The sequence below is a fragment of the Streptomyces sp. CLV115 genome, from assembly GCF_038448545.1.
GTDB lineage: Bacteria > Actinomycetota > Actinomycetes > Streptomycetales > Streptomycetaceae > Streptomyces > Streptomyces sanglieri.
Map to the genome: position 1 here is coordinate 56,513 of NZ_JBCEWQ010000013.1, position 52,642 is coordinate 109,154.

At 70.8% G+C, this 52,642-nt stretch carries 50 protein-coding genes and 1 pseudogene (1 of these 51 only partly in view); 42 read left to right on the plus strand and 9 right to left on the minus strand.

Annotation, left to right across the window (positions count from 1 at the left end):
- Window positions 1-296: the final stretch of a bifunctional hydroxymethylpyrimidine kinase/phosphomethylpyrimidine kinase gene (thiD, locus tag AADR41_RS07500; RefSeq protein WP_342280574.1), read on the plus strand. It extends 511 nt beyond the left edge of the window; the window shows 296 of its 807 coding nt (coding positions 512-807); its start codon lies off the left edge, out of view; it ends in the stop codon at window positions 294-296.
- Window positions 297-379: 83 nt separating this feature from the next.
- Here thiD and rpmB read toward each other — a convergent pair whose 3' ends face one another.
- Entirely contained in the window at window positions 380-565 is a 186-nt protein-coding gene (gene rpmB / locus AADR41_RS07505; RefSeq protein ID WP_030928661.1) for a 50S ribosomal protein L28, read from the minus strand.
- Between the two features lie 261 nt (window positions 566-826).
- Between rpmB and AADR41_RS07510 the strand changes: the two genes are divergently transcribed.
- The 9 genes from AADR41_RS07510 (at window position 827) to mutM (ending at window position 10,017) form a co-directional block, all read left to right on the plus strand.
- Complete coding sequence (locus AADR41_RS07510) at window positions 827-2,446, plus strand: DAK2 domain-containing protein (RefSeq protein WP_342280575.1); 1,620 nt, start codon at window positions 827-829, stop codon at window positions 2,444-2,446.
- A 150-nt stretch (window positions 2,447-2,596) separates the two neighbouring features.
- Window positions 2,597-4,810: an ATP-dependent DNA helicase RecG gene (gene recG, locus AADR41_RS07515; protein WP_342280576.1), complete on the plus strand. Its 2,214-nt coding sequence runs from the start codon at window positions 2,597-2,599 to the stop codon at window positions 4,808-4,810.
- A 116-nt stretch (window positions 4,811-4,926) separates the two neighbouring features.
- On the plus strand, window positions 4,927-5,511 hold the full coding sequence (gene rsmD, locus AADR41_RS07520) for a 16S rRNA (guanine(966)-N(2))-methyltransferase RsmD (RefSeq protein ID WP_342280577.1): 585 nt from the start codon (window positions 4,927-4,929) through the stop codon (window positions 5,509-5,511).
- A 26-nt stretch (window positions 5,512-5,537) separates the two neighbouring features.
- On the plus strand, window positions 5,538-6,017 hold the full coding sequence (gene coaD / locus AADR41_RS07525) for a pantetheine-phosphate adenylyltransferase (RefSeq protein ID WP_342280614.1): 480 nt from the start codon (window positions 5,538-5,540) through the stop codon (window positions 6,015-6,017).
- Between the two features lie 98 nt (window positions 6,018-6,115).
- A complete protein-coding gene (locus AADR41_RS07530) occupies window positions 6,116-7,198 on the plus strand; it encodes a cell division initiation protein (protein WP_342280578.1) in 1,083 nt (360 codons plus the stop codon).
- A 171-nt stretch (window positions 7,199-7,369) separates the two neighbouring features.
- Complete coding sequence (locus AADR41_RS07535; protein ID WP_342280579.1) at window positions 7,370-8,044, plus strand: YceD family protein; 675 nt, start codon at window positions 7,370-7,372, stop codon at window positions 8,042-8,044.
- A 2-nt stretch (window positions 8,045-8,046) separates the two neighbouring features.
- Window positions 8,047-8,220, plus strand: a complete 174-nt coding sequence (rpmF, locus tag AADR41_RS07540) for a 50S ribosomal protein L32 (protein ID WP_003965982.1) — start codon at window positions 8,047-8,049, stop codon at window positions 8,218-8,220.
- 19 nt (window positions 8,221-8,239) lie between these two features.
- Window positions 8,240-9,064, plus strand: a complete 825-nt coding sequence (gene rnc / locus AADR41_RS07545; protein WP_342280580.1) for a ribonuclease III — start codon at window positions 8,240-8,242, stop codon at window positions 9,062-9,064.
- A 92-nt stretch (window positions 9,065-9,156) separates the two neighbouring features.
- The gene (gene mutM / locus AADR41_RS07550) at window positions 9,157-10,017 is read left to right on the plus strand and encodes a bifunctional DNA-formamidopyrimidine glycosylase/DNA-(apurinic or apyrimidinic site) lyase (RefSeq protein ID WP_342280581.1); all 861 of its coding nucleotides are present in this window, start codon (window positions 9,157-9,159) and stop codon (window positions 10,015-10,017) included.
- On the opposite strand, the gene AADR41_RS07555 is transcribed toward mutM, so the two are convergent.
- From AADR41_RS07555 to AADR41_RS07565, 3 genes are all read right to left on the minus strand, one after another.
- Window positions 10,014-10,406 (minus strand): winged helix-turn-helix transcriptional regulator, encoded by a 393-nt coding sequence (locus AADR41_RS07555; protein WP_342280582.1) that lies wholly within the window; start codon window positions 10,404-10,406, stop codon window positions 10,014-10,016. The two genes, mutM and AADR41_RS07555, sit on opposite strands and share 4 nt — an antisense overlap.
- A 700-nt stretch (window positions 10,407-11,106) precedes the next feature.
- Window positions 11,107-11,670 (minus strand): GNAT family N-acetyltransferase, encoded by a 564-nt coding sequence (locus AADR41_RS07560; protein WP_342280583.1) that lies wholly within the window; start codon window positions 11,668-11,670, stop codon window positions 11,107-11,109.
- On the minus strand, window positions 11,667-12,440 hold the full coding sequence (locus tag AADR41_RS07565) for a GntR family transcriptional regulator (RefSeq protein WP_342280584.1): 774 nt from the start codon (window positions 12,438-12,440) through the stop codon (window positions 11,667-11,669). Before AADR41_RS07565 ends, AADR41_RS07560 begins: the two co-directional genes overlap by 4 nt.
- A 399-nt stretch (window positions 12,441-12,839) precedes the next feature.
- Between AADR41_RS07565 and AADR41_RS07570 the strand changes: the two genes are divergently transcribed.
- The 5 genes from AADR41_RS07570 to AADR41_RS07590 are packed head-to-tail and all read left to right on the plus strand — an operon-like array spanning window position 12,840 to window position 16,033.
- Window positions 12,840-12,965, plus strand: a complete 126-nt coding sequence (locus tag AADR41_RS07570) for a hypothetical protein (protein WP_342280585.1) — start codon at window positions 12,840-12,842, stop codon at window positions 12,963-12,965.
- On the plus strand, window positions 12,962-13,174 hold the full coding sequence (locus AADR41_RS07575) for a hypothetical protein (RefSeq protein ID WP_342280586.1): 213 nt from the start codon (window positions 12,962-12,964) through the stop codon (window positions 13,172-13,174). Before AADR41_RS07570 ends, AADR41_RS07575 begins: the two co-directional genes overlap by 4 nt.
- A gap of 26 nt (window positions 13,175-13,200) precedes the next feature.
- Window positions 13,201-14,604, plus strand: coding sequence for a replication initiator protein RepSA (gene repSA, locus AADR41_RS07580; protein WP_342280587.1), 1,404 nt, complete (start codon window positions 13,201-13,203; stop codon window positions 14,602-14,604).
- Window positions 14,601-14,798, plus strand: coding sequence for a helix-turn-helix transcriptional regulator (locus AADR41_RS07585; protein ID WP_342280588.1), 198 nt, complete (start codon window positions 14,601-14,603; stop codon window positions 14,796-14,798). The genes repSA and AADR41_RS07585 overlap by 4 nt, the downstream gene beginning before the upstream one ends.
- The gene (locus AADR41_RS07590; protein WP_342280589.1) at window positions 14,798-16,033 is read left to right on the plus strand and encodes a tyrosine-type recombinase/integrase; all 1,236 of its coding nucleotides are present in this window, start codon (window positions 14,798-14,800) and stop codon (window positions 16,031-16,033) included. The genes AADR41_RS07585 and AADR41_RS07590 overlap by 1 nt, the downstream gene beginning before the upstream one ends.
- Before the next feature lie 20 nt (window positions 16,034-16,053).
- On the opposite strand, the gene AADR41_RS07595 is transcribed toward AADR41_RS07590, so the two are convergent.
- Window positions 16,054-16,977 carry a CAP domain-containing protein gene (locus AADR41_RS07595; protein WP_342280590.1) on the minus strand — a complete coding sequence of 308 codons (924 nt, stop codon included), beginning with the start codon at window positions 16,975-16,977 and terminating at the stop codon, window positions 16,054-16,056.
- A 145-nt stretch (window positions 16,978-17,122) separates the two neighbouring features.
- Here AADR41_RS07595 and AADR41_RS07600 point away from each other — a divergent pair, with 145 nt between their 5' ends.
- From AADR41_RS07600 to AADR41_RS07615, 4 genes are all read left to right on the plus strand, one after another.
- Window positions 17,123-17,404 (plus strand): acylphosphatase, encoded by a 282-nt coding sequence (locus tag AADR41_RS07600; RefSeq protein WP_342280591.1) that lies wholly within the window; start codon window positions 17,123-17,125, stop codon window positions 17,402-17,404.
- A 440-nt stretch (window positions 17,405-17,844) separates the two neighbouring features.
- Complete coding sequence (locus AADR41_RS07605) at window positions 17,845-18,057, plus strand: hypothetical protein (RefSeq protein WP_018551753.1); 213 nt, start codon at window positions 17,845-17,847, stop codon at window positions 18,055-18,057.
- Between the two features lie 385 nt (window positions 18,058-18,442).
- Window positions 18,443-22,354, plus strand: coding sequence for an AAA family ATPase (locus AADR41_RS07610; RefSeq protein WP_342280592.1), 3,912 nt, complete (start codon window positions 18,443-18,445; stop codon window positions 22,352-22,354).
- Window positions 22,355-22,473: 119 nt separating this feature from the next.
- Window positions 22,474-23,892 carry a sugar porter family MFS transporter gene (locus AADR41_RS07615; RefSeq protein ID WP_342280593.1) on the plus strand — a complete coding sequence of 473 codons (1,419 nt, stop codon included), beginning with the start codon at window positions 22,474-22,476 and terminating at the stop codon, window positions 23,890-23,892.
- A 22-nt stretch (window positions 23,893-23,914) separates the two neighbouring features.
- Here the strand turns inward: AADR41_RS07615 and AADR41_RS07620 are convergent, their stop codons facing one another.
- Both AADR41_RS07620 and AADR41_RS07625 read right to left on the minus strand, forming a co-directional pair.
- Window positions 23,915-24,880 (minus strand): LLM class flavin-dependent oxidoreductase, encoded by a 966-nt coding sequence (locus AADR41_RS07620; protein ID WP_342280594.1) that lies wholly within the window; start codon window positions 24,878-24,880, stop codon window positions 23,915-23,917.
- A gap of 57 nt (window positions 24,881-24,937) precedes the next feature.
- Window positions 24,938-26,353, minus strand: a complete 1,416-nt coding sequence (locus AADR41_RS07625) for a purine-cytosine permease family protein (RefSeq protein WP_342280595.1) — start codon at window positions 26,351-26,353, stop codon at window positions 24,938-24,940.
- 109 nt (window positions 26,354-26,462) lie between these two features.
- Between AADR41_RS07625 and ftsY the strand changes: the two genes are divergently transcribed.
- Entirely contained in the window at window positions 26,463-27,668 is a 1,206-nt protein-coding gene (gene ftsY, locus AADR41_RS07630; RefSeq protein ID WP_342280596.1) for a signal recognition particle-docking protein FtsY, read from the plus strand.
- 119 nt (window positions 27,669-27,787) lie between these two features.
- Here ftsY and AADR41_RS07635 read toward each other — a convergent pair whose 3' ends face one another.
- Complete coding sequence (locus tag AADR41_RS07635) at window positions 27,788-28,447, minus strand: bifunctional DNA primase/polymerase (protein ID WP_342280597.1); 660 nt, start codon at window positions 28,445-28,447, stop codon at window positions 27,788-27,790.
- 424 nt (window positions 28,448-28,871) lie between these two features.
- Between AADR41_RS07635 and nsdA the strand changes: the two genes are divergently transcribed.
- The 6 genes from nsdA (at window position 28,872) to ftsH (ending at window position 38,731) form a co-directional block, all read left to right on the plus strand.
- On the plus strand, window positions 28,872-30,344 hold the full coding sequence (gene nsdA, locus AADR41_RS07640) for a transcriptional repressor NsdA (RefSeq protein ID WP_342280598.1): 1,473 nt from the start codon (window positions 28,872-28,874) through the stop codon (window positions 30,342-30,344).
- A gap of 368 nt (window positions 30,345-30,712) precedes the next feature.
- Window positions 30,713-32,065: an ammonium transporter gene (locus AADR41_RS07645; RefSeq protein WP_342280599.1), complete on the plus strand. Its 1,353-nt coding sequence runs from the start codon at window positions 30,713-30,715 to the stop codon at window positions 32,063-32,065.
- Window positions 32,062-32,400 carry a P-II family nitrogen regulator gene (locus tag AADR41_RS07650; protein ID WP_266924282.1) on the plus strand — a complete coding sequence of 113 codons (339 nt, stop codon included), beginning with the start codon at window positions 32,062-32,064 and terminating at the stop codon, window positions 32,398-32,400. The genes AADR41_RS07645 and AADR41_RS07650 overlap by 4 nt, the downstream gene beginning before the upstream one ends.
- Window positions 32,401-32,544: 144 nt before the next feature.
- On the plus strand, window positions 32,545-34,998 hold the full coding sequence (locus tag AADR41_RS07655) for a [protein-PII] uridylyltransferase (protein WP_342280600.1): 2,454 nt from the start codon (window positions 32,545-32,547) through the stop codon (window positions 34,996-34,998).
- A 127-nt stretch (window positions 34,999-35,125) separates the two neighbouring features.
- The gene (gene ffh / locus AADR41_RS07660) at window positions 35,126-36,673 is read left to right on the plus strand and encodes a signal recognition particle protein (RefSeq protein ID WP_342280601.1); all 1,548 of its coding nucleotides are present in this window, start codon (window positions 35,126-35,128) and stop codon (window positions 36,671-36,673) included.
- Window positions 36,674-36,826: 153 nt separating this feature from the next.
- Window positions 36,827-38,731: an ATP-dependent zinc metalloprotease FtsH gene (gene ftsH, locus AADR41_RS07665; RefSeq protein WP_342280602.1), complete on the plus strand. Its 1,905-nt coding sequence runs from the start codon at window positions 36,827-36,829 to the stop codon at window positions 38,729-38,731.
- Window positions 38,732-38,747: 16 nt separating this feature from the next.
- Here ftsH and AADR41_RS07670 read toward each other — a convergent pair whose 3' ends face one another.
- Window positions 38,748-39,608, minus strand: coding sequence for a class I SAM-dependent methyltransferase (locus tag AADR41_RS07670; RefSeq protein ID WP_342280603.1), 861 nt, complete (start codon window positions 39,606-39,608; stop codon window positions 38,748-38,750).
- 237 nt (window positions 39,609-39,845) lie between these two features.
- Here AADR41_RS07670 and proS point away from each other — a divergent pair, with 237 nt between their 5' ends.
- From proS to AADR41_RS07750, 16 genes and pseudogenes are all read left to right on the plus strand, one after another.
- Window positions 39,846-41,261, plus strand: coding sequence for a proline--tRNA ligase (gene proS, locus AADR41_RS07675; protein WP_342280604.1), 1,416 nt, complete (start codon window positions 39,846-39,848; stop codon window positions 41,259-41,261).
- Between the two features lie 229 nt (window positions 41,262-41,490).
- On the plus strand, window positions 41,491-42,084 hold the full coding sequence (locus tag AADR41_RS07680; RefSeq protein ID WP_124716133.1) for a hypothetical protein: 594 nt from the start codon (window positions 41,491-41,493) through the stop codon (window positions 42,082-42,084).
- Window positions 42,085-42,241: 157 nt separating this feature from the next.
- Window positions 42,242-42,685, plus strand: a complete 444-nt coding sequence (rpsP, locus tag AADR41_RS07685; protein WP_072487234.1) for a 30S ribosomal protein S16 — start codon at window positions 42,242-42,244, stop codon at window positions 42,683-42,685.
- Window positions 42,686-42,687: 2 nt separating this feature from the next.
- On the plus strand, window positions 42,688-42,927 hold the full coding sequence (locus tag AADR41_RS07690) for an RNA-binding protein (RefSeq protein ID WP_005311361.1): 240 nt from the start codon (window positions 42,688-42,690) through the stop codon (window positions 42,925-42,927).
- A gap of 79 nt (window positions 42,928-43,006) precedes the next feature.
- Window positions 43,007-43,603 (plus strand): ribosome maturation factor RimM, encoded by a 597-nt coding sequence (gene rimM, locus AADR41_RS07695; RefSeq protein ID WP_342280605.1) that lies wholly within the window; start codon window positions 43,007-43,009, stop codon window positions 43,601-43,603.
- Window positions 43,603-44,424, plus strand: coding sequence for a tRNA (guanosine(37)-N1)-methyltransferase TrmD (gene trmD / locus AADR41_RS07700; RefSeq protein WP_342280606.1), 822 nt, complete (start codon window positions 43,603-43,605; stop codon window positions 44,422-44,424). The genes rimM and trmD overlap by 1 nt, the downstream gene beginning before the upstream one ends.
- 128 nt (window positions 44,425-44,552) lie before the next feature.
- The gene (rplS, locus tag AADR41_RS07705; protein WP_124716129.1) at window positions 44,553-44,903 is read left to right on the plus strand and encodes a 50S ribosomal protein L19; all 351 of its coding nucleotides are present in this window, start codon (window positions 44,553-44,555) and stop codon (window positions 44,901-44,903) included.
- 45 nt (window positions 44,904-44,948) lie between these two features.
- Window positions 44,949-45,719, plus strand: a complete 771-nt coding sequence (lepB, locus tag AADR41_RS07710) for a signal peptidase I (RefSeq protein WP_342280607.1) — start codon at window positions 44,949-44,951, stop codon at window positions 45,717-45,719.
- Window positions 45,712-46,769: pseudogene (gene lepB, locus AADR41_RS07715) on the plus strand (signal peptidase I). The gene lepB (AADR41_RS07710) and the pseudogene lepB (AADR41_RS07715) overlap by 8 nt, the downstream one beginning before the upstream one ends.
- Entirely contained in the window at window positions 46,669-47,565 is an 897-nt protein-coding gene (gene lepB, locus AADR41_RS07720) for a signal peptidase I (protein ID WP_342280615.1), read from the plus strand. The pseudogene lepB (AADR41_RS07715) and the gene lepB (AADR41_RS07720) overlap by 101 nt, the downstream one beginning before the upstream one ends.
- Window positions 47,566-47,791: 226 nt before the next feature.
- On the plus strand, window positions 47,792-48,745 hold the full coding sequence (lepB, locus tag AADR41_RS07725; RefSeq protein WP_342280608.1) for a signal peptidase I: 954 nt from the start codon (window positions 47,792-47,794) through the stop codon (window positions 48,743-48,745).
- A gap of 51 nt (window positions 48,746-48,796) precedes the next feature.
- Window positions 48,797-49,546, plus strand: a complete 750-nt coding sequence (lepB, locus tag AADR41_RS07730; protein ID WP_342280609.1) for a signal peptidase I — start codon at window positions 48,797-48,799, stop codon at window positions 49,544-49,546.
- On the plus strand, window positions 49,536-50,024 hold the full coding sequence (locus AADR41_RS07735; protein ID WP_342280610.1) for an NUDIX hydrolase: 489 nt from the start codon (window positions 49,536-49,538) through the stop codon (window positions 50,022-50,024). Before lepB (AADR41_RS07730) ends, AADR41_RS07735 begins: the two co-directional genes overlap by 11 nt.
- 64 nt (window positions 50,025-50,088) lie before the next feature.
- The gene (locus AADR41_RS07740; protein ID WP_003965949.1) at window positions 50,089-50,397 is read left to right on the plus strand and encodes a DUF2469 domain-containing protein; all 309 of its coding nucleotides are present in this window, start codon (window positions 50,089-50,091) and stop codon (window positions 50,395-50,397) included.
- Between the two features lie 216 nt (window positions 50,398-50,613).
- Window positions 50,614-50,973: a YraN family protein gene (locus AADR41_RS07745; RefSeq protein WP_342280611.1), complete on the plus strand. Its 360-nt coding sequence runs from the start codon at window positions 50,614-50,616 to the stop codon at window positions 50,971-50,973.
- Entirely contained in the window at window positions 50,973-52,598 is a 1,626-nt protein-coding gene (locus AADR41_RS07750; RefSeq protein WP_342280612.1) for a YifB family Mg chelatase-like AAA ATPase, read from the plus strand. Before AADR41_RS07745 ends, AADR41_RS07750 begins: the two co-directional genes overlap by 1 nt.
- Window positions 52,599-52,642 lie beyond the last annotated feature (44 nt).

The following is a 52,642-nucleotide window of genomic DNA, read 5'->3' on the forward strand; positions in this document are numbered from 1 at the left end:
TCGGGCCGCGCTGGGCCGTCATCAAGGGCGGTCATCTGCCGGGCGACCCCGTCGACCTGCTGACCGACGGCACCGATGAGCACTGGCTGCCCGCCCCCAGGCACGACAACCGCCACACCCACGGCACCGGTTGCACCCTCGCCTCGGCCATCGCCTGCCAACTGGCCCTGGGACAGGAAGTGCCCACAGCGGTACGGCACGCGAAGGCGTACGTCACCGGGGCGATCATGGCGGGCTTCCCGCTGGGTGCCGGGATCGGCCCGGTCGACCACGGCTGGCGGACCCGCAACGGATGAGGGGTCCGAGCACAGCAAAAAGCCGGTCCACCGAGGTGGACCGGCTTTTTGGGCAACCGGAAGGCTGCGCTACGACGGGAACGTCAGCGCGCGACCTTGCCGGCCTTGATGCACGAGGTGCAGACGTTGAGCCGCTTCGGCGTCCGACCGACCACGGCACGCACGCGCTGGATGTTGGGATTCCAGCGACGGGACGTACGGCGGTGCGAGTGCGAAATGTTGTTGCCGAAGCCCGGCCCCTTGCCGCAGACGTCGCAGTTGGCAGCCACGGGTCACTCCAAAGACTTCAGATGCACTTACAGTGAAATCCGGCGCGCCGGAATCATTTGAATGAAGTGGCGGTGCCGGAGGGATGGCCCGACTTTCATCGGGCAACCGAAGCAGCATACAACGGCCGCGTCGGTAGAACGAAACTACCATGGGTTTCACCGACCCCCTCCCGCCCCCTGTTCCCGCCGGGCCCGGTGCGCGGGGGGACTACTCTGCGATGCAGCCGGCCGCCCACGGCCGAATCCGAGGAGGACCGACAGGTGCCGCAGACCGCCGACGACATGGACGCCGTCGCGGTGCGTACCTGGTGCTCACTGGCCCTGGAGGCGCTGGGCCGGGAGCGCGAGGCGATCGACGCGATCAACGTGTACCCCGTCGCCGACGGGGACACCGGGACGAACCTCTATCTCACCGTGGAGTCCGCGGCCCAGGCCGTCGAAGCGGTCTTCGCCGGCCACGAGACCGGCGGGACGGTGCCCGCGACGGCCGACGCCGTACACGCCATGGCGCACGGCGCCCTGATCGGGGCCCGCGGGAACTCCGGCACGATCCTGGCCCAACTGCTGCGCGGAATGGCCGCAGTGCTGGCCGACGGCCATGACGCGGACCGGTTGCGCGAGGCGCTCGCCGTCGCCGCCGCCGCGGCCCGGCAGGCCGTGGCCCACCCCGTCGAGGGCACCGTGCTCACGGTGGCCACCGCCGCCGCCGAGGCCGCCGCCCGCGCCGGGGACGGCGCCGGGACCGCGACGGTCGCACGGGCGGCGTACGACGGGGCGCGCACGGCCCTGGACGCGACCCCCGGACAGCTCGCGGTCCTGGGCAGGGCAGGCGTCGTGGACGCCGGCGGGCGGGGGCTGGTGACCGTGCTCGGGGCGCTCGTCGAGGCGATCTGCGGACGGGCGCCCGAACGCCGCCAGGTCGCGGTGCCCGTCCTTCCGGAGCCGGACGACTGCGTGGAGTCCGACCCGGAGGGCGGACCGGCCTTCGAGGTCATCTACCTGCTGGAGGCCACGGACGACGCGGTGGACCGGCTGCGGACCCGGCTCGACCGGCTCGGCGACTCGCTCGTGGTGGTGGGCGGCGACGGGCTGTGGAACGTCCATGTGCACGTGGACGACGCGGGCGCGGCCGTGGAGGCCGGGGTCGAGGCGGGGCGGCCGTACCGGATCCGGATCACCCACTTCGGCGCGGACCGGGTGCACCCGCAGACCGAGCCCGTGCAGCGCGCGGTGGTCGTGGTGGTCCCCGGCGACGGGCTCCGCGACCTGTGCAAGGAGGCCGGGGCCACGACGGTCCTGGCCCGCCCCGGGGAACCGCCCGCCAGCGGCGAACTGGCCGACGCGATCCACCGGGCGCACGCCCGCGAGGTGGTCCTGCTGCCCAACGACGCGGAACTGCGCCACACCGCCGCGGCGGCCGCCGAACAGGCCCGCGCCCGGGGTGTCCGGGTCGCCCTGATCCCCACCAGGGCGGCCGTCCAGGGCATCGCGGCCCTCGCCGTCCACGAACCCGACCGCAGCTTCGACGAGGACGTGGTGGCGATGACCGCCGCCGCCGGCGCCACCCGCTACGCGGAACTCGCCGTCGCCGAACGGCAGTCCTGGACCATGGCGGGCATCTGCCAGGCCGGCGACGTCCTGGGCCTGATCGACGGCGATGTCGCGGTCATCGGCGGGGACGTGGCGCGGACCGCCCGCGACGTGCTCGACCGGATGCTGGCGGCGGGCGGCGAACTGGTCACCCTGGTCCTGGGCGAGGACACCCCCGACAGCCTCGCGGACACGCTGGAGGAGCACGTGCGCGAGGGCTATCTCGCGGTGGACACCGTGGTGTACCGGGGCGGCCACCAGCGCGCTCCGCTGCTCATCGGGGTGGAGTAGCGGAGCACGCCCCACCCGGGGCCCCGGGCGGGGCCGGTCCTCCCGCCCACGTCCGGACCCGCCCGGTGGCCGGTCTGCCGCGCCGGACGCACGCGACAGCAGCGCGCCCGGACGGTGCCCGCCGGACATCTGTCAGTGGTGTGGTGTGCAATGGATCGCGTGTCTGCGTTCGATGAACCCCTCAAGAAGCTGCTCGGCGGAGCCACCGCGAAGGTGATGGCCGAACACCTGGACCTGCACACGGTCGGTGACCTGCTGCACCACTACCCGCGGCGGTACGAGGAGCGCGGCCGGCTCACGGCGCTGGCCGACCTCCCGCTGGACGAGCACGTGACGGTGGTCGCCCAGGTCGCCGACGCCCGCGTCCTGATGTTCAACAACGGCCGCGGCAAGCGCCTGGAAGTGACCCTCACCGACGGCCACGGCCGGCTCCAGCTGGTCTTCTTCGGCCACGGCGTGCACAAGCCGCACAAGGAACTGCTGCCCGGCCGCCGGGCGATGTTCGCGGGCAAGGTCTCCGTCTTCAACCGGAAGATGCAGCTCGCCCACCCCACGTACCAGCTCCTGGACGCCGAGTCCGTCGACGGGGCCGAGGCCACGGAGGCAGTGGACGCCTTCGCCGGGCGGCTGCTGCCGATCTACCCGGCCTGCAAGCAGCTCGACTCCTGGCGGATCGCCAAGGCCGTCGACACGGTGCTGCCCAGCGCACAGGAGGTCGTCGACCCGCTGCCGCCGGCCCTGCGCGAGGGGCGCGGCTTCACCCCGCTCCCGGAGGCGCTGCTGAAGGTCCACCGGCCGCAGACCAAGGCGGACATCGCGGAGGCCCGGGACCGGCTGAAGTGGGACGAGGCCTTCGTCCTCCAGGTCGCGCTGGCCCGCCGCAGGTACGCCGACACCCAGCTCCCGGCAGTGGCCCGCAGACCCACGCCCGGCGGACTGCTCGACGCCTTCGACGCCAAACTGCCCTTCACCCTCACCGAGGGCCAGCAGAAGGTCTCCCGGGAGATCTTCGACGACCTCGCGACCGAGCACCCGATGCACCGGCTGCTGCAGGGCGAAGTCGGTTCCGGCAAGACCATGGTCGCGCTGCGCGCCATGCTCGGGGTCGTCGACGCGGGCGGACAGGCCGCCATGCTCGCGCCCACCGAGGTGCTCGCCCAGCAGCACCACCGCTCGATCACCGAAATGATGGGCGAGCTGGCCGAGGGCGGCATGCTCGGCGGCTCCGAGCAGGGCACCAAGGTGGTGCTGCTCACCGGTTCGATGGGCGTCGCGGCCCGCCGCCAGGCGCTCCTCGACCTCGTCACCGGCGAGGCCGGCATCGTGATCGGCACCCATGCCCTGATCGAGGACAAGGTGCAGTTCCACGACCTGGGCCTGGTCGTCGTCGACGAACAGCACCGATTCGGGGTCGAGCAGCGCGACGCCCTCCGCTCGAAGGGCAAACAGCCGCCCCACCTGCTGGTCATGACGGCCACCCCCATTCCCCGTACGGTCGCCATGACCGTCTTCGGCGACCTGGAGACCTCCGTACTGGACCAGCTCCCGGCCGGCCGCTCGCCCATCGCCAGCCATGTCGTGCCCGCCAAGGACAAGCCCCACTTCCTCAGCCGCGCCTGGGAGCGGGTCCGGGAAGAAGTGGAGAACGGACACCAGGCGTACGTGGTCTGCCCCCGCATCGGCGACGACGAAGACGATGCGGCGGGGAAGAAGGCCAAGAAGAAGGCACCCGAGGAAGACGGCGACAAGCGCCCGCCGCTCGCCGTGCTGGAGATCGCCGAACAGCTCACCAAGGGCCCCCTGGCCGGTCTGCGCATCGAAGTGCTGCACGGCAGGATGAACCCCGACGACAAGGACGACGTGATGCGCCGCTTCGCCGCGGGCGACGTCGACGTGCTGGTCGCCACCACCGTCATCGAGGTCGGGGTCAACGTCCCCAACGCCACCGCCATGGTGATCATGGACGCCGACCGCTTCGGCGTCTCCCAGCTCCACCAGCTGCGCGGCCGGGTCGGCCGGGGCTCCGCCCCCGGGCTCTGCCTGCTGGTCAGCGAGGCCCACGAGGCCGGTCCCGCCCGCGCCCGTCTCTCCGCGGTCGCCGCCACCCTGGACGGCTTCGAGCTCTCCCGGATCGACCTGGAGCAGCGCCGCGAGGGCGATGTCCTCGGCCAGGCCCAGTCCGGGGTCCGGTCCTCGCTGCGGATGCTCACGGTCATCGACGACGAGGAGGTCATCGCCGCCGCGCGCGAGGAGGCAGTCGCGATCGTCGCCGCCGACCCGGAGCTCGCACGACTGCCGCAGCTGCGGACCGCGCTGGACGCGCTGCTCGACAAGGAGCGCGAGCAGTACCTCGACAAGGGCTGACCGGGAGGGCGGGGGGACACCGGGTGCGGGGGCCCGATCGGCCACCACGCCATATCGTGGGTGGCACGTCGCCGCGGCACCCCGCGGGCCGCCCACGAACCGAGGACCAGACACCCATGACCCGCGTGATCGCCGGCTCGGCCGGCGGACGCCGCCTGGCCGTTCCGCCCGGCACCGGCACCCGCCCCACCTCCGACCGTGCGCGCGAGGGCCTCTTCTCCACCTGGGAAGCGCTACTCGGCAGCCTGGAGGACATCCGTATCGCCGATCTGTACGCGGGCTCCGGGGCCGTCGGCCTGGAGGCGCTCTCCCGGGGCGCGGCGCACGCCCTGCTCGTCGAGGCCGACCCCAGGGCCGTCCGCACCGTCCGGGACAACGTCCGCACCCTCGGCCTGCCCGGCGCCGAGGTCCGTACCGGCAAAGCCGAACAGATCGTGACGGGACCGGCACCGGAAGACCCCTACGACGTGGTGTTCCTGGACCCGCCGTACGCCGTCACCGACGACGATCTTGGCGAGATACTGCTCACACTCCGTGCTCAGGGCTGGCTCACAGCCGATGCTCTCGTCACCGTGGAACGCAGCACCAGAGGCGGAGAATTCGGCTGGCCCGAGGGATTCGAGCCGTTGCGGGCCCGTCGCTACGGCGAAGGGACGCTTTGGTACGGTCGCGCCGCCTCTACGTGCGAAGACGCACGATGACCGGACCGGAGAGCGAGGGAATCAAGTTGCGCCGCGCCGTCTGTCCGGGGTCATTCGACCCCATCACCAATGGACACCTCGACATCATTGGCCGCGCCTCGAAGCTGTACGACGTCGTACACGTCGCGGTGATGATCAACCAGTCCAAGAAGGGCCTGTTCACGGTCGACGAGCGGATCGACCTGATCCGCCAGGTCACCACGGACTTCGGCAACGTCCAGGTGGAGTCCTTCCACGGCCTCCTGGTCGACTTCTGCAAGCAGCGCGACATCCCGGCGATCGTGAAGGGCCTGCGGGCCGTCAGCGACTTCGACTACGAGCTCCAGATGGCCCAGATGAACAACGGCCTCTCCGGCGTCGAGACCCTCTTCGTGCCGACCAATCCCACCTACAGCTTCCTGTCGTCCTCCCTGGTCAAGGAGGTCGCGACCTGGGGCGGAGACGTCTCCCACCTGCTTCCCCCGCTGGTCCACGAGGCCCTCACCGAGCGTCTCGCCCAGCAGTGAGCTGCTGACGGTCCGTCACCAGGTGTCGGACGGGCGCCGACTGGCCGTACAGTCGTCCCGTCCGTCTCCAATCGGCTGTAGAGAGTGGCGAGCACACGGTGGACGTGCAGAAGAAGCTCGACGAGATCGTCGAAACGGTCGGGAACGCCCGGTCGATGCCCATGTCGGCTTCGTGCGTGGTCAACCGCGCCGAACTGCTCGCGATGCTCGAAGAGGTGCGCGAGGCCCTGCCGGGCTCGCTCGCCCACGCCCAGGAGCTCATCGGCGGCCAGGAGCAGCTGGCCGAGCAGGCCCGCCAGGAGGCCGAGCGGATCATCGGCGCCGCCCGCGCCGAACGCACCTCGCTGATCTCCGACACCGAGATCGCCAGGCAGTCCCGCAGCGAGGCCGACCGCATTCTCGACGAGGCCCGCCGGGAGGCCGCCGAGGTGCGCGGCGACGCCGACGAGTACGTCGACAGCAAGCTCGCCAACTTCGAGGTCGTCCTCACCAAGACCATCGGCTCCGTCGACCGCGGCCGCGAGAAGCTCCTCGGCCGCGGCCGGCCCTTCGACGAGCAGGGCTACGAGGACCCGGACTTCGCCGAGGCCCCCGAGCGCAGCACCGACCCGGCCACGCTCCAGCGCCGGGCGGACGAGTACGTGGACACCAAGCTCGGCGCCTTCGAGGCGGTGCTCGCCAAGACCCTGGAGGCGGTCGGCCGCGGCCGGCAGAAGCTGCACGGCCGGGTCGCCACCGACGAGCTCGGCGCGCACGTGGCCGCCCAGGACGCGGCGGGCAACCAGACGCACATGAGCGACGAGGACCACTGGGCCGGCCTCGCCGAGATCGCCACCCCGGAGCCGCAGCCGGCGCAGCCGCAGACCCAGCCGCACTTCCCCGCCCAGGCCCAGCCGGGCTACGCGGAGACCTACGCGTACCAGGAGCAGCCGCAGCAGGACGTCTACGGGTACCAGCAGCAGCCGGACCCGTACGCCGCGGCCTATCAGCAGCAGGGCTACGACCAGTCCCAGATCCAGTCCCAGGTCCCCGTACAGGGTTACGACAACTGGCAGCAGCAGCCCGTGCAGCCCCAGCAGGCGCTCCAGCCGCAGGGCGAGAGCGCCCTCGACGAGACCAGTCTGTTCGACACCAGCATGATCGACCTGGACCAGCTCCGCCGGTACGAACAGGAGCGCTGACCGGACGGGGCCCCGGCGCCGGAGCCCCGGAGCCGGGGGCCCTGACGGCCCGGATTGGGAGCTGGGCGGCGCGTCCAGTATCCTGGCTCTTCGGTCGCGCGTATGTCCGCGATCCCAGCTGCCCGTTTCGACTCCGAATCCGGGCGGCCCTCCCCACGATGCGCGTTGCACATGATTTCGAAAGCAGGAAAAGCCCTGAACGGCCACCTCGACCACCGAAACCCCCTCGTGTTCGACACGCACGAGCTGGGCCGGCGTCCCGGTGCCCTCCAGCGGCTCTCCCGCACGGTGGACGCACCCGGTCCGCCGTCGGTCCTCGGCATCGAAGGGGTCATCGGTGTGCCGGAAGGCGCACCCGTGGAGCTGGACCTCCGCCTTGAGTCGGTCATGGAAGGGGTGCTTGTCACAGGCACCGCCCGTGCGTCGGCCGAGGGGGAGTGCGTAAGGTGTCTGGAGCCGCTGCGCCAAGAGGTCGCGGCGGACTTCCAGGAGATGTTCTCGTACCCTGACGCCGATGACCGGGGCCGCAGCAGCAAGGCGGAGCCGGCCGACGACGCCGAGGACGACGAGGACAGGCTCTTCATCGAGGACGGCCTGTTCGACCTCGAACCAGTGCTGCGTGATGCGGTGGTGCTCGCACTGCCGATGCAGCCGGTGTGCCGGGAGTCCTGTGCCGGTCTGTGTTCCGAATGCGGAATCAGGCTGGACGAGAACCCCGGTCACCACCATGATGCCGTCGACATTCGTTGGGCGGCATTGCAGGGACTCGCCGACACCGTTCAGGACGGCGAGAAGGACAACATGGGCGGCGCCGAAGCGGGCGTCGACGAGAAGCAGGAGAAGTAGCCGTGGCTGTTCCGAAGCGGAAGATGTCGCGCAGCAACACGCGCCACCGCCGGTCGCAGTGGAAGGCTGCGGTCCCCACCCTGGTTTCGTGCGAGCGTTGCCAGGAGCCGAAGCTGCAGCACATCGCGTGCCCCAGCTGCGGCACGTACAACAAGCGCCAGGTCCTCGAAGTCTGAGCGGCTGGTGAGAGGCCCGATGTCTGAGTTGTCCAACGCCAAGAAGAAGGCAGACAACGTCAACACAGCCTCGTCCCACACGCTTCTGGAAGGGCGGCTCGGGTATCGACTCGAGACCGCCCTTCTGGTGCGTGCGCTGACCCACCGTTCGTACGCATACGAGAACGGCGGTCTGCCCACCAACGAGCGACTCGAATTCCTCGGGGATTCGGTGCTCGGCCTGGTGGTCACGGACACGCTGTACCGCACCCACCCCGACCTGCCCGAAGGCCAGCTGGCCAAGTTGCGGGCCGCGGTGGTCAACTCTCGTGCGCTTGCGGAAGTGGGCCGCGGCCTCGAACTCGGCTCCTTCATCCGGCTCGGCCGCGGTGAAGAGGGCACGGGCGGCAGGGACAAGGCGTCCATCCTCGCCGACACGCTCGAAGCGGTGATCGGCGCGGTCTATCTCGACCAGGGCCTCAGTGCGGCCTCGGAGCTGGTGCACCGGCTCTTCGACCCGCTGATCGACAGGTCCTCCAACCTCGGTGCCGGCCTGGACTGGAAGACCAGTCTCCAGGAGCTCACCGCCGGCGAGAGCCTCGGAGTCCCCGAGTACATCGTCACGGAGACCGGCCCGGACCACGAGAAGACCTTTACTGCTGCTGCTCGCGTCGGTGGTGTCTCGTACGGCACCGGCACCGGCCGTAGCAAGAAGGAAGCGGAGCAGCAGGCGGCGGAGTCCGCCTGGCGCGAGATCAGCGCCGCCGCGGAGGAACGGGAGGCCGCGGCGAAGGCCGCTGCCGACGGCGGGGCCACCGACGCCCCGGCCGGCCCGGCACCGACCACGGACGCGGCTCCGGCCTGACCCCGAGTACCCCTCGGTGCCTCGTGCACCGGGGGGTTCTTCCTGTCCAGAACCGTATTGTTTTTCCAGAGCATCCCTTCAGGAGCGATACCGTGCCCGAGCTGCCCGAGGTCGAAGTCGTACGACGTGGTCTCGAACGCTGGGTCGCCGGCCGCACCGTCGGCGACGTCGAGGTGCTGCACCCGCGTGCGGTCCGCCGCCATCTCGCCGGTGGCGTGGACTTCGCGGCCCGGCTCGGAGGCGCCCGCTTCGGAACGGCGATGCGCCGCGGCAAGTACCTCTGGGTGCCGCTGGACGACGCGTCCAGCTCGCTCCTCGGCCACCTGGGGATGAGCGGCCAGCTGCTCGTACAGCCGCAGGACGCACCGGACGAGAAGCACCTGCGCGTCCGGATCCGTTTCGAGGACTCCCTCGGCACCGAGCTCCGCTTCGTCGACCAGCGGACCTTCGGCGGGCTCTCGCTCCACGAGAACACCCCCGAGGGGCTGCCCGACACCATCGCGCACATCGCCCGTGACCCGCTGGACCCGGCGTTCGACGACGCCGCCTTCCACACGGCCCTGCGACTGCGTCGCACGACCGTGAAGCGGGCCCTGCTCGACCAGTCGCTGATCAGCGGCGTCGGCAACATCTACGCGGACGAGGCGCTCTGGCGCAGCAGGCTGCACTACGACCGGCCGACCGCGACCCTCACCCGCCCCAGGTCCGCGGAGCTGCTCGGCCATGTCCGCGACGTGATGTCCGCGGCGCTCGACCAGGGCGGCACCAGCTTCGACAGCCTCTACGTCAATGTGAACGGCGAGTCCGGCTACTTCGACCGCTCGCTCGACGCCTACGGACGCGAGGACGAGCCCTGCCACCGCTGCGGCACCCCGATGCGCCGCCGCCCCTGGATGAACCGCTCCAGCTACTTCTGCCCGCGCTGCCAGCGGCCGCCGCGCACGACCGCCTAACGGCCGGGGTGCGCCTCGTCGTAGTGGGTACGGGCCGCGAGCACCTCGGGCATCCGGCCCTCGACGAGCTCGATCAGCGCCAGCAGCCGCTCGGCCACCTGCCGGCCCAGGGGTGTCAGCTCGTAGTCGACGCGCGGCGGATTGGTCGGCCGGGCCTCGCGGTGCACCAGGCCGTCCCGTTCCAGGGCCTGGAGCGTCTGGGAGAGCATCTTCTCGCTGACCCCGTCGACCCGGCGGCGGAGTTCGTTGAACCGGAAGCCGCCCTCGTACAGCGCTCCCAGCGTCAGGCTGCCCCAGCGTCCGGTGGCGTGCTCCAGCGTGGCGCGTGAGGGGCACTGTCTGGAGAACACGTCGAAGGCGAGCGCGTCCAGACGGGTGTTCTCGTCCATACCGAGCAGCGTACGCCCGCACAGCGCTCACCGCAGGATTGCGCTTTCTGCGAGTGAGCGCTGTGCGGGTGGACCGGTCAGAAGCCGAAGAAGTGACCTGCTGGGTCTTCGACCTGCGGTCATGTGAGCGATCAACGCTGTGACCTGGGATTGAGCCGTCATCGGTTGTCAGCGTTGGTCACCCCTGAGCACCCTTTCACGGCCCGGAGACGGCCCGAAGAGGGTGCTCTTTGGCTGTCCGCTCAGCATTCCCACCCACCTCATCCCACCACTCACCCCAGCTCCCATCCCGTCCGCCTCCGACCCACACACCGTGGAGCGGTCGCGGTTCAGGGCGTCAAGGTGGAGCGCGCCACTGTACGAACGACCTTGACGCCCTGGGCCGTGACTGCTCGGCTTTGCCTGGGTCGGAGGTGGTCGGGATGGGAGCACCACGACGCTCGCCACGTTCCGGCCGGCACTCGCGAACGGCGCCCCATCCATCCCGGGGTCTTTGCGCCCCCGCCGGAGGCATCGTCGTGAAGCCGCGGGCTTGGTTCTCGTCTCATGCCCCACGGGCCTACACAGCGGGCGCGCGTCGGCGGCGGCAGCGCCGAGCGGGCCGCAGGCAGGAGCGCGGGCGCAGCCAGAGCCGGGAAGCGCGCCCGGCGGAGCGGAGCGCAGCCGGGTGCCTTGATGAGGTAGAGAAACCTGTAACTGCTCAGGCGGGCAACAGTTCAGGACTGGGGGCCTCGTCGGTGAAGCCGTGCTCGGCTAGCCGGGTGGGACGCTGGGCAAGCCAGCCGGAGACTCGCGGGCCGCCATTGACGGCGCCGCCTTCGAGAACGGTCCTGACATGCTCAAAGTCTTGATCCAGGTAATACCGCTGGAGGCGTGTGTTGGTCGTCCAAGCGTCAAGGCGGAGCCACTTAGCGGAGGCTCGGTAAGCGCGATCACTCGCCCAGTCCAAGAGCCTGCCGCCAAGGTTCTGCCCCGCGTACTCCCGCGCAACAGTCAGTTTGTTGATGAACATCGAGGGCTCTCTTAGCTCTGCCTCCGACCACAACCCGTCTTCTGCCTCTGCGGTAAGAGTGATCGTTCCGGCGGTCCTCCCCCCATCCCTCAGCATGAAGACCGTCCCAGCTTCGATCGTCGCTAGCAGGCGGTCCGCCGGGTAGGGGCGGCTCCACTGGTCGCTGCCGATCTTGCCGATCCAAGATGCTGCCTCTACGCGAAAGGACAGCAGCTGTTCAAGGTCGGCCGGGGCAGCGCTCGTGATCTTCACTGGGCTTCGTTCTCGTCTCGGGCGGAAAGGTCGCCAATCTCATAGTTCATGCGGTTCAGGTCGCCCCGGAAGGTCGTGACCGTGCACCTGATGGGCCGCTCTGTCGAGTAACCCGTGCGGGTCCAGAGAAGAACAGGCACCCCGGCGCCGATCTCCAGGACGCGGGCCTCCTCCGGCGTGGGCATCCGCGTTGCAACCTCGTCGGCGTAGCCCACCTGCTCAATACCGAGACTCACGAGGTACCGCGTGGTTCCCTCTGCGATGTCGCCCGGCTCGGTCAGCCGCGGGGCCAACTGGATCAGCCAGTCCGGGTAGTGGGTCGCCTGGGTCGACCAAGGCACCTCGTCAACGAACCGATGGCAGAACCGCAGAACGGAGCGGGCTCCCGCCTCTACCTTCAGCCGGTGGGCGATGTACTCCGGGGTAGTTGTCACCTCCACGCGAAAGGTCTGATGCGGGTGGCGGCCGGCACTCGTCACATCCGTCGAATACGCGTCGCCGTTCTGGGGGAAGTTCAGATTCTCGAAACGGGAAGCGTTCAGCTCGAAGACCTCGTGCTTCTGCACCTCGTACCCAAGGCCCTGGCTGGACGAGATGAGGCCTTGGCTCACGAGCAGGTTGAGGCCTGAGCGGACCGTGTTTCGTGAGGCGTCGAAACGGGTCGCCAACTCGGCTTCCGAGGGCAGCCGCGCGCCGGGTCCGTAGGTGCCCCTGTCGATCTCTCGGCGCAGGACGTCGGCCACTTGTTGATACTTCGGCTGCTTACTCATGCCTCCATCATGACGCACTCGCTCAACTTGTTGGTACATGTTGCGGTGAATCGCTTGACGTCGATCGAGTCACACTCCAAGCTTGTACCTACAAGTTGAGCAAGAGGGTTAACCCCCTTCTTGCGTAGCAGAGAGCGGCGCCCAACCGCCAAGTCAGATCGCCGCTCTCGCCCCCATGAAGGGACTCCCATCATGCCTGCTTCTGCTGCGGTTCTGCGTCGTTCAGTGTCGGGTCGGGCCTGCCCGGTGTGCGCGGAGTCGCGTTGCGCCGATCCGGCCGAGTGCCTGGGGTACCTGACCTCTCGCCCGTGGGCGGACTGCTCGGAGTGCGCCGGGTCCGGATGGGCGGGAGAGGACGACTGCCTGTCCGTGTTCTGCCGGGCCTGCGGTGGTGCCGGGATGGAGGAGCACACCGCCCGCTCCGTCGTGCACGCCACGGTCAGCGCCCGGACGCGCGCCCGCCTCGACATCTACACCGAGCGCTTGGCCGCCCTGGTCTCCCGCCCCGTGGCGGTGGCCGCGTGAGCTTCTTCGACGACGCCTTGCACGCGGCTGAGGTGGCCGACGAGAAGCGCGCCGAGCAGATCGGCATGTGGCTCGACGACCACGACGTACGGCCCCACACTCAGTTCTTCGCCGTGGTCGATGACGCGCACTTCGCCGAGGAAGACGCCAAGGTGTGCGGGTTCTATCCGCCTCTGGGACACGGCTACCCGCGGGAGGACCACCGGTGACGGTCTTCCCCGTTGAGCCTGCGGCCGTGGCGAACAGTGCTGCGGCCGTGGGCACCGACCCGCTGACCCTGGCCGACCTCTTACGCGTCGCCAACGCCCCCGGCTTCGACCGCTGGCAGGAACAGGTGCGCCGTACCGGCGGCTGCTCCGACCCCATCCATCTGGAGGGCATGACCACCACCCGCGATACCAAGTCGGGGCAGGTGCTCTACTCCTACAGCACCCAGGGCGAACCCGGTGGCCGGTTGCGTGTGGCCTGCGGGAACCGCCGCGCTTCCCGGTGCCCCTCCTGCGCCTGGACGTATGCGGGGGACACCTTCCATCTGATCCGCGCCGGACTGACCGGCGATACGAGCAAGGGCACCCCTCTCACGGTGCGCACGCACCCCAAGGTGTTCGCGACCCTGACGGCCCCCTCGTTCGGCCCGGTCCACAACCGGCCCACCAAGGGTGTCTGCCGGTGCGGCACCGACCACCCCGAAACCTCCCCGCTCCTGGGCTCGGCCCTGAACCCGGCCGCCTACGACTACGCGGGTGCGGTGCTGTGGAACAACCACGCCGGGGACTTGTGGCGGCGCTTCACGATCTACCTGCGCCGTGAGATCGCTGCCCGCGCTGGCCTTTCTCAGAAGGCGGCTTCCGAGGTGTGCCGGGTCTCGTTCGGGAAGGTTGCGGAGTTCCAGAAGCGCGGCGCGGTCCACTTCCACGCCATCGTCCGCCTTGACGGCCCCGACGGGCCGGACACCGCACCCCCGGCCTGGGCCAGCATGACCCTGCTGACGGACGCGATCCAGGCGGCTGCCGCCCGCGTCAGCGTGTCCGTCCCGGCCTCGGGCGACCACCCGGAACGGGAACTGCGCTGGGGTGCACAGGTGGACGTCCGCCCGATCGGCGCGGACAGCGCGAACGACGACCTGACCGAACAGGCCGTGGCCTCCTACGTGGCCAAGTACGCGACCAAGGCCGCCGAGACCACCGGCACCGTCGACCGCCGCATCGGAGAGCTCGCCGAACTCGACAAGCTCACCGACCTGCCCGCCCAGGCCCGACGCTTGATCGAAGCCTGCTTCGACCTGGATGAGGCGTACCCCGACCGCAAGCTCTGGCAGTGGGCCCACATGCTCGGCTTCCGCGGCCACTTCTCCACCAAATCCCGCGCCTACTCCACCACCCTCGGCGCACTCCGACAGGTCCGCGCCGACTACCGCGCACGCCAGGAACGCCGCGAACGCGGCCTACCCGACCCCGACGACGCCCCGGAGGGCTCCACGCTGACCCTCGCCCACTGGACCTACGCCGGACACGGCCACACCCCCGGCGAATCCTGGCTCGCCGCCACCATCGCCCGCGACATCCACACCAACCGCGAAACCGCCCGCGAAGCACACGCCGAACTCGAAGCACTCGACACCACGGGGGAGTGGGGATGAAGCGACCGCTTCCTGAGCGCTTCCTGACGCCGGTCGACCTGGCTGATCTCCTCGGCGTCCCGGTCGAGACGGTCTACCAGTGGCGCCGCAAGGACACCGGGCCCCGCGGCTTCCGCGTCGGCCGGCACCTCCGCTTCGACCCCGAAGACGTCCGCGTCTGGGTCGTCTCTCTCATGGACAAGGAAGCTGCCTGATGGCCGGACACATCCAAGACCGCTGGTTCAAGACGGAGCCCGCTGCGGACGGCAAGCTGATCAAGGTCAAGACTGACCGTCACGGCGTCGGCATGCGCTACCGGGCTCGTTACGTCGGCCCCGATGGCACCGAGAAGTCGAAGAGCTTCCCGGACAAGCAGAAGCGCAGGGCTGAGACATGGCTGTCCAACATTGAGGCTGACATGTCCCGAGGCGACTACATCGCGCCCGAGGCAGGCAAGGTCACCTTCGAGCAGTACGCAACGAAGTGGATGACGACACAGATGACGGACCCCGCGACTCGTGAGTCTGTCGAGATGCGGCTACGACTGCATGTCCTCCCACACATTGGAAAGCGGCCCATTGGCTCGTTCAACCCGACGCACCTGCGCCTCTGGATGCGGATCTTGGAGGACGCGGGCCTGTCTGCCGCCTACCGGCGCGGGATTTTCGCGCACGTCTCGACGGTCTTCACGGCCGCAGTCGAGGACCGTGTCATCCGTGCGAACCCATGCAGCGCACGGTCGGTCAAGGCTCCCCGCCTCGATCCGCGCAAGGTCAAGCCATGGCCCGCTGACCGCGTCAAGGCTGTTCGCACTGCTCTGCCGGAGCGATACCGAGCCTTGGTAGACCCTGCGGCCGGATGCGGCCTTCGTCAGGGTGAGGTGTTCGGTCTCGCAGTCGAGGACGTGGATTTCCTCGGAGGCGTCGTGCACGTGGTCCGGCAAGTGAAGTTGCTCCGCAACCGGCCTGTGTTCGCTCCGCCCAAAGGGGGCAAGGAACGGGACGTCCCTCTGCCCGAGTCCATCGCCTTCGCGTTGGCCGGCCATCTGACACGCTTGCCTGCTGCGGATGTGACCTTGCCCTGGAAGACGTTGGACGGTCCACCCGTTACTGCGGCGCTGATCTTCCGGAGCCCTGAGGGCCTCTCTCTGAACCGCAACCGCTTCAACGATCGACAGTGGCGTCCTGCCCTACGCGCTGCGGGTGTGGCCACGGGGCGGGACAACGGGATGCACGCGTTGCGACACTTCTACGCCTCCGTGCTCTTGGACGCGGGGGAGAGCATCAAGGCCCTGAGCGAATACCTGGGACACCATGACCCTGGCTTCACGCTGCGGACTTACACGCACCTGATGCCGTCGAGCGAGACCCGTACGCGGGCCGCCGTTGATGCAGTCTGGGCCACCTCGGCTACCGATGACGGCCCTGAGACGGCCCAGGAAGACTCATAGGCCGCTGACCTGCGGAAATCTCAAAAGCCGAAGTCCTGGGTCCACCAGGGGCCGCCGGGGCCGCGGTGCACACCGACGCCGAGGGTCTTGTAGTCGCAGTTCAGGATGTTCGCCCGGTGGCCGTCGCTGTTCATCCAGGACTCCATCACGGCCTGGGCGTTCGCCTGGCCGCGGGCTATGTTCTCGCCGGCGAGGCCCGGTATGCCGGCCTTGGAGGCGCGGTCCCACGGGCTGCGGCCGTCGGGGTCGGTGTGGTCGAAGAAGCCGCGGGCGGCCATGTCCTCGCTGAAGTCCTGGGCGAGCGAGGCGAGCGAGGAACTGGCGGTCAGCGGGCTGCAGCCGACCTTCGCGCGCTCCTGGTTGACCAGGGCGAGCACCGCGGACTGGGCGGCGGAGTCGGCCGGGGCCGCGGCGCTGCGGGCCGCGGGAGCGGAGGTCTTCGGCGCGGCCGACGACTTCTCGGCGGCGGGAGCGCTGCTCTTCCCGGTGTCGGCCGAAGGGGCCTTCGACGACGCGGACCGGGAAGGTTCCGTCCGCTCGGTCGGCGCGGACGCCTTCGAGGAGGAAGCGGAAGACGGGGATCCGGTGGGGGACCGGGACGTGGCCGGGCCCCCGGTCCGGCCGGCGCCACGGCCGGCCGGGTCGGACGCGGTGCCGCGGTCTGCCGGGGCGGCGGAGGAGCCGCCCTGGCCCAGCAGATCCGGGGAGCCCTCGGTGCGCACCCGGTCGGAGCCGCCACCGCCCACGGTGTAGGTGTCGCCGCCGGACAGCGGGCCGGAGCTCATCGCCGCGGCTCCCACGGCCAGGGCCGCGGAGACGCCCACCAGCCCGGTACGGACCGGAGCGGTGGACCGCTTCCTGCGGTGCCCGCCCCGCCTGTGTTCCGCACCCCCCGCCTGCTCCTCGGCGGCGGCGGTTGTGGCGGAGCGTCGATGGCGTCCCATCTACCGAGCCCTTCCGACGATCTGGACGCCGCTTCCGGCGCCAACGCGTGTCACCCGTTCGAGTGAGCCCATTGCGTCGGGACTGTACGCCATGGCCCCGCGGCGGGACGTGCCCGGAGGGCAATCGGGCGGTTAGCGTTCGGGCATGAACGAAGACGTACGACTCACCGCATGGGTGCGCGGCCGAGTGCAGCAGGTCGGATTCCGCTGGTTCACCAGGGCGAACGCCCTGGAGATCGGTGGTCTCACCGGCTTCGCCCTGAATCTCGACGACGGCCGGGTGCAGGTCGTGGCCGAGGGGCGGAGCGAGAATTGCCACCGGCTGCTGGATTGGCTGCGCTCGGACGACACACCCGGCCGCGTGGACGGAGTCACTGAGATATGGGACACCCCGCGCGGCGGTTACGAGGGCTTCGCGATCCGCTGATCCGAGTCCGTTCCGGGGGTGCGAAGCCGGTCGTGTTCGGACCGTGTTCGAAGTGCGGCAAGCGGTTACCAAGCGGGGCGCTCATCTGCGTACACATGAAATGACCTGCGGAATGTCCGGGTGGTTGCCAAGATTCGGATACCGTGCCAGGCTGCGGCAGTAAGGATGATCTCCACGCCCGGCAGGGCCCCCGCAGGAGAGTCGCGCCGCATGATCGCCGAGCCGCGCGCCCCCGGGCTGCCTGCCTCTACAGGGTGTGATCGTGTTGACCGTCAAACTTTTTGGTGAGACGCTGAAATCCCCGCGCACCTTAGCTGTTTGGCAGAGCTGTTTGGCAGCAGAACAGCAGTGACTACAGAGCACTGCCGAGCACCGCGGGTGCGATTCCCTCACGACCCACACCGCATCGGTCGGTCACTCAGTGTGGAGGACCATCCATCATGGCAAAGGCGCTTCTCGGTTACGTCGGCGGTTCCGACCCGCGACTCCTCGCCGAGATGCGACGGCTCCAGCAGCGCGTCCAGGACCTGGAATCCGAGCTCGTACGGATTCAGGACGAGAACGACGCGCTGAACGCCGCCGCCCAGCACCAAGAGTCGCTGCTCGACAGCATCGACATCGACGTACCTCAGGCGGAGCCGGCGCTGACCTGACCGATGGCCCCCAGGGGCCGGTCGGGCCACACGCGTCAGCCGTCCGAGATCATCACCCGGATCGTCGCCGGATCATTGAAGATCACTGCTCTTGATCTGTCACCTTCGTGACATGTCCTTGATCCGTCATGCGCAGCTGCACCAGCAATACGCAGGTATCACCGCTCAGGCCCGACAGGGCCCGGGCGTAACACCGCACAAGATTTACCAAGGGGCGCTTCGGCGTCCCTTCTTTCTTTTCCCGTTCGGATCCCCGGATCTTCCGGATCCCATTTCCGCGGAAGCTGTGCGGGACCCGCCCCCGGCGTACACCCCTTCCCTTACCGTCTGATGTGCCCTGCACCTTCATCAGCGAAACCGAGAGCGAAAGGTAGAGTCCGGCGGCGTGCACCTCAAGGCCCTGACCCTGCGTGGTTTCAAATCGTTCGCCTCCGCCACGACGCTGCGGTTCGAACCCGGCATCACCTGTGTCGTCGGCCCCAATGGGTCCGGCAAGTCCAATGTGGTGGACGCGCTCTCCTGGGTCATGGGGGAACAGGGCGCCAAATCCCTGCGCGGCGGGAAGATGGAGGACGTCATCTTCGCCGGCACCACCGGGCGTCCGCCGCTCGGCAGGGCCGAAGTGTCGCTGACCATCGACAATTCCGACGGCGCACTGCCCATCGAGTACGCCGAAGTGACGATCACTCGGATCATGTTCCGCAATGGCGGCAGCGAGTACCAGATCAATGGCGACACCTGCCGGCTCCTGGACATCCAGGAACTCCTCTCGGACTCCGGCATCGGCCGCGAGATGCACGTCATCGTCGGCCAGGGCCAGCTGGACTCCGTGCTCCACGCCGACCCGATGGGCCGCCGCGCCTTCATCGAGGAAGCCGCGGGTGTGCTCAAGCACCGCAAGCGCAAGGAGAAGGCGCTGCGGAAGCTGGACGCGATGGGCGCCAACCTCGCCCGCGTACAGGACCTCACCGACGAACTGCGGCGGCAGCTGAAACCGCTCGGCCGGCAGGCCGCCGTGGCGCGCCGGGCCGCCGTCATCCAGGCCGATCTGCGCGATGCCAAGCTGCGGCTGCTCGCCGACGACCTGGTGCGGCTGCGCACGGCGCTGCGCAGCGAGATCGCCGACGAGGCGGCGCTCAAGCAGCGCCGGGAGGCCGCGGAGGCGGAACTCGGGGCGGCCCTGGCCCGTGAGGCGGAGCTGGAGGGCGAGGTACGGCGGCTGACGCCGCGGCTCCAGCGGGCCCAGCAGACCTGGCACGAGCTGTCCCAGCTGGCCGAGCGGGTGCGCGGCACGATCTCGCTGGCAGGCGCCCGGGTGAAGAGCGCCTCGGCCCCTGTGGAGGAGGAACGGCGCGGGCGCGACCCCGAGGACATGGAGCGGGAGGCGGCCCGGATCCGCGAACAGGAGGCGGAGCTGACGGCCGCGCTGGAGGCGGCGGAACACGCGCTGGAGGACACCGCGGCCCACCGCGCCGAGCTGGAACGGGAGTTGGCGGCCGAGGAACGCAGGCTCAAGGACGCCGCCCGCGCCATCGCGGACCGCCGAGAGGGACTCGCCCGGTTGACCGGCCAGGTCAACGCGGCCCGCAGCCGCGCCGGTTCGGCCCAGGCCGAGATCGACCGGCTGGCCGCCTCCCGGGACGAGGCGCAGGAGCGGGCGGTCGCCGCCCAGGAGGAGTACGAGCAGCTCAAGGCCGAGGTCGAGGGCCTGGACGCCGGTGATCAGGAGCTCGGTGAGCAGCACGACGCCGCCAGGCAGGCACTCGCCGAGGCGGAGGCGGCGCACTCCGCGGCCCGGGAGGCGGCCACCGCCGCGGAACGGAAGCGGGCGGCGGTGGCCGCCCGCCACGAGGCGCTGGCCCTCGGCCTGCGCCGCAAGGACGGCACGGGCGCGCTGCTGGGGGCGCAGGACCGGCTGTCGGGGCTGCTCGGTCCGGCGGCGGAGCTCCTGACGGTGACGCCGGGGCACGAGGTGGCGGTGGCGGCGGCGCTGGGCGCGGCGGCGGACGCGGTCGCGGTGACGGACCCGGCCACGGCGGCGGAAGCGATCCGGCTGCTGCGCAAGCAGGACGCGGGGCGGGCCGCGCTGCTGCTGGGCGGGGTGCGCGCCGGGGTCCCTGATCAGGGGGGTGCCCCTGGTGACGGCGACGCTGGTGGGGCGGCTGGGGTCGGTGGTGCCGGCGAATTTGGTGGTGCCTGCGGTGTCGGCGGTGTCGGCGGTGCGGACGACTCCGGTGGTACCAGTGCTGCGGGTGGTGCCGGTGGTCTTGGCGGTGCTGGTGGTTCTGGCGCCGGCTCTGGCGCCGGCGGTGGTGCTGGCGGTGCCGGTGGTCCTGATGGTGCCAGTGGTTCTGGCGCCGGCGCTGTCGGCGGTGCCGGTGGTTTTGGCGGTTCCGGTGGGGCTGCTGTTGTGCATGTGCCTGGGCAGGTGCAGGGGCCCGGTGGGGTGGACGGGGCACCCCTCGGAGCTCAGGTCGCGACCGTTGCCGTGGGCGGGGCGCCCGCCGTGGCCGACCTTGTCCGAGGGCCCGTCGAACTGATGGGCGCCGTGCGCAGGCTGGTGCGGGACATGGTGGTGGTCGGCACCCTGGAGGACGCCGAGGACCTCGTCGCCGTACACCCGGAACTGACGGCCGTGACGGCCGAGGGGGACATCCTCTCGGCGCACTTCGCGCACGGCGGTTCCGCCGGGGCGCCGAGCCTGCTCGAAGTGCAGGCCTCGGTCGACGAGGCGGCGGCCCAGCTGGAGGAACTGGCCGTGCGGTGCGCCGAACTGACCGAGGCGCAGCGGATCGCGGGGGAGCGGCGCCGGGCCGGTGCCGCGCTGGTCGAGGAGCTGGGGGAGCGGCGCCGGGCCGCCGAGCGGGAGAAGTCCGGGGTGTCCCAGCAGCTGGGGCGGCTGGCCGGGCAGGCCCGTGGTGCGGCGGGCGAGGCCGAGCGGATGACCGCGTCGGCCGCCCGTGCCCAGGAGGCGCTGGAGCGGGCGACGGAGGAGGCCGAGGAGCTGGCCGAGCGGCTGCTCGTCGCCGAGGAGATGCCGGTAGAGGAGGAGCCGGACACCTCCGTACGGGACCGGCTCGCCGCCGACGGTGCCAACGCCCGCCAGACCGAGATGGAGGCCCGTCTCCAGGCACGTACCCACGAGGAGCGGGTCAAGGCGCTGGCCGGCCGTGCCGACTCCCTCGACCGGAGCGCCCGCGCCGAGCGGGAGGCCCGTGCCCGCGCCGAGCGGCGCCGGGCCCGGCTGCGGCACGAGGCGGCCGTCGCCTCCGCCGTCGAGTCCGGCGCCCGTCAGCTGCTCGCGCACGTCGAGGTGTCCGTCGTACGGGCCGGGCAGGAGCGCCTCGTGGCCGAGGCGGCCAAGGCGGAGCGGGAGCGGGAGCTGGCGGCCGAGCGCGGCCGGGGCCGCGACCTCAAGGGCGAGCTGGACAAGCTCACCGACTCCGTCCACCGCGGCGAGGTGCTCGGCGCCGAGAAGCGGCTGCGGATAGAGCAACTGGAGGCGAAGGCGCTGGAGGAGCTGGGCGTCGAGCCGGCCGGGCTGGCCGCCGAGTACGGCCCCGACCAGCTCGTACCGCCGTCGCCCGCCGCCGAGGGGGAGGAACTGCCGCAGGACCCGGAGCATCCGCGCAACCGGCCGAAGCCGTTCGACCGGGCCGAGCAGGAGAAGCGGCTGAAGTCGGCCGAACGGGCGTACCAGCAACTCGGGAAGGTGAATCCGCTCGCCCTTGAGGAGTTCTCGGCGCTGGAGGACCGGCACAAGTTCCTCTCCGAGCAGCTCGAAGACCTCAAGAAGACCCGGGCCGATCTGATACAGGTCATCAAGGAGGTCGACGAGCGGGTCGAGCAGGTGTTCACGGAGGCGTACCGGGACACGGCCCGCGAGTTCGAGGGCGTCTTCTCACGGCTCTTCCCGGGCGGCGAGGGCCGGCTCGTCCTGACCGACCCGGACAACATGCTCGCCACCGGTGTGGACGTCGAGGCGAGGCCGCCCGGCAAGAAGGTCAAGCGCCTCTCGCTGCTGTCCGGCGGCGAGCGCTCGCTCACGGCGGTGGCGTTGCTGGTCTCCATCTTCAAGGCCCGGCCGAGCCCGTTCTATGTGATGGACGAGGTCGAGGCGGCGCTCGACGACACCAACCTCCAGCGGCTGATCCGGATCATGGAGGAGCTCCAGGAGAGCTCGCAGCTCATCGTGATCACGCACCAGAAGCGGACGATGGAGGTCGCCGACGCGCTGTACGGCGTCTCGATGCAGGGCGACGGCGTCTCGAAGGTGATCAGCCAGCGGCTGCGCTGAGCCCTGCTCACCGAGTGCTCCCCGGGCCGGTCCACTCAAGTGGTGGCAGCCGGGAAGTTGTGTGCCACTTGGAAGGGTCCGTCCCCACCTGACGACGCGGCCAGGCATCAGGAGTTCATGTGACCAGCACCTCGCAGGGACCGGCGTCCGGAGCCCGAGCGGCCCATCCGGACCACCTCGGCCATGTCATCTTCATCACCGCGGCCGCTGCGATGGGCGGCTTCCTGTTCGGCTACGACAGCTCCGTCATCAACGGCGCCGTCGAGGCGATCCGCAGCCGCTACGACATCGGCTCGGGAACACTCGCCCAGGTCATCGCCATCGCCCTGATCGGCTGTGCGATCGGTGCGGCCACCGCGGGGCGCATCGCCGACCGCATCGGCCGGATCCGCTGCATGCAGATCGCGTCCGTGCTCTTCAGCATCAGCGCCGTCGGCTCCGCGCTCCCGTTCGCCCTCTGGGACCTGGCGATGTGGCGCATCATCGGCGGCTTCGCCATCGGCATGGCCTCGGTGATCGGCCCGGCGTACATCGCGGAGGTCTCGCCGCCCGCCTACCGGGGCCGGCTCGGCTCCTTCCAGCAGGCGGCGATCGTCGTCGGCATCGCCATCTCCCAGCTGGTCAACTACGGCATTCTGCAACTGGCCGACGGTGACCAGCGCGGCAGGATCGGCGGGCTGGAAGCCTGGCAGTGGATGCTCGGCGTCATGGTCGTCCCGGCCCTGCTGTACGGGCTGCTGTCCCTCGCGATCCCCGAGTCCCCGCGGTTCCTGATCTCGGTCGGCAAGAAGGACCGGGCCCGGAAGATCCTGGAGGAGGTCGAGGGCAAGAACGTCGACCTCGACGCCCGGGTGAACGAGATCGAGACCGCCATGCACCGCGAGCACAAGTCCAGGTTCACGGACCTGCTCGGCAGCCGCTTCGGCTTCCTGCCGATCGTCTGGGTCGGCATCGGTCTCTCGGTCTTCCAGCAACTCGTCGGCATCAACGTGGCGTTCTACTACTCGGCGACACTCTGGCAGTCCGTCGGCATCGATCCGACCGACTCGTTCTTCTACTCGTTCACCACCTCCATCATCAACATCATCGGTACGGTCATCGCGATGGTGCTGGTGGACCGGGTGGGCCGCAGGCCGCTCGCGCTGGCGGGCTCCACCGGCATGGCCGTCGCCCTGGCCTGCGAGGCCTGGGCCTTCTCCGCCGATCTGGTAGACGGCAAACTGCCCAGCCCCCAGGGCGCGGTGGCGCTGATCGCGGCCCATGTGTTCGTGCTCTTCTTCGCCCTGTCGTGGGGTGTCGTCGTCTGGGTCTTCCTCGGCGAGATGTTCCCCAACAAGATCCGCGCCGCCGCGCTGGGCGTCGCCGCGTCCGCGCAGTGGATCGCCAACTGGGCGATCACCGCGAGCTTCCCGAGCCTGGCCGACTGGAACCTGTCGGGCACGTACATCATCTACGCCTGCTTCGCCACGCTCTCGATCCCCTTCGTGCTCAAGTTCGTGAAGGAGACCAAGGGCAAGGCGCTGGAGGAGATGGGCTGACCCCGGGCCCTGCCGTCCGGGGTCAGCGCGCGATCGCGTCGCAGAACAGCCGCAGACTGCGCCACCCCTCCTCGACCGGCATCCCGCCGCACAGCGGATGCAGCACCAGGCTGTCCAGCTCCGCGGCCGACGCGGCGCACTCGTCGGGCGTGACGACCCGGTAGACCCCCTCGGCCCGCAGCTCCGTCACCGTCGTCGCCGACGAACGCACGGCGGAGCGGATGTCCTTGGACTGCCAGGAGGCATACGTACGCGCCTCGTGCAGGAAGTACTCGCCGTACTCGGCCCAGGTCCGGTCCGGGTCCTCGGACACATGCAGCAGCGGTGTCTCGGCGGCGGGCATCATGCAGAAGCCGTCTGTCCCGAACCCGGCGCGCAGCTCCTGGTAGTACGCCTCGATCTCCGGCAGATGCGCGCTCGGGAAGAACGGCAGTCCGAGCCGGGCCGCCCGCCGAGCCGCCGCCCGCGAACTGCCGCCCACCAGCAGCAGCGGATGCGGCCGGGTGTACGGACGCGGCGTGACCCTGACCGTACGGCCCCGGTACGGGAAGGGCTCGCCGGTCCAGGCCAGCAGCAGCGTCTCCAGCAGCTCGTCCTGGAGCCTGCCGCGCCTGCCCCATTCGACCCCCGCCCGTTCGTACTCCTCGGGCCGGTAGCCGATCCCCGCCACCGTGACCAGCCGGCCGGCGCCGAGCAGGTCCAGTACCGCGATGTCCTCGGCCAGCCGCAGCGGGTCGTGCAGCGGGCCGATGATCGCCGAGACGGTGACCGCGATCCGGCGGGTGGCGCCGAAGACCGAACCGGCGAAGACGAAGGGCGAGGGCAGCCAGGAGTTGGCGGCACCGTGGTGCTCCTCGGTCTGCACGGTGTCGACGGCGTGCTCGTCGGCGTACGCGGCCATCTCCAGCGCGGCGCGGTAGCGGGCCGAGAGCGACTCGGGGGTGGCATCGGGATCGACCAGATTGAACCGGACCACAGTGAAGGCCATGAGACTTGTCCCCATCGTCGGCGGGCACGGCGAGGCGGGACAGTAGCTGACGCAGCGTCAGAAGTGTAGGGGTGTGCCGCCGTCCGGTCCGTCGCGTTCGCGCCCGGCCCGTCCGGCGTGGCGCGGCAGGACCGCGTACAGGGTGGCGGAGACGGTGATGGTGGCCGCCCAGCCCAGCCCCTGGCGCCCGATCCAGGTGGTGGCGAGCGGCCCCTGGAACCACCGCACGCCGGTGAAGAGCAGGCCCGTCACCAGCCCCGTCGCCCATGCGGCCACGGCCGGCACGGCGAAGCCCCCGGTGTACCAGTAGGCGCCGGCCGGCGTGGTGTCCAGGAGTGCCGCGGGATCGTACGTACGGCCCCGCAGCAGATCCACGCCGAAGACCCCGATCCATGCGGAGAACGTCACGGCGAGCAGCGTCAGGAAGGAGACGAAGGAGTCCAGGAAGCCCGTGGCCGTGAGCATCAGGGTCGCGCCCAGGAGCAGGCTGATGGCGGCGTTCACGCCGACCGCCCAGGTGCGGGGAATCGTGAATCCCAGCGTCTGCGCGGTGAATCCGGCCGAGTACAGCGACATCGCGTTGATCAGCACCATGCCGACCACGGCGAACAGGAGATACGGCACCGAGAGCCAGCCGGGCAGCAGTGGGCCGATGAACGCGACCGGGTCGCGGGTGACGGCCAGACCCGGCTCGGCGACCGCCATCACGGCCCCCATCAGCACCATCGGTACGTACACGATCCCGGCGCCGCCCACGGTCGCCCCGATCATCGCCCGGCCGGACGCCGTGTGCGGCAGATAGCGGGCGAAGTCGGGGCCGGACGGGGCCCAGCTGAGACCGCCCGCCGCCAGGGTGCCGACCCCGGCGATCATCATCGTCACCGGTCCGGCCGGCCGGCCCAGTACCTCCCGCCAGTCGGTCGCGCCGATCAGATGGACCAGTACGAGCACGCTGACGCCACCGAAGAGGTACGCCGACCAGGTGCAGCACACCCGCAGCGCACCCAGGCCCAGTCCCGACACCAGGCAGCTGGAGCCCACGAAGGCGAGCAGTGTCACCAGGGTCAGCCGGTCGCTGCCCGTGACGCCGAGGAGCAGATCCAGCACGGCGAGCACCGCGTAGGTGCCGGTGACCGCGTTCACGGTCTCCCAGCCCCAGCGGGCGACCCAGGTCAGCGCACCGGGCAGCAGATTGCCGCGCTGGCCGAAGACGGCCCGGGAGAGCGCCATGCCGGGAGCCCCGCCCCGTCTGCCCGCGATCGAGACCACGCCGACCAGCCCGAAGCCGATCACCGAGGCCGTGAGCGCGACCGCGAGCACCTGCCAGAGATTGAGCCCGTTGAAGACGATGAGCCCGGCGCCGACGGTGAGCAGGAGCACGGTCAGGTTCGCGCCGACCCAGGTGGGGAAGAGGGTCCGGACCCGGCCGGTGCGTTCGTTGTCGGGGACGGGATCAAGACCGCGGGTCTCCACAGGCAGGATCGTACCTTTACCGCCAAAAGGTGCATAACGGCCGGGGGGAAACTCGGCGGTTCCTTCGGGACGGCCCCCGCGGGCGGACGTGACTGATACTGGGTGGGTTATGGAATTCGTCATCCTTGCTGTAGTCATCGCCCTGGTCGCGGTCGGCGTGATCAGCGGGCTCGTGGTCAGCAGCCGCAAGAAGAAGCAGCTGCCCCCGGCACCGTCGAGCACGCCGACCATCACTCCTCCCGCCGAGCCCCATGTCGGCGAGGAAGCCGAGACGCCGCGCGAGGAACCGCGCCGCACCATCGAGGAGGTCGGCCCTCCCGAGGCCCCCGCCGAGGAGGTCCCCGAGGCCGTCGAGGCGGAGGCGCCGGCCGCCCCAGCCCTCGAAGTGCCCGAGCCCACCGCCGGCCGTCTGGTACGGCTGCGCGCCCGGCTCGCCCGCTCGCAGAACTCCCTCGGCAAGGGGCTGCTCACGCTCCTGTCCCGCGACAACCTCGACGAGGACACCTGGGAGGAGATCGAGGACACCCTCCTCACCGCCGACGTCGGCGTCGCGCCCACCCAGGAACTGGTGGAGCGGCTCCGCGAGCGCGTCCGCGTGCTCGGCACCCGTACCCCCGAGGGGCTGCGCGCGCTGCTGCGCGAGGAGCTCCTCAATCTGCTCGGCACCGACTTCGACCGCGCGGTCAAGACGGAGAGCGGCCTCGACACCCCCGGCGTCGTGATGGTCGTCGGCGTCAACGGAACCGGCAAGACCACCACCACCGGCAAGCTGGCCCGGGTGCTCGTCGCCGACGGCCGCAGCGTCGTGCTCGGCGCGGCCGACACCTTCCGGGCGGCCGCCGCCGACCAGCTCCAGACGTGGGGCGAGCGCGTCGGTGCCCGCACCGTACGCGGGCCCGAGGGCGGCGACCCCGCCTCGATCGCCTTCGACGCGGTGAAGGAGGGCATCGCCGAGGGCGCCGATGTGGTCCTCATCGACACCGCCGGACGGCTGCACACGAAGACCGGGCTGATGGACGAGCTCGGCAAGGTCAAGCGGGTCGTCGAGAAGCACGGTCCGCTCGACGAGGTGCTGCTCGTCCTCGACGCCACCACCGGGCAGAACGGCCTGGTGCAGGCCCGGGTGTTCGCCGAGGTCGTGGACATCACCGGCATCGTGCTCACCAAGCTGGACGGCACCGCCAAGGGCGGCATCGTCGTCGCCGTCCAGCGCGAGCTGGGCGTGCCGGTGAAGCTCGTCGGTCTCGGCGAGGGACCGGACGACCTGGCCCCGTTCGAGCCGGAGGCGTTCGTGGACGCCCTGATCGGGGACTGACCCCCGTACGCCGTACACGAGGAGCCCGGCCGTGCTGCACAGCAGCGGCCGGGCTCCTCGGCGTCAGGGGGTGTCCCAGGGGTTGGGGCCGGGCCCGGCCCGCTTGTCCGGCAGCGGGATCAGCCGCAGAGCGGTGCGCGATGGCAGCTGTACGCCAGCGTGCCCAGCAGCAGCCGGGCCTGCGGCGGCGCGGTCGCCGTGTCCAGCTCCGGCGGGCGCAGCCACCGGACCGGGCCCAGACCGCCCTCGTCGGACGGCGGGGCGGTGATGTGGCAGCCGGGCCCCATCGCCCGCAGGTCCAGCCCCGCGTCGTCCCAGCCCATCCGGTACAGCAGTTGCGGGAGCTCGGCGGCGGCGCCCGGGGCCACGAAGAACTGCGCCCGCCCGCCCGGGGTCACCGCGACCGGGCCGAGCGGCAGCCCCATCCGCTCCATCCGCACCAGGGCCCGGCGCCCGGCCGCCTCGGCGACATCGAGGACGTCGAAGGTGCGCCCGACCGGCAGCAGCATCGAGGCGCCCGGTGTCCGGGCCCAGGCGTCGGCGGCCGCGTCGAGCGTGGCGCCGGCGGGGACCTCGGGGGCGAAGTCCAGCGGATGGGCGCCGGGGGAGGGGCAGCCCGGCTGCCCGCAGGAGCAGCGCCCGGCCGCTGCCCGGGCACCCGGCGCGACGGCCCAGCCCCACAGTCCCGTGCACTCGGCCACCGCCGTGTACTCGGCCGCACGGCCGCGGCGCCGTGAGCCGGTGCGCATCTCGCGGATGCCGCCGATCGTGAAGCCCATGCCCCCTCCAACGGGTCCGACTCGCCGGTGGTTACGACGCGGACTGGAGTCGTGACGCCCCGTCGCCGTCGGTGATCCGGAGTGCGCCGGTGGTATTCGGGGTTGTGCGCCTTTTTTCGCGCGCCCCGTTGCGCATCGCTGCGCCCCTTGTGGATCGCCGTGTGTCAAGTGAATCGCGTCCGACAGGGGTGGCGTTCATTCGAAGGGGTGGCGAATGGTGGCGTTTCTGTAAGCGCCCTCGCCCGGGGGGTGATCGTAGGATTACCGTCGGTACACGAACCATGGAAGTATGTGCGCCCGTGGGTATGCCGGAGGCAACCCGATTTCACGTTTGATGGTGCGCGACCTCCGCATGGGCGGCATCGGCTCAGGGCATTCTGGTAATGGTTCGCGCGACAGGTATTCGGCGGATGGGGGCGTTCCAGTGAGTGGCAGCGGCGCAGGCGATTCGAATGCCGGCAAGCGCCCCAACGGGCAATTGAGCTCATGGTTCGTGCGAAGCGGCTGGTCGAAGGGCGAGCTGGCCCGCCAGGTCAACCGCCGGGCGCGGCAGATGGGCGCCCACCACATCAGCACCGACACCTCCCGGGTGCGGCGCTGGCTCGACGGCGAGCAGCCGCGCGAGCCGATCCCGCGCATCCTCTCCGAGCTCTTCTCGGAGCGGTTCGGCTCGGTCGTCGCCATCGAGGACCTCGGACTGCGCTCCGCGCACCAGTCGCCGTCCGTGTCCGGCGTCGACCTGCCCTGGGCGGGCCCGCAGACCGTCGCCCTGCTCAGCGAGTTCTCCCGCAGCGACCTGATGCTCGCCCGCCGGGGATTCCTCGGCTCCTCGCTCGCCCTGGCCGCCGGACCCTCGCTCATCGAGCCCATGCAGCGCTGGCTGGTCCCCGTCTCCGCCGCCGGCCCCGCCGAGCCGGACCCGGCGACGGCCCGCCGCCCCTCCAGACTCTCCGGCCCCGAGCTCGATCTGCTGGAGTCCACCACCGCGATGTTCCGCCAGTGGGACGCGCAGTGCGGGGGCGGACTGCGCCGCAAGGCCGTCGTCGGACAGCTCCACGAGGTCACCGACCTGCTCCAGGAACCGCAGCCGGAGGCCACCGCCAAGCGGCTCTTCCGGTGCGCCGCCGAGCTGGCCGAGCTGGCCGGCTGGATGAGCTACGACGTCGGCCTCCAGCCCACCGCGCAGAAGTACTTCGTCCTCGCGCTGCACGCCTCCAAGGAGGCCGGTGACAAACCGCTGGGCTCGTACGTCCTGTCCAGCATGAGCCGTCAGATGATCCACCTCGGACGGCCCGACGACGCCCTCGAACTGATCCACCTCGCGCAGTACGGCAGCCGGGACTGCGCCACCCCGCGCACCCAGGCCATGCTGTATGCGATGGAGGCCCGCGCGTACGCCAACATGGGCCAGCCCAGCAAGTGCAAACGAGCCGTCCGGATGGCCGAGGACACCTTCCTCGACGTGGGCATCGACGGCGAGCCCGAGCCCGACTGGATCCGCTTCTTCTCGGAGGCCGAGCTCAACGGCGAGAACTCCCACTCCTACCGCGATCTCGCCTATGTGGCGGGCCGCAGCCCCACGTACGCCTCGCTCGCCGAGCCCCTGATGGAGAAGGCCGTCCAGCTCTTCGGCGACGACGACGAGCACCAGCGCTCCTACGCGCTCAACCTGATCGGTCTCGCCACCGTCCACCTCCTCAAGCGCGAGCCCGAACAGTCCACGGTGCTGGCCCAGAAGGCCCTGCGCGTCGCCAGGAAGATCCGCTCCGAGCGCGTTAACACCCGGCTCCGCAAGACCGTCGACACCGCCGCCAGGGACTTCGGGGACATCCCCGATGTCGCCGAGCTCACCGACCTCCTCACCGAGCAGCTGCCGGAGACCGCCGAAGCGGTCTGAGCAGCACCCCGGCCCCGGCCACGGCGACCGCCCCGCACAGACCGACTTCGGCTCCCCCGATTGCCAGGTCAGCGGGTGGTCGGCGTGGCCGGTTCGCGTTGCCGTGCCCGTGCGGGAGAGTCGTAACCGCACCGTATGCGGCCCCCGCTGCGGGACGGGCCCGACGCCGGTCCCGCCACCGCCGGTTCATGGCGACGTAACACACCGGACCTCTTCGTCACCACGGTGAAACACCGTGCGGCATCGGCGGAAACCGCACCGGGCGAGTCTCTAGCCCATAACCGGCCCGCACCTTTTCCCCAGTGGTCCCGCACGTGGTGCCGCTCTTGTCGCCCGCACGCGGCCGCACCGACGACGAGGAGACGCCGATGCCCCCAGGCATCACGACGCTTGCCGCAGACACCCCGACACTGTCTGCCGCCAACACCGGGTTCATGCTGATCTGCTCCGCCCTGGTGATGCTGATGACCCCGGCCCTGGCCTTCTTCTACGGAGGCATGGTCCGGGTCAAGAGCACCCTCAACATGCTGATGATGAGTTTCATCAGCCTCGGGATCGTCACCGTCCTGTGGGTGCTCTTCGGGTTCAGCCTCGCCTTCGGCACCGACCTGGGCTCCGTCGTCGGCTGGAGCTCGGACTACCTCGGGCTCAGCGGGATCGGCGTCACCCAGCTCTGGGACGGCTACACGATCCCGGTCTACGTGTTCGCCGTGTTCCAGCTGATGTTCGCCGTGCTCACCCCGGCCCTGATCAGCGGCGCCCTCGCCGACCGGGTCAAATTCACCTCGTGGGCCCTGTTCATCACGCTCTGGGTCACCGTCGTCTACTTCCCCGTCGCCCACTGGGTCTGGGGCGCGGGCGGCTGGCTGTTCGAGATGGGCGTCATCGACTTCGCGGGCGGCACGGCCGTCCACATCAACGCGGGTGCGGCGGCACTCGGAGTGATCCTCGTCATCGGTAGGCGCGTCGGCTTCAAGAAGGACCCGATGCGGCCGCACAGCCTGCCGCTGGTCATGCTCGGCGCCGGGCTGCTCTGGTTCGGCTGGTTCGGCTTCAACGCCGGCTCGTGGCTCGGCAACGACGACGGTGTCGGCGCGGTGATGTTCGTCAACACCCAGGTCGCCACCGCCGCCGCGATGCTCGCCTGGCTCGGCTACGAGAAGCTCCGCCACGGCTCCTTCACCACCCTCGGCGCCGCCTCCGGCGCGGTCGCCGGGCTCGTCGCCATCACTCCGTCGGGTGGCGCGGTCAGCCCGCTCGGCGCCATCGCGGTCGGCGCGATCGCCGGTGTGCTCTGCGCCATGGCCGTCGGGCTGAAGTACCGCTTCGGCTACGACGACTCCCTGGACGTGGTCGGCGTCCATCTCGTCGGCGGCATCGCCGGCTCCCTCCTCGTCGGCCTCTTCGCCACCGGCGGCGTCCAGTCCGACGCCAAGGGCCTCTTCTACGGCGGCGGCCTCGAACAGCTCGGCAAGCAGGCCGTCGGCGTCCTCGCCGTCCTCGCGTACTCTCTGGTCGTCTCCGCGATCCTGGCCTTCCTGCTGGACCGGACGATCGGGATGCGGGTTCCCGAGGACGACGAGATCTCCGGCATCGACCAGGTCGAACACGCCGAGACGGCGTACGACTTCAGCGGAGCGGGCGGCGGCACGGCCCCGCGCACCACGAGCCCCGCACCGGGCGGCTCGGCAGCAGCGAAGACGAAGAGGGTGGACGCATGAAGCTCATCACCGCGGTCGTGAAGCCACACCGGCTGGACGAGATCAAGGAGGCCCTCCAGGCCTTCGGCGTCCAGGGCCTCACGGTCACCGAGGCCAGCGGATACGGACGCCAGCGCGGCCACACCGAGGTCTACCGGGGCGCCGAGTACACCGTCGACCTCGTGCCCAAGATCCGGATCGAGGTCCTGGTCGAGGACGAGGACTCCGAACAGCTCATCGACGTCGTCGTGAAGGCCGCCCGCACCGGCAAGATCGGTGACGGCAAGGTCTGGAGCGTGCCGGTCGAGACCGCGGTCCGGGTACGCACGGGCGAACGCGGGCCGGACGCGCTCTGACCTCCTGGTCCCGAGATCTGCGGTTCCGCAGATCTGCGGTTCCGAAGACCCGACGGTCCCGAAGCACCGATGGCTCCGAAGACCCGCGGTCCCGAAGGCCGACGGTCCCGGAACACCGATGGTCCCGAAACGAAAGGCAGCCGGGTGACGAGCACCGAGACCACCACCGGATCCACAGACCCGGAACCCGGCGGCTACGCGGCGGCCCGGCTGCGCCTTCTCCAGGAGGAGGCGCGGTCCGGGCCGGCGCGCCGTGCGGCCCTCGCCTCGCTCACCGACGGCTGGCTCACCGCGCTGTTCACCACCGCGGCCGAGGAGACCGGCGTCCACGGCGCCGCCCTCGTCGCCGTCGGCGGCTACGGACGCGGGGAGCTCTCCCCGCGCAGCGATCTCGACCTGCTGCTCCTGCACGACGGGAACACCGACCCCGCGTCCGTCGCCGCCCTCGCCGACCGGGTCTGGTACCCCGTCTGGGACCTCGGCCTCGCCCTCGACCACTCGGTGCGCAGCCCCGCCGAGGCGCGCAGGACCGCGGCCGAGGACCTCAAGGTCCAGCTCGGACTGCTCGACGCCCGGCCCGTCGCCGGGGACCTCGGGCTCGTCGCCGCGATGCGCACCGCGATCCTCGCCGACTGGCGCAACCAGGCCCCCAAGCGCCTGCCCGCACTCCACGAACTCTGCCGCGAACGCGCCGAACGCCAGGGCGAGCTGCAGTTCCTCCTCGAACCCGACCTCAAGGAGGCGCGCGGCGGACTGCGGGACGCCACCGCACTGCGCGCCGTCGCCGCGTCCTGGGTCGCCGACGCCCCCCGCGAAGGGCTCGCCGACGCCCGCCGCGTCCTGTCCGACGCCCGGGACGCCCTCCACCTCACCACCGGCCGCGCCACCGACCGCCTCGCCCTCCAGGAACAGGACCAGGTCGCGGACGCCCTCGGACTCCTCGACGCGGACGCCCTGCTCCGCCAGGTCTACGAGGCCGCCCGCACCGTCTCGTACGCCACCGACGTCACCTGGCGCGAGGTCGACCGGGTCCTGCGCGCCCGGTCCGTGCGCCCCAGGCTGCGCGCGATCCTCGGCGGCGGCAGGGCGGCCGCCGAACGGACCCCGCTCGCCGAGGGCGTCGTCGAGGCCGACGGCGAAGTGGTCCTCGCCCGCACCGCCCGCCCCGAACGCGACCCCGTCCTGACGCTGCGTGCCGCCGCCGCGGCCGCCCAGTCCGAGCTCCCGCTCTCCCGCCACGTCGTACGCCGGCTCGCCACCGCCGCGCAGCCGCTGCCGGTGCCCTGGCCCGCCGAGGCCCGCGAGGAACTCGTCACCCTCCTCGGCGCCGGCGAGGCCACCGTCCCCGTCTGGGAGGCGCTCGAAGCCGAAGGGCTCATCACCCGGCTGCTCCCGGACTGGGAACGCGTCCGCTGCCGCCCCCAGCGCAACCCCGTCCACACCTGGACCGTCGACCGTCACCTCGTCGAAGCGGCCGTCCGGGCCGGCGCCCTCACCCGCCGCGTCGGCCGCCCCGATCTGCTCCTGGTCGCCGCGCTGCTGCACGACATCGGCAAGGGCTGGCCCGGCGACCACTCCGTGGCCGGTGAGGTCATCGCCCGGGACACGGCCGCCCGGATCGGCTTCGACCAGCACGACGTGGGCATCATCGCCACCCTCGTACGCCACCATCTGCTGCTCGTCGAGACCGCCACCCGGCGCGACCTCGACGACCCGGCGACCGTCCGCTCCGTCGCCACCGCCGTCGGCTCCGCCACCACCCTGGAACTCCTGCACGCGCTCACCGAGGCCGACGCGCTCGCCACCGGGCCCGCCGCCTGGTCCTCCTGGCGCGCCTCCCTGGTCGGCGACCTGGTGGGACGTGTAGCCGCCGAACTCGCCGGTCGGGCCCCCCAGGAACCGGAACCCGCCGCACCCGGCGCCGAACAGGAACGCCTCGCGATCGAGGCCCTGCGCACCGGCGGCCCGGTCCTCGCCCTGCGCGCCCAGGCCGGGGCCCCGGACGAGGACGGCGAACCGGAACCCGTCGGCGTCGAACTGCACATCGCCCTGCCCGACCGGCCCGGTGTGCTGCCCGCGGCGGCGGGCGTCCTCGCCCTGCACCGCCTCACCGTGCGCGCCGCCGACCTGCGCGCCGTGGAACTGCCCACCCAGCTGGGCGGCCCCGCGGACGTGCTGCTGCTCAGCTGGCGGGTCGCGGCCGAGTACGGCTCCCTGCCGCAGGCCGCCCGGCTCCGCGCCGACCTCGTACGCGCCCTGGACGGCTCCCTGGACATCCGGGCCCGGCTCGCCGAGCGCGAGGCCGCCTACCCGCGCCGCCGCGGGACGAAGGCCCCGCCGCCCAGGGTGACCGTCGCGGCGGCCGGCTCCCGGCTGGCGACGGTGATCGAGGTGCGGGCCCAGGACGCCCCGGGGCTGCTGCACCGGATCGGCCGGGCGCTGGAGCGGAGCGGGGTACGGGTGCGCAGCGCCCATGTGTCGACCCTGGGGGCGAACGCGGTGGACGCCTTCTACGTCACGGACACCGACGGGAAGCCGCTGCCCGGGGGGCGGGCGCTCGCGGTGGCGGACGCGGTGGAGACCGCGCTCCGGGCGTGACGCGGGAACCATGCGCGGGTGGCCCGCGCCCGGGATTTGCCGGGCAGGGGGTCATCGTTTCTGCCGAGCCGGATACCCTGGGGTACCGAATCCTGTTTGCCCCCGACCCTGAGGACCGACGAGCGCCGTGTTCGATACTCTCTCCGACCGCCTTGCCGCGACTTTCAAGAACCTCAGGGGCAAGGGCCGCTTGTCCGAGGCGGACATCGACGCCACGGCTCGCGAGATCCGTATCGCCCTGCTCGAAGCGGACGTCGCGCTGCCGGTCGTCCGCGCCTTCATCGCCAACGTCAAGGAGCGGGCGCGCGGCGCCGAGGTCTCCCAGGCGCTGAACCCGGCCCAGCAGGTCGTCAAGATCGTCAACGAGGAGCTCGTCTCCATCCTCGGCGGCGAGACCCGGCGGCTGCGGTTCGCCAAGACCGCGCCCACCGTGATCATGCTCGCCGGTCTCCAGGGTGCCGGTAAGACCACCCTCGCCGGAAAGCTCGGCCTCTGGCTCAAGGGCCAGGGCCACTCCCCGCTGCTCGTCGCCTGTGACCTCCAGCGCCCCAACGCCGTCAACCAGCTCAGCGTCGTCGCCGACCGCGCCGGTGTCGCGGTGTACGCGCCCGAACCGGGCAACGGCGTCGGCGACCCGGTCCAGGTCGCCAAGGACTCGATCGAGTTCGCCCGGTCCAAGCAGTACGACGTCGTCGTCGTCGACACCGCCGGCCGCCTCGGCATCGACCAGGAGCTGATGCAGCAGGCCGCGGACATCCGCGACGCCGTCAGCCCCGACGAGATCCTCTTCGTCGTCGACGCGATGATCGGCCAGGACGCGGTCAACACCGCCGAGGCCTTCCGTGACGGCGTCGGCTTCGACGGCGTGGTGCTCTCCAAGCTCGACGGCGACGCCCGCGGTGGTGCGGCGCTGTCGATCGCCCATGTCACGGGCAAGCAGATCATGTTCGCGTCGAACGGTGAGAAGCTCGACGAGTTCGACGCCTTCCACCCCGACCGGATGGCGTCCCGCATCCTCGACATGGGCGACCTGCTCACCCTGATCGAGCAGGCGGAGAAGACCTTCAGCCAGGAAGAGGCCGCCAAAATGGCCTCCAAGCTGGCGTCCAGCAAGGGCAAGGACTTCACGCTCGACGACTTCCTGGCCCAGATGGAGCAGGTCAGGAAGATGGGCTCCATCTCCAAGCTGCTCGGCATGCTGCCCGGCATGGGGCAGATCAAGGACCAGATCAACAACATCGACGAGCGCGACGTGGACCGCACCGCCGCGATCATCAAGTCGATGACCCCGAAGGAACGCGCCGAACCGACGATCATCAACGGCTCGCGCCGGGCCCGTATCGCCAAGGGTTCCGGTGTCGAGGTCAGCGCGGTGAAGAACCTGGTGGAGCGGTTCTTCGACGCGCGCAAGATGATGTCGAAGATGGCCCAGGGCGGTGGCATGCCGGGGATGCCCGGGATGCCGGGCATGGGTGGTGGCCCCGGCCGGCAGAAGAAGCAGGTCAAGCAGGCCAAGGGCAAGCGCAAGAGCGGTAACCCGATGAAGCGCAAGGCCGAGGAGCAGGCCGCTGCCGCCCGTCGTGAGCAGGCGGCGCAGGGCGGCGCGTTCGGTCTGCCCGCGCAGGACGACAAGAACTTCGAGCTGCCGGACGAGTTCAAGAAGTTCATGGGCTGAGCCCGGACCGGACGAACCCGGGCCGAGCCGGCCCGGGTTCGCCACGGCTGCCGTACACCGTCCCTCCAAGGGCCCATCGGGCAGGCCCTGGGAGGGCTTTGTTCGCTTTCCTCCCTTACTGTCGCCTCAACGGCAGTCGGCAGAGGAGCGCGCGTGACCAACCCCGTACCGCCCCGCGACCGGACCGATCAGCCGTGGCGCTCCGAGGGTGCCCCACCGCCCGGCCGGAAGATGCCCGGAGGCTGGGGCGGACTGCTGCTGACCGCGCTCGCCGTCTATCTGGTCGCCAATCTGGTGCTCTCCTTCTTCAACGGGGAGGAGCAGCGGACGATCGCGTACACGGAGTTCAGCAAGCAGGTCACCGCCGGCAATGTCTCCAAGATCTACTCCAAGGGCGACGCCATCCAGGGGCAGCTCAAGAAGGAGGCGAAGGTCCCGGGGAGCGACAACAAGTACACCAAGTTCGAAACCCAGCGCCCGGCCTTCGCGGACGACAACCTCTGGGCCGAACTGGTCAAGGACGACGTCACGGTCACCGCCGAGCCGGTCGTCCAGCAGCGCAGCTTCCTCGCCAACCTGCTGATCTCGCTCGCACCCATGCTGCTGCTCGTCGTGCTCTGGGTGTTCATCGCCCGGCGGATGTCCAGGGGCATGGGCGGCGGGATGGGCGGCTTCGGCCGCAAGGCCCCGCCCAAGCCCGTCGAGCTGGAGGACGGCAAGCGCACCACCTTCAAGGACGTGGCCGGGATCGACGAGGTCGAGGGCGAGCTCAACGACGTCGTGGACTTCCTGAAGAACCCGCAGGCGTACCGGAAGATGGGCGCCCGGATGCCCGGCGGGGTGCTGCTCGCGGGGCCGCCCGGCACCGGCAAGACCCTGCTGGCCCGGGCCGTCGCCGGTGAGGCCGGGGTGCCGTTCTTCTCGGCGTCGGCCTCCGAGTTCATCGAGATGATCGTCGGCGTCGGCGCGAGCCGGGTCCGGGAACTGTTCGCCGAGGCGCGCAAGGTAGCCCCCGCCATCGTCTTCATCGACGAGATCGACACCATCGGCCGGGCCCGCGGCGGCGGCTCCGGCATGGGCGGCCACGACGAGCGCGAGCAGACCCTCAACCAGATCCTCACCGAGATGGACGGCTTCTCCGGTTCGGAGGGCGTCGTCGTGCTCGCCGCCACCAACCGCGCCGACGTGCTCGACCCCGCCCTCACCCGGCCGGGCCGCTTCGACCGGATCGTGCAGGTCAGCCCGCCGGACCGGAGCGGCCGGGAGGCGATCCTGGAGATCCACACCCGGCAGATCCCGCTCGCCCCCGATGTGAACCTGGCGCAGGTGGCCGGCACGACGCCCGGCATGACCGGCGCGGACCTCGCCAACCTGGCCAACGAGGCCGCGCTCCTGGCGGTCAAGCGCCGGCAGTCCGAGGTCACCCAGCCCGACTTCTCGGACGCCCTGGAAAAGGTCCAGCTCGGCGCCGAACGCTCACTGGTCATGTCCGACGAGGAACGCCGCAGGACCGCGTACCACGAGAGCGGCCACGCCCTGCTGGGCATGGTCCAGCCGGGTGCCGACCCGGTCCGCAAGGTCACCATCGTGCCGCGCGGCCGCGCGCTGGGCGTCACGCTCTCGACGCCGGACGCCGACAAGTACGCGTACACCGAGGAGTACCTGCGCGGCCGCATCGTCGGAGCGCTCGGCGGCATGGCGGCCGAACAGGTGGTCTTCGGCGTGATCACCACCGGCGCGGAGAGCGATCTGGAACAGGTCACCAACCTGGCCCGCGGCATGGTCGGGCGCTGGGGCATGAGCCACAAGGTGGGCAGACTGACGGCGATCCCGAGCGACGCCCAGCAGGCGTACGGACTGTCGGCGGCCCCCGCCACGCTCGACGCGGTGGACGGCGAGATGCGGCGGATCGTCGACGAGTGCTACGAGGTGGCCTGCCGGCTGCTGCGCGAGAACCGGGACCGGCTGGACTCGCTCTCCGCCGCGCTCCTCGCGAACGAGACGCTGGACGAGGCCGAGGCGTACCGGGCGGCCGGCATCACCCGGCTGGCGAAGTGACGGCCGCCGCGGCCGTTCAGGTGGTGCACACGAGATAGCGGAAGACGTTCGGCATCCAGACCGTGCCGTCCCGGCGGCGGTGCGGACGGAGGGCCTGCGCGACCTCCTTCTCCACCTGGGTACGGTCCGTCGCCCGGACCGCCGCGTCGAAGAGCCGGGTGGAGAGCAGCCCCCGCACCGCGCTGTCCGGGTCCGCGTACCCGAAGGGGCACGCCACCCGGCCCGAGCCGTCGGGATTCAGCCCGGCCCGGAAGGCCAGCTCCTCCAGGTCGTCCCGGCCCGACGGCCGCCAGCCGCCGTCGCGGGGGGCCCGGTCCCGGTCGGAGAGCCGCCCCGCCACCCGCAGCACCGGCGCCGTCGCACAGCGCTCCGGCGGACCCCAGCCGGTGAGCACCACGGTGCTGCCGCGCGCGGCCAGCGGAACCGCGGACCGCAGCTCCGCCACCAGCCCCTCGCCGTCGTCGGACGAGCAGCCGATCGGGGTGAACGCGGTGATCAGGTTGTACGGCATCCCGTCGGACGGCCGGGCCCCGGACGGATCACCCTCCAGGAGCCGCGGGTGCCCGGCCGGGGGAGCGGCGGCGCTGCCCGGATCGGGCAGCAGCCGGGTCCGGGCGAGCGCCAGACGTTCGAGGTCGGTGTCCACGCCGGTGACGCGCGCGCCCCGGGCGGCCGCGATCAGCAGCGCGAGACCGGAGCCGCAGCCCAGGGAGAGCAGCCGGGTACCGGATCCCACTTCGAGCCGCTCGTACACCGCTTCGTACAGCGGTGCAAGCATCCGCTCCTGGATCTCGGCCCAGTCCCGGGCACGGTCGCCGGAGTCCGTCCGGGGGGACGTCTCCGCGTGGCTGTGGTGCCGGACGAGCGTGGGTGTCATGGAAAGCGCCCCAATCCGCCGAGAGGTCGGCCGTGTCCGATCGGTAGTGCCCGAGTGGGTGCCCCCGCTGTCTGCGCCCCCGCTCCCCCCGTATGTCAGAGAACTGCGCATCCGCGTCCGCGTCCAGGGGGGCGATGGCAATGGTTGCGCGGGGCGGTGACGCGTCCGTGGGGAAGGCCCGTGGCACCGGGGCCCGTCACCCCGTGCGGTGGGCGGTGTCGCCGTACGATGCGCGCCATGGCAAAGGCACCCGTTCTCACGCCCCAGGCCGAGGACTTTCCCCGCTGGTACCAGGATCTGATCAACAAGGCCGAACTCGCGGACAACGGCCCGGTGCGCGGCACCATGGTCATCCGGCCGTACGGATACAGCCTGTGGGAGCGGATGCAGCAGGAAATGGACGCCCGTATCAAGCAGGCGGGCGCCCGGAACGCCTACTTCCCGCTCCTCATCCCCCAGTCTTACCTGACACGCGAGGCCGAGCACGTCGAGGGCTTCGCGCCGGAGCTCGCGACGGTCACCCGAGGCGGCGGGAAGGAGCTCGAAGAGCCCGTGGTGGTGCGGCCGACCTCCGAGACGATCGTCAACGAGTACTTCTCGAAGTGGGTGCAGAGCTACCGCGACCTGCCGCTCCTGATCAACCAGTGGGCCAACGTGGTGCGCTGGGAGATGCGCCCGCGGATCTTCCTCCGTACGACGGAATTCCTCTGGCAGGAGGGCCACACCGCCCATGCCACCGACGAGGAGGCCCGGGACTTCGCCGCGTACGTCCACCGCGAGGTCTACGCGGACTTCATGGTCAACGTGCTGGGCATCGATGTCGTCCTCGGCCGCAAGACCCCGGCCGAGCGGTTCGCCGGGGCCGTCAACACGCTCACCCTCGAAGCGATGATGCGGGACGGCAAGGCCCTCCAGATGGGTACGAGCCACGAGCTCGGCACCAATTTCGCCAAGGCGTTCCACACCCGCTATCTGTCCAGGGACGGGCGGCAGGAGCTCGTGCGGCAGACCTCCTGGGGCTCCTCGACCCGGATGGTCGGCGGTCTGATCATGGCCCACGGCGACGACCACGGGCTCCGCGTCCCGCCGCGGCTCGCCCCCGTCCAGGCGGTCGTTCTCGCGGTCAAGGAGGACGCGGCCGTCCTGGACACGGTCCGGACCGTCGCGGAGCGGCTGCGCGCGGCGGGGATCAGGACCGGGACCGACGACCGCACCGACACCCCGTTCGGCCGCCGTGCGGTCGACTGGGAGCTGAAGGGGGTGCCGGTGCGGATCGAGATCGGCCCGCGCGATCTGGCGAGCGGCACCGCGACGCTGGTCCGGCGCATTCCCGGCGGGAAGGAGCCGGTCCCCGTCGAGGCCCTGCCCGCGCTGCTCCCGGCCCTCCTGGAGGAGGACCAGGCGGCGCTGCTGCGGGAGTCCCGGAGCCGCCGCGAGTCGGCCACCAGCGACGTGACAACGGTGGCGGAGGCCGTGGAGGCGGCGGTCGCGGGCGGCTGGGCGCGCATCGCCTGGTCGGCACTGGGCCCGGCGGGCGAGGCCCGGCTCGCGGAGCACGGGGTGTCCGTACGGTGTCTGGTCGCCGGGGACGGGTCGGTGCCCGGCGCGGACGACGAGCCCGGTAATGTCGCCCTGGTGGCACGCGCCTACTGACGCCCCGTGCTCCGCCCCGGCCGCCCGGACCCTCGGCGTACGGTGGCCGCCTGCGCGTCCGGGCGTACGCGTCGCTACGTACCACCTTGGTGCGAGCTGTGAGGCTTCTCCGCAGATCTGCGCACCCGCCCTCGTCGGGGCGCATGCAAGGGCAACTGACTGGTACGTGCAAATTATTTGGGATGGCCCGGAATCGGAACACCGGGGCACTCGCGCTCGTTGTCACGACGTGAGCACGACACCACCTGTACTTGCCGCAGAGCTGGCACAGGCGTGGGCCGACATTCAGCGGTACCACCCCGAGCTGCCGGATCTAGCCGCGCCCGAGTCCCTGATCGGAGAGTCCTCGTCCGCCTGCGGCGCCGAACTCTCCTTCGAGCGACTGCTCCATGAGGCAGTCCACGGCATCGCCGCCGCGCGAGGCGTCCGCGACACTTCGCGCGCCGGCCGCTACCACAACCGCAGATTCCTCGCGATCGCCGAGGAGCTGGGCCTCGACCACGCCGAGGAGCCCCACCCCAGCAGCGGCTTCTCGCTGGTCGCACTCAACCCCGAGGCCAAGCGCCGCTACCGCCCGACGATCGAGCGGCTGCAGCGCGCCCTCAAGGCGCACACGGTGGCCACCGCCGCCGACACCAAGCGTTCCTTCCGCGGGCCCGCCGCCCGGCACGGCTCCTCCGGCGGGGGCGTCCGCGTCAAGGCCGTCTGCGACTGCGGCCGCAATGTGCGGGTCGTCCCGTCGGTCCTGGCGCAGGCGCCGATCGTCTGCGGAGGATGCGGGAAGCCCTTCCGTATCCCGGAAGCAGTGGTCGCGGTGGGGTGACCCGGCGCGGTGTGGCACAATGGCTAGCTGTACTCGACAGTCGCACAGGACCCCTCTCTCCTCCGGCTGACGCGTCCATCGGGCACCCGAGTACCGCAACCCCACGTGGCATCTTCGTTGTGCCCACCCACGTCATAGACCAGGAGACACCACTTCCGTGGCAGTCAAGATCAAGCTGAAGCGTCTGGGCAAGATCCGTTCGCCTCACTACCGCATCGTCGTCGCCGACTCCCGTACCCGCCGTGACGGCCGGGCCATCGAGGAGATCGGTCTGTACCACCCGGTGCAGAACCCCTCGCGCATCGAGGTCAACTCGGAGCGTGCGCAGTACTGGCTGTCCGTCGGCGCCCAGCCGACCGAGCCGGTTCTCGCGATCCTGAAGCTCACCGGTGACTGGCAGGCGCACAAGGGCCTCCCGGCCCCCGCGCCGCTGCTGCAGCCGGAGCCCAAGGCCGACAAGCGCGCCCTGTTCGAGGCCCTGACCAAGGACGGCGGCGACGAGTCCAAGGGCGAGGCCATCACGCAGAAGGCGAAGAAGTCCGACAAGAAGGCGGACGAGGCTGCTGACGCGGCTGCGCCCGCCGAGTCGACCGAGGCCTGAGCATGCTCGAGGAGGCTCTCGAGCACCTCGTGAAGGGCATCGTCGACAACCCTGACGATGTGCAGGTCGCCTCGCGCAACCTGCGCCGTGGTCGCGTGCTGGAGGTCCGGGTCCACCCCGACGACCTCGGCAAGGTGATCGGCCGCAACGGTCGCACCGCTCGCGCACTGCGTACCGTCGTGGGCGCCATCGGCGGCCGTGGCATCCGCGTCGACCTCGTCGATGTGGATCAGGTTCGCTGACAGAGTTGAACACCGGCACGGGCCGGGGAGGGCCATGCGCCCGCCCCGGCCCGTCGTCGTATGACAGGAGAGACACAAGGTGCAGTTGGTAGTCGCGCGGATCGGCCGGGCCCATGGCATCAAGGGCGAGGTCACCGTCGAGGTCCGTACGGACGAGCCGGAGCTGCGGCTCGGGCCCGGGGCCGTGCTCGCCACCGAACCGGCCGGCGCCGGACCGCTGACGATCGAGACCGGCCGGGTGCACAGCGGACGGCTGCTGCTGCGCTTCGAGGGCGTGCGCGACCGCACGGCTGCCGAGGCCCTGCGCAACACGCTGCTGATCGCCGAGGTCGACCCGGCGGAACTCCCCGAGGACCCCGAGGAGTTCTACGACCACCAGCTGATGGACCTCGATGTGGTCCTCGCCGACGGCACCGGGATCGGCCGGATCACCGAGATCACGCATCTGCCGTCCCAGGACCTCTTCATCGTCGAGCGGCCGGACGGCAGCGAGGTGATGATCCCGTTCGTCGAGGAGATCGTCACCGAGATCGACCTGGCGGAGCAGCGCGCGGTGATCGCCCCGCCGCCCGGCCTGATTGACGAGAGCCAGGCCGTGATCGCCTCCGCCCGGGACGGGGAAGAAGGCGGCGAAGAGGGCGGCGACGGGGCTCCCGCGGCCGGGAAGGACGACTGATGCGCCTCGACGTCGTCACGATCTTCCCGGAATACCTGGAACCGCTGAACGTCTCCCTCGTCGGCAAGGCCCGCGCCCGCGGCCGCCTCGACGTCCACGTGCACGACCTGCGCGACTGGACGTACGACCGGCACAACACGGTCGACGACACCCCGTACGGCGGCGGCCCCGGCATGGTCATGAAGACCGAGCCGTGGGGCGAGGCGCTGGACGACGCCCTGGCGGGCGGGTACGAGGCCGGGGCGCACTCCCCGGTGCTGGTGGTGCCCACCCCCAGCGGCCGCCCGTTCACCCAGGAGCTGGCCGTCGAGCTCTCCGAGCGGCCGTGGCTGATCTTCACCCCGGCCCGCTACGAGGGCATCGACCGGCGGGTGATGGAGGAGTACGCCACCCGGATGCCGGTCGTCGAGGTGTCCATCGGGGACTACGTGCTGGCCGGCGGTGAGGCCGCGGTACTGGTGATCACCGAGGCGGTCGCCCGGCTGCTGCCCGGAGTGCTCGGCAACGCCGAATCGCACCGGGACGACTCCTTCGCCCCCGGCGCGATGGCCAACCTGCTGGAGGGGCCCGTCTACACCAAGCCGCCCGAGTGGCGCGGCCGGGGCATCCCGGAGGTGCTGCTCAGCGGTCACCACGGGCGGATCGCCCGCTGGCGGCGGGACGAGGCGTTCCGCCGTACCGCCCTGAACCGGCCCGATCTGATCGAGCGCTGCGAGGCCGAGGGGTTCGACAAGAAGGACCGCGAAATGCTCTCGATCCTCGGCTGGTCACCGGAGCCCGGCGGCCGATTTTGGCGCAGGCCCGCGGCCGTGGAAGAATAGGCCGCTGCTGTACGTCCGGCGTACGCCCCTGCCACAGGGGGAATGACGTCCGCCCGACGCGATCGGCACCCACATCTCTCACTATCTCCCGTCGATGACCTGTGGCATCGGCGAAGAAAGCAGACAACATGGCTTCCCTGCTCGATGGCGTCAACGCCGCATCGCTGCGCACCGACGTCCCGTCGTTCCGCCCCGGTGACACCGTCAACGTCCACGTCCGAGTGATCGAGGGCAACCGCTCCCGTATCCAGCAGTTCAAGGGCGTAGTCATCCGCCGCCAGGGTGCGGGCGTCAGCGAGACCTTCACGGTCCGCAAGGTCTCCTTCAGCGTCGGCGTCGAGCGCACCTTCCCGGTGCACAGCCCGATCTTCGAGAAGATCGAGCTCGTCACCCGCGGTGACGTCCGTCGCGCCAAGCTGTACTACCTCCGTGAGCTCCGCGGCAAGGCCGCGAAGATCAAGGAGAAGCGCGACAACTGAGCTGACTCCCAGGTCCACAGGTCGGCCGGATAGGCTCTGGCCCCGATGGACACGGAAGCAAAGCCCTCGGAGCGCGACCGCTCCTCCGCACCCGCAAAGGCACCGGAGGAGGGGTCGCGCTCCTCGCGTATCCCGGAACTGCCGACCGCCGCGATCTCCTGGCGGCGGACCGCCTCGCTCGGGGCCGCCTGTGCGGTCTTCGTGCTGCTCCTGAGCAACTACGTGGTGCAGCCCTTCCTTATCCCCAGCGGCTCGATGGAGCCCACGCTGCGGGTGGGGGACCGGGTGCTGGTGAACAAGCTGGCCTACGGCTCCGGCTCCCTGCCGCAGCGCGGCGACGTGGTGGTCTTCGACGGCACCGGATCGTTCGTCCAGGAGCCCCCGCGGAAGAACCCCGTCACCGGTCTGATGCACTCGGTGGCCGCCTCCCTTGGCCTGGCCGAGCCCGCCGAGACCGACTACGTGAAGCGGGTGGTGGGAGTGGGCGGCGACCGGGTGGTCTGCTGCGACGAGGAGGGCCGGATCGAAGTGAACGGCCGGCCGGTCGTCGAGAACTATCTGCATCCCGGGGACGCGCCCTCCCAGGTCCGCTTCGACATCGTCGTGCCCGACGGCAAGCTGTGGATGATGGGCGACCACCGCAGTAACTCCCGCGACTCGCGTGACCACCTGGGCGAGCCGGGCGGTGGCATGGTCCCGGTCGACATGGTGATCGGCAGGGTGGACTGGATCGGCTGGCCGCCGAGCAGGCTGGGCTCGCTGCCGGACAGCGCCGCCTTCGCCGGCGTGGGGCCGCCGGGCGGGGGCCATGGGTAGCCGCGGGCTCGGGCGGCGCGGGGCGGAGCCCGGGACGGAGCCGACGGCCACCGGGTCGCTGCCCACCAGGGCTGCGCGGCGGAAGCTGGCCCGCAAGGTCAGGCGGCGGCGGCGCGGGGCCGCGGTGGGGGAGATCCCGCTGCTGATCGTCGTGGCACTGGTACTCGCGCTGGTGCTCAAGACGTTCCTGGTACAGGCCTTCGTGATCCCGTCCGGGTCGATGGAGCAGACCATCCGGATCGGTGACCGGGTGCTCGTGGACAAGCTGACGCCCTGGTTCGGATCCCGGCCGCAGCGCGGCGATGTCGTCGTCTTCAAGGACCCGGGCGGCTGGCTGAAGCAGGAGAACGTCGACAAGAAGGACCCGCCCGTCGTCGTCAAGCAGGTGAAGGAGACGCTGACCTTCATCGGGCTGCTGCCCTCCGACGACGAACAGGATCTGATCAAACGGGTGATCGCGGTCGGCGGCGACACGGTGAAGTGCTGCGGCAAGGACGGCCGGGTCACCGTCAACGGTGTACCGCTCGACGAGCCCTACCTCTATCCCGGGAATCCTCCCTCCCTCATCAAATTCGAGGTAAAGGTTCCGGAGGGCCGGATCTTCGTGATGGGTGACCACCGGTCCGATTCGGCCGACTCGCGCTATCACCTGGACGAGCCGGAACACGGCACCGTGTCCGAGGACGAGGTCGTCGGACGGGCCGTGGTGATCGCCTGGCCCATCGGTCACTGGCGGAAACTGGAGGAGCCGGCGACGTTCGGCTCGGTGCCTGACCCGCGCGCCGGGACGGCCGGGGCGCCGGTCCGGTCGAATAGTGTGTCGTCCCGGGATCTCAACGGAATGATCCCTCTCCCGACCCCTGCGGAACTCCCGCTCGTTATGGGAGTGGTGGGCCTGCACCGGCTTGGTCGCAGGCGTGGCACGGAGTGAGGAGTGGATGTGGGGGATTTGGCCGTCGGCGCACGATCCGGACACGAGGAGCCCGAGGACCGGCCGGACCGTGGGGGTCATGCCGAGTCGGCCGGGACGGCGGGCCGCGCGGGGAGTGACGGCGCCACTCCGGACGGCGGCGGCAAGGCCATGAAGAAGCAGCGCTCCTTCTGGAAGGAGCTGCCCCTGCTGATCGTCATCGCCCTGGTTCTCGCGCTGCTGATCAAGACGTTCCTGGTGCAGGCGTTCTCGATCCCCTCGGACTCGATGCAGAACACGCTCCAGCGGGGTGACCGGGTGCTGGTGGACAAGCTGACCCCGTGGTTCGGCTCGGAGCCCGAGCGCGGCGAGGTCGTCGTCTTCCACGACCCGGGCGGCTGGCTGGACGACACCGAGGAGGTCCACCCGAATGTGGTCCAGAAGTTCCTCAGCTTCATCGGACTGATGCCGTCCGCCGAGGAGAAGGACCTGATCAAGCGGGTCATCGCCATCGGCGGCGACACGGTGGAGTGCAAGGAGAACGGCCCCGTCGTGGTCAACGGCAAGGCCCTGGACGAGCAGTCGTTCATCTTCCCCGGCAACACCGCGTGCAACGACGAGCCGTTCGGCCCGATCAAGGTGCCCGAGGGCCGGATCTGGGTGATGGGCGACCACCGCCAGGACTCCCGCGACTCCCGCTACCACCAGGAACTTCCGGGCAACGGCACGGTCTCCAACGACGAGGTCGTCGGCCGGGCCTTCGTCGTGGCGTGGCCGATCAACCGCTGGGCGACGCTGCCGATCCCGAAGACCTTCGACCAGCCGGGCCTCGACGCCGTGATGGCCATGGCGCCCGGTGCGATCGGTATCGCCGGGGCCGTGCCGATCGTGCTCTGGCGCAGGCGGGTCCGGCTGTCCTCCGAGCGGCGGACGTGACTGACGTCCCGTCATGATCCATCGGGCCGAACCGGTTCGGCGGGGCCGAACGACGACGTCGTGGCCGAGCGATGGCGTTGTGACCGAGGAAACGGCAAGATCGGACAGTCGCGGGACGCTCGCCGTTCTTCATGGGCCTGAGGAACTCCCGCTCGTTGTTCGGGGCAGTGGGCCTTTGAACGGACGAGGTCCTGGAGAAGGCGGGGGCGCATAGTGAGGACTGGATGTGAGTGACGTGGCTGCCGGTGCACGACCTGGACAGGGAGACTCCGCGAAGGAGCCCGACCGGTCCGCCGATCCTGCCGTCGAACCGGCGGCCGGTCCGGCGGCCGCTCCGGTGGCCGCTCCGGCGGGAGGGGCGCCGGATCCGGACGCGTCCGAGGACGAGCAGGCTCCGGACGGGGACGGCAAGAAGGCGGCGAGGAAGCAGCGTCCCTTCTGGAAGGAGCTGCCCCTGCTGATCGTCGTCGCCCTGGTTCTCGCGCTGCTGATCAAGACGTTCCTGGTGCAGGCGTTCTCGATCCCCTCGGACTCGATGCAGAACACGCTCCAGCGGGGTGACCGGGTGCTGGTGGACAAGCTGACCCCGTGGTTCGGCTCGGAGCCCGAGCGCGGCGAGGTCGTCGTCTTCCACGACCCGGACAACTGGCTCGCCGGGGAACCGACCCCCGAGTCGAACGTGGTGCAGGACTTCCTGAGCTTCATCGGTCTGATGCCGTCGTCCAAGGAGAAGGACCTGATCAAGCGGACGATCGCGGTCGGCGGCGACACCGTGGAGTGCGCCAAGGGCGGCCCGGTCAAGGTCAACGGGAAGGCGCTCGACGAGCCGTACATCTTCCCCGGCAACACGGCCTGCGACGACAAGCCCTTCGGGCCCCTCAAGGTGCCCGAGGGCAAGATCTGGGTGATGGGCGACCACCGGCAGAACTCCCTGGACTCGCGGTACCACACGGACGAGGCGACCAAGGGCTTCGTGCCCGTCAAGGACGTCGTGGGGCGCGCCGTGGTCGTGGCGTGGCCGATCAACCGCTGGGCGACGCTGCCGGTCCCGGACACCTTCGACCAGCCGGGGATCGGCGCGGCGGCGGCCCTGGCCCCGGGAGCCGTCGGTATCGCGGGTGCGCTGCCTCTCGTACTGTGGCGCCGCAGGAGGCTGACCGGCGGGCGTACCGCCGGGTAGGGTGCCCACTCGGATCAGCGATTGTCGATCTCCGGAGTGGGGGACGCTGGGATGAGCGGACAAGGACGTACGGGTGACGGCCACGGCCGTCTCGGCAGCATGCTGTCGGGGCTGGCCGTGGCCGTCGGCTGTGTGCTCTTCCTCGGCGGGTTCGCCTGGGGGGCGGTGGTGTACAAGCCGTACACGGTGCCGACCGGGTCGATGACACCGACGGTGAACGCCGGCGACCGGGTGCTCGCGCAGCGCATCGACGGCAGCGAGGTGCGCCGCGGCGACGTGGTGGTCTTCACCGATCCGGTGTGGGGCGACATGCCGATGGTGAAGCGGGTCGTCGGGGTCGGCGGCGACAAGATCGCCTGCTGCGGGAACGGTGGCCGGCTCACGGTCAACGGCAAGCCCATTGCCGAACCGTATCTGCACACCAAGGGCCTCGCTTCGGCGGAGAACTTCACGGCGGAGGTGCCCAAGGGGCAGCTCTTCCTGCTGGGCGACGAGCGCAGCGCGTCGCTGGACTCCCGGGTACACCTGGACGACGCCGGCCAGGGCTCCGTCCCCCGCGACGCGGTACAGGCCAGGGTGGACGCCATCGCCTGGCCGATGAACGGCATGATCGAGCGTCCGGAGGCCTTCGCCGCCCTTCCCGGCGGGGTGTCGGCGCCCGGACCGCTGCGGTTGCAGCTCGCGGCGGTGCTCGTGGGCGTGGTGCTGATCCTGGGCGGTGCGGCGTACGGCCCGATCGCCGCACGGGCCTCGCGGGCGTCACGGGACAAGGGCGGAAGGGCACCCTCCGGTGCGCACTGAGAAGCGGAAGGTCGCCCGTGTGGTCCTCCTGGATCCCGACGACCGGATCCTGCTGATGCACGGCTTCGAACCGGCGGATCCGACGAGCACCTGGTGGTTCACCCCGGGTGGCGGCGTGGAGGGCGACGAGACCCGGGAGGAGGCCGCGCTGCGCGAGCTGACGGAGGAGACCGGGATCACCGAGGTCGAGCTGGGGCCGCTGCTCTGGCAGCGGATGTGCTCGTTCCCGTTCGACGGGCGCCGCTGGGATCAGGACGAGTGGTATTTCCTGGCCCGTACGAGGCAGACCGCCACCGATACCAGTGGGCAGACCGGACTGGAGCAACGCAGTGTCGCGGGTCTGAGGTGGTGGACCTCCGCCGAACTGTCGGCGGCGCGTGAGACGGTGTACCCGACCAGGCTCGCCGAGTTGCTGCGCACGCTGCTCGACGAGGGTCCTCCGCGTACGCCATTGGTTCTCGACCCCGAAATCGCCTAAGGGCCCGGGGGGCCGGGGGCCTGGCGCACAATGGGGGGACGCACGGCTGAAGGGGAACATGCCAATGAGCGCCGAGGACCTCGAAAAGTACGAGACCGAGATGGAGCTGAAGCTCTACCGGGAGTACCGAGATGTCGTCGGTCTGTTCAAATATGTGATCGAGACCGAACGGCGCTTCTACCTCACCAACGACTACGAGATGCAGGTGCACTCGGTCCAGGGCGAGGTGTTTTTCGAAGTATCGATGGCGGACGCCTGGGTCTGGGACATGTACCGGCCCGCGCGGTTCGTCAAGCAGGTCCGGGTGCTGACGTTCAAGGACGTCAACATCGAGGAGCTCAACAAGAGCGATCTCGAACTCCCGGGCGGCTGAGCCCACCCCCGGGGGCGCCGATGCGCCCTTGAATCGATCCGCCCCGGTTTCGATGCGGTCAGCCTCCGGCCCGCCTCGGGTTCGATGGGTCCGCCTCCGGTCCGCCCTTGATTCGCACTTACGGGTGGCCGGGATATCCACAATCCCGGGGTTTTCCACCAAGATCCACCGATCGGGACCGGACGCGTCAGAGTCGGTCCCGGAGGTGGTGCCGAAATGAACGCACGGGGGGCACTCGGGCGGTACGGCGAGGATCTGGCGGTGCGGCTGCTGGCCGAGGCCGGCATGTCCGTACTGGAACGGAACTGGCGCTGTCGCGCCGGTGAGATCGACATCGTCGCGATGGACGGCGACGCGCTCGTGGTCTGCGAGGTGAAGACCCGCAGGGCGGGCGCGTTCGAGCATCCGATGGCGGCCGTCACGCCGGTCAAGGCGGAGCGGCTGCGGCGGCTGGCCGGCATCTGGACCGACCGGCACGGCGGACCGCCGCCCGGCGGCGTCCGGATCGACCTGGTCGGCGTGGTGCTGCCCAGGCGCGGAGCGCCGGTCGCCGAGCATGCGCGGGGGGTGGCCTGATGGGGTTCGCGCGGGCGTGCTCGGTGGCGCTGGTCGGCGTCGAGGGTGTGGTGGTGGAGGTCCAGGCGGACCTGGAGGCGGGGGTGGCCGCGTTCACCCTGGTGGGGCTGCCGGACAAGAGCCTGGTGGAGAGCCGCGACCGGGTCAGGGCCGCGGTGGTGAACTCGGGGGCCGAGTGGCCGCAGAAGAAGCTCACGGTGGGACTGTCGCCGGCCTCGGTGCCCAAGGGCGGATCGGGGTTCGATCTCGCCGTCGCCTGTGCGGTGCTGGGGGCGGCCGAGCGGATCGATCCGGCTTCCGTCGCCGATGTGGTGATGATCGGTGAGCTGGGGCTCGACGGCCGGGTGCGGCCGGTGCGCGGGGTGCTGCCGGCCGTGCTCGCCGCGGCGGAGGCCGGATACCGGCAGGTGGTCGTACCGGAACAGACCGCGGGGGAGGCGGCGCTGGTCCCCGGAGTCTCCGTCCTCGGGGTTCGGAGCCTGCGGCAGCTGATCGCGGTGCTCTGCGACGAGCCGGTGCCCGACGAACGGCAGGCACACGACGAGGGGCGCCCCGACACCATGCTGGCCGGGCTGATGGTGCCCGGCGCGGGCATCGGCACCGGCCTCGCCCGCGCCGGGCAGGGCGACGGACATCTGCCGGATCTGGCGGACGTGGCGGGGCAGGAGCGGCCCCGCATGGCTCTGGAGGTCGCCGCGGCGGGCGGTCACCACCTCCTGCTCTCGGGGCCGCCGGGAGCGGGCAAGACCATGCTGGCCGAGCGGCTGCCGGCCATCCTGCCGGAGCTGACCAGGAAGGAATCCCTGGAGGTGACCGCGGTGCACTCGGTGGCGGGCATCCTGCCGCCGGGGGAGCCGCTGATCGGCCGGCCGCCCTACTGCGCACCCCACCACTCGGCGACGATGCAGTCACTGATCGGCGGGGGCAACGGCTTGCCGAGGCCCGGTGCGGTCTCGCTGGCTCATCGGGGAATTCTTTTTCTGGACGAGGCGCCCGAGTTCTCCGTGCGGGCGCTGGACGCGCTGCGCCAGCCGCTGGAATCGGGGCATGTGGTGGTGGCACGGAGCGCCGGGGTGGTGAGGCTGCCCGCCAGGTTTCTGATGATGCTGGCCGCCAATCCGTGCCCGTGCGGCCGGCACAGCCTCAGCGGCGCCGGCTGCGAATGCCCGCCGTCCGCGGTCAGGCGCTACCAGGCGAGGCTCTCCGGGCCACTGCTCGACCGGGTGGATCTGCGGGTGCTCGTCGACCCCGTCAGGCGTGAGGACCTGATGGGGCAGGGCCGCCGGGGCGAGTCGACGGCCGCGGTGGCGGCCCGGGTCCGCCAGGCCAGGGCGCGGTCCGCGGAGCGGCTCGCGGGCACCGAGTGGTCCACCAACAGCGAGGTGCCCGGCCATGAGCTGCGGACCAGGCTGGTCGCGGCTCCGGGCGCGCTCATGGAGGCCGAACGGGACATGGAACGCGGCCTGCTCACCGCGCGGGGCCTGGACCGGGTGCTCAGAGTGGCGTGGACCGTCGCCGATCTGCGCGGCGCCGACCGCCCGGACGCCTCCGACATCGCGGTGGCGCTGGAACTGCGCACCGGGATTCCACGGGGCGCCCTGACGAACGCGGGGACGCCGTCATGAAGCTGCGGGCGGACGACGGGCCGGGGAGGGGGCGGGACCGGGTG

What these genes read in the sequence shown, in the direction of transcription:
- recG (WP_342280576.1), top strand. Translation starts at nt 2,597, where the DNA reads ATGGATCGCGTGTCTGCGTTCGATGAACCCCTCAAGAAGCTGCTCGGC.
- rsmD (WP_342280577.1), top strand. Translation starts at nt 4,927, where the DNA reads ATGACCCGCGTGATCGCCGGCTCGGCCGGCGGACGCCGCCTGGCCGTT.
- AADR41_RS07535 (WP_342280579.1), top strand. Translation starts at nt 7,370, where the DNA reads ATGATTTCGAAAGCAGGAAAAGCCCTGAACGGCCACCTCGACCACCGA.
- rnc (WP_342280580.1), top strand. Translation starts at nt 8,240, where the DNA reads ATGTCTGAGTTGTCCAACGCCAAGAAGAAGGCAGACAACGTCAACACA.
- AADR41_RS07555 (WP_342280582.1), bottom strand. Translation starts at nt 10,406, where the DNA reads ATGGACGAGAACACCCGTCTGGACGCGCTCGCCTTCGACGTGTTCTCC.
- AADR41_RS07565 (WP_342280584.1), bottom strand. Translation starts at nt 12,440, where the DNA reads ATGAGTAAGCAGCCGAAGTATCAACAAGTGGCCGACGTCCTGCGCCGA.
- AADR41_RS07570 (WP_342280585.1), top strand. Translation starts at nt 12,840, where the DNA reads ATGGAGGAGCACACCGCCCGCTCCGTCGTGCACGCCACGGTCAGCGCC.
- AADR41_RS07585 (WP_342280588.1), top strand. Translation starts at nt 14,601, where the DNA reads ATGAAGCGACCGCTTCCTGAGCGCTTCCTGACGCCGGTCGACCTGGCT.
- AADR41_RS07590 (WP_342280589.1), top strand. Translation starts at nt 14,798, where the DNA reads ATGGCCGGACACATCCAAGACCGCTGGTTCAAGACGGAGCCCGCTGCG.
- AADR41_RS07595 (WP_342280590.1), bottom strand. Translation starts at nt 16,977, where the DNA reads ATGGGACGCCATCGACGCTCCGCCACAACCGCCGCCGCCGAGGAGCAG.
- AADR41_RS07600 (WP_342280591.1), top strand. Translation starts at nt 17,123, where the DNA reads ATGAACGAAGACGTACGACTCACCGCATGGGTGCGCGGCCGAGTGCAG.
- AADR41_RS07605 (WP_018551753.1), top strand. Translation starts at nt 17,845, where the DNA reads ATGGCAAAGGCGCTTCTCGGTTACGTCGGCGGTTCCGACCCGCGACTC.
- AADR41_RS07620 (WP_342280594.1), bottom strand. Translation starts at nt 24,880, where the DNA reads ATGGCCTTCACTGTGGTCCGGTTCAATCTGGTCGATCCCGATGCCACC.
- ftsY (WP_342280596.1), top strand. Translation starts at nt 26,463, where the DNA reads ATGGAATTCGTCATCCTTGCTGTAGTCATCGCCCTGGTCGCGGTCGGC.
- AADR41_RS07635 (WP_342280597.1), bottom strand. Translation starts at nt 28,447, where the DNA reads ATGGGCTTCACGATCGGCGGCATCCGCGAGATGCGCACCGGCTCACGG.
- AADR41_RS07645 (WP_342280599.1), top strand. Translation starts at nt 30,713, where the DNA reads ATGCCCCCAGGCATCACGACGCTTGCCGCAGACACCCCGACACTGTCT.
- AADR41_RS07650 (WP_266924282.1), top strand. Translation starts at nt 32,062, where the DNA reads ATGAAGCTCATCACCGCGGTCGTGAAGCCACACCGGCTGGACGAGATC.
- AADR41_RS07670 (WP_342280603.1), bottom strand. Translation starts at nt 39,608, where the DNA reads ATGACACCCACGCTCGTCCGGCACCACAGCCACGCGGAGACGTCCCCC.
- proS (WP_342280604.1), top strand. Translation starts at nt 39,846, where the DNA reads ATGGCAAAGGCACCCGTTCTCACGCCCCAGGCCGAGGACTTTCCCCGC.
- AADR41_RS07690 (WP_005311361.1), top strand. Translation starts at nt 42,688, where the DNA reads ATGCTCGAGGAGGCTCTCGAGCACCTCGTGAAGGGCATCGTCGACAAC.
- trmD (WP_342280606.1), top strand. Translation starts at nt 43,603, where the DNA reads ATGCGCCTCGACGTCGTCACGATCTTCCCGGAATACCTGGAACCGCTG.
- rplS (WP_124716129.1), top strand. Translation starts at nt 44,553, where the DNA reads ATGGCTTCCCTGCTCGATGGCGTCAACGCCGCATCGCTGCGCACCGAC.
- lepB (WP_342280607.1), top strand. Translation starts at nt 44,949, where the DNA reads ATGGACACGGAAGCAAAGCCCTCGGAGCGCGACCGCTCCTCCGCACCC.
- lepB (WP_342280609.1), top strand. Translation starts at nt 48,797, where the DNA reads ATGAGCGGACAAGGACGTACGGGTGACGGCCACGGCCGTCTCGGCAGC.
- AADR41_RS07740 (WP_003965949.1), top strand. Translation starts at nt 50,089, where the DNA reads ATGAGCGCCGAGGACCTCGAAAAGTACGAGACCGAGATGGAGCTGAAG.
- AADR41_RS07745 (WP_342280611.1), top strand. Translation starts at nt 50,614, where the DNA reads ATGAACGCACGGGGGGCACTCGGGCGGTACGGCGAGGATCTGGCGGTG.
- AADR41_RS07750 (WP_342280612.1), top strand. Translation starts at nt 50,973, where the DNA reads ATGGGGTTCGCGCGGGCGTGCTCGGTGGCGCTGGTCGGCGTCGAGGGT.